Source organism: Streptomyces sp. T39 (assembly GCF_008042045.1).
Classification (GTDB): Bacteria; Actinomycetota; Actinomycetes; order Streptomycetales; family Streptomycetaceae; genus Streptomyces.
Map to the genome: position 1 here is coordinate 342,973 of NZ_RDBP01000012.1, position 41,436 is coordinate 384,408.

The window sequence follows — 41,436 nt, forward strand, 5'->3', positions numbered from 1 at the left end:
GTCCCCCTCCCCCGCTCCCCCGACCGGTCCCGGCGAACGCGTCGTGTCCGGGGCGCAGTTGCGGGAGCAGGGGGTGACGTCCGCCCGGGTGGCGGAGCGGTGCCGGGCCGGCGGGCCCTGGCAGGTGCTGCTGCCCGGGGTGTACCTGCTGCGGTCCGGGCCTCCGACCAGCGAGGAGCGGTTGCGGGCGGTCCTGCTGTACGCGGGCCGCCCGGTCCGCCCGGCCAGGGCCGTTCTGCCGTCGCAGCGCCCCGAGGTCTCGCCGTACGGCGAGGCGATGATCACGGGCCTCGCGGCCCTCGCGCTGCGCGGCTTCTCCGCCGCGCCCACGCTGCGCTCGCTGGAGGCGATCGACGTCCTGGTGCCGCGGAGCCGGCGGCTGCGGTCGACGGGGTGTGCGCGGCTGGTGCGGACGCACGCGATGCCGGTGGCCGACGAGGTGACCGGGGTGCCGGTGGCGCCCGCCGCACGGGCGCTCGCGGACGCGGTGAGCGGGCTGACCGACCCCGGCGCGGTCCGGCTGCTGCTCACCGAGGCGGTGCGCGGCGGGCACTGCGAACCGGCGGCGGTGGTGCGGGAGCTGAGCGACGCGCGGCTGCTCGGGCGCCCGCACGTGGTGGACGCGGTGGACGCCCTGCTGGCGGAGGGGCGCGCGCTGGCCGAGGGCAGGCTGTACGCGCTGGTGCGGTCGGCGGGCCTGCCCCAGCCCCTGTGGAACGTGGATCTGCGGCTGCCGGGCGGGCCGCATCTCGGCGGGGTGGACGCCTACTGGCCCGAGCAGGCGGTGGCCGTCGAGCTGGACACCCGGGCGCCGCGGCACGACGAGGACGCGCTCTGGTCGGAGTACGCGAAGAAGCGGGACACCCTGGAGCGCCTCGGCATCACGGTGGTGCACGTGACGCCCCGCAAGCTGCGGGACGCCCCCGAGCAGCAGGCGGTGGTGGTCCGGACGGCGCTGATGGCCGCGGCGGACCGGGAGCCGGCGGCCTATGTGGTGGTGCTGCCGCGCTGAGCGGCACGGCCGGTGGGGGGCCGGGTCCGCCACAGCCCGATGCCGATGTCCACCAGGGGGACGCGGTCGAGTTCCGCCACGCCGGCCAGGGGGTGCCAGGCGGCCAGGTCGGTGGAGCCGCCGGTCTCGGGGCGCAGTTCGCCGCCGGTGACGCGGCCCTCGTAGACGATCCGCAGACCCTGGAAGTCGGCGAGGGCGCCGAGTCTGCGGGGGTAGCTGCGGCGTACCGAGTCGATGCCGAGCAGGGCCGTGATCTCGGCCCGGTAGCCGGTCTCCTCCTCCACCTCGCGGACGACGGTGTCGATCGGGTCCTCGCCGTGCTCCATCCCGCCGCCGGGCAGGGTCCAGCGCTTCGTCCCGTCACGCGCCACCCAGCGGGCGAGCAGGACCTGGTCGTCCCGTGTGCACACCGCGTACGCCGCGACTCTCAACTCCTGTTTCATCAGCCGAGGTTACCGGTGCGCAGGTGTCGACGGGCGGGTTCGCGGGCGAGTACTCGGGGGCGGACCAGCGCAGGGGTGAGGCGCCGTCGGCCTGGAGTGTCCCGGTGACGGTGAAGCGGACCGTGCGCCCGCCGTCGGGCGTGTGCTCGGTCCGGGCGGTGCCCGTCAGCTGGAGCGTGGTGCCGGTGGTCCAGTCGAGCAGGAGGAGCCCGGCCCGCGGATCGCGCTCCAGGTTGCCGAGGGTCAGGAACATCGCGTTGCCCGGGTAGTCCGGCCAGCTCAGCTCGGTGGGCGAGGCGACCTCCAGGAAGCCGGGTCCGCCGCCCCGGTGGCTGGCGTCCACGCCGTCGGGGGTGCCGGTGGCCACGAAGAAGGTGTCGGCGGCGCGGAGGAACGCCTCCTGGCCGGGGGTGAGGCGTTCCCCGCGCCGCACGCGCACCACCGGCGGGGTGTCCCCGTCACCGGTGGTGCGCAGTTCCCTGCGCTGGAGGTACTTGGGGCAGTTGGCGAAGACCCGCTCGGTCTCCAGCAGCAGCCCGCGCGCGGAGGGCCGGACCGTGCCGCCCATCCGCATGCGCCGGCGGGTCCGGGGGTCGAGCACGATCGTCCCGGCGGGCACGGGGCCGCGGGCGAGTGCCGCGGCCAGCGGGTCGTGCTCCGGGAGGCCGCCGGCGACGGAGACCGTGCTGCTGCCGGTGGCCTTCAGGAACCCGGGCGGACCGGTGAGCAGGGAGGCCCACATCCGGCCGGACCCGTCCGCCGCGGCGAGCACCAGCATCGGCTGGAGCCCGAGGAAGGCGGCGGCGACGGGCTTGATGCCGCTGCCGATGGAGCGGCCGACGTGCGCGGCCGCCCCGAGCGCTCCGGTGCGGCGCTGCACGGCGAGGGAGCCCTCGTGGTACGGGCCCGGGGTGTGGTCCACGGTGTGCGCTCCTCTAGAAGAAGCCGCAGGTGGGTGCGGCGGCGGTGGGCACGGGGGCGTCCTCGGCGCCGGCGGCGGCGGAGATCTCCAGCCGGGTGCCGTCCGGGTCGTGGAAGAAGATCCCGCCCGAGGCGGTGCCCTCGCCGTGGGCCACGACTCCGTCGTAGGCGAAGTCGACGCCGAGGTCGCGCAGCCGGCTCTCGGCCGCGCGGACCTCGTCCATGGAGGGGGCCGTGAAAGCGAGGTGGTGCAGTCCGGCGCGAGTGGGTTCGAAGGCGGTGTCGGCCTGCTGCCACAGCGTGAGGACGAGGGTGCCGTCGCGCCCGAGGAAGGCGAACCGCCGGCCGTCCTCCTTGCCCTCGCCGAGGACGTCGAAGCCGAGGACGTCCCCGTAGAAGAGGAGGGAACGGTCGATGTCGGTCACGTTGAGGCCGACGTGGCCGGTGACGAGGGGGCTGCTGGTCGTCATGGAGGACCTCTCTGCGTCGGGGCGGCCCGCCTCGATGGCTAACCGCTCACTTGCAATTTAACGGTTAGAGACGATGGCGCGCAACCTCTCACCGCAAAGTGAGTGGTTAGCTGGAGGGGTGCCCGTCGGCGCCCCGTACCCTGGTGCCGTTCAACGCAACGGAGCGAAGGAATCCGCATGACCGCCGCCGACCCCCGCCCCCTCACCGGCGAACCGGTCTCGCTGGACCTGCTCAACACCCGCTGGGTGCACGACGGCGAACTCCGCGACCTCCTCACCAGCGCCGCCGGCCTGCGGATCTGGCTCGCGGCCCACGGCCTCGCCGGGCGCTTCACGGCGGACGCGGCCACCCTGGAGCACACCCTGACCGCACGCGACGCACTCGCCTCGCTCGTGGACGGCGGCGGCACCGACGCCGTCGCCCGGGTCGACGCGGTGCTCGGCCGGGGCCGCATCCGGGCCACCCTCACGGCCGAAGGGCCCGGCGAGGAGACCGAGTTCGAGGACCCGTCCTGGGGTCCGGCATGGATCGCGGCACGCGGGCACCTCGACCTGCTGCGCACGGCCCCGGACCGCATCCGCGCCTGTGCCCACGAGAGCTGCGTGCTGCACTTCTTCGACACCTCGCGCAACGGCACCCGCCGCTGGTGCTCGATGGCGATCTGCGGGAACCGCGCCAAGGCGTCCCGCCACTGGGCGCGCGGCCGCGAGGCGTAGCCGGCCCGTCCGGAGCACCTCCGCGGCGCCGCCGACCCGTTCGGGGGATCCGGGGCATCACCGGCGAACCCAGGAGCGGACGGATCAGTTCCGTCACATGTGTGCCCCTTTGACCGTCATGGCGTACGCCGAACGATGGCGGAAAGCCGCCATGACCACTTCACGTCTCCGTCAACTCTCCACAAAGTCCTGTCATTTACGACAGGCTGAGCGGTCATCCGGCACCGAATTCCGGACCGTCTCATTCACCAACAGGGATGCTGATGACCCCCCAGTCCCAGAGCTCCACAACAGGGCGCTCCGTCGGCCACAGACGTGTGGCGCGCGTGGCCGCGGCAGCCTCCATGGTGGCCGCGCTCGTCGCCGCCGGCGTCGGCCCGGCCGTCGCCTCCGCTCCCGCCGCCGACCCGGCCGGCTCGGACGGAGTGAAGGCCGCCCAGGCATCGGACAAGATCGGGCAGGCGGACGAGAACCTGCTCGCCGAGGCCGAGGCCACCGGCCAGAAGACCGTGACCGTGATGGTCGCCACCGCACCCGGCGCGACCGAGCAGGTCGCGGGCCAGCTGGACGCGGTGCAGGGCGCCACGGTGGGCAGGACGTTCGACGAGCTCGGCTACGTCCGGGCCACCCTGCCGACCGACAAGGCCGAGGCGGCGCTCAAGGCGGCCGCCAAGCTCTCCTCCGTCCACGGCATCGACCTCAAGCACGAGATCGAGCTGGACGACCCGACGCCGGCCGCCGACACCACGAAGTCCGCGGGCATCGCCTCGGCGCAGGTGGGCCTCTACCCGGCGCCCGGCAAGGACACCCCGGCGAAGAACCCGTACAACCCGTCCTTCGAGACGGGCGCGGTCGACTTCGTCAAGCAGAACCCGAAGGCCGACGGCCGCGGCGTGACCATCGGCATCCTGGACTCGGGCGTCGACGTCGCGCACCCGGCGCTCCAGAAGACCACCACCGGCGAGCGCAAGATCGTCGACTGGGTCACCGCGACCGACCCGGTCGCCGACGGCGACGGCACCTGGCTGCGCATGGACGCCTCCGTCGCCGGACCGGTGTTCACCGCCGACGGCCGTACCTGGAAGGCGCCGTCGGGCTCCTTCAAGTACCGCCAGTTCAAGGAGTCCGCCACCCTCGGCGGCGACATGGCGGGCGACCTCAACCGCGACGGCGACACCACCGACACCTGGGGTGTGCTGTACGACGAGGGCACGCGCACCGCGCGGGTCGACCTGAACAACGACGGCGACTTCACCAACGACACCGTCATGAAGCCGTACCGCAACGGCTTCCAGATCGGCTACTTCGGCACCGACGACCCGAAGACCGCGGTCGCCGAGCGGATCCCGTTCGTGATCGAGGTCCGCAAGGACGTCGTGTACAACTCCGCCGGCGCCACCGCCGACTTCGTGAGCATCGGTGTCATCGAGGGCTCGCACGGCACCCACGTCGCCGGCATCACCGCCGCCAACAGCCTCTTCGGCGGCAGGATGAACGGCGCGGCGCCCGGCGCCAAGCTGGTCTCGTCCCGCGCCTGCACCTGGAGCGGCGGCTGCACCAACATCGCGCTCACCGAGGGCATGGCCGACCTGGTCATCAACCGCGGTGTGGACATCGTCAACATGTCCATCGGCGGCCTGCCGCCGCTGAACGACGGCAACAACGCGCGTGCCGAGCTCTACACCCGGCTGATCGACACCTACGGCGTCCAGCTGGTGATCTCCGCGGGCAACTCCGGCCCCGGCACCAACACGCTGGGCGACCCGGCCGTGGCCGACAAGGTCATCTCGGTCGGCGCGTCGATCTCCAAGGAGACCTGGGCCGCCAACTACGGCTCCGGCGTCGACAAGAAGTACGCCATGCTCCCCTTCTCCTCGCGCGGCCCGCGTGAGGACGGCGGCTTCACCCCGACGATCGTCGCCCCCGGTGCCTCGATCAACACCACGCAGACCTGGATCGCCGGCGGCCCCGTCGCCGAGGCCGGCTACCAGCTCCCGCCCGGCTACTCGATGCTCCAGGGCACCTCGATGTCGTCCCCGCAGACCGCGGGCGCGGCGGCCCTGCTGCTCTCCGCGGCGAAGCAGAAGGACATCGAGCTCACCCCGGCCGTCCTGCGCACCGCGCTGACCAGCACCGCCAAGACCATCGACGGCGTGCTGGCCCACGAGCAGGGCTCCGGCCTGATCGACATCGTCGACGCGTGGAAGGCCATCAAGCAGGGCGCCGCGGCGCACGAGTACAGCGTCAAGGCCCCGGTCGACACCGCGATCGACTACGCGCTGAAGACGCCGGGCTTCGGCACCGGCCTGTACGACCGCGAGGGCGGCCTCCAGGTCGGCACGGCGCGCACGTACGACGTCACCATCACCCGCACCACCGGCCCGAAGAAGGCCGTGGCGCACACGCTCACCTGGCTGAACAACGACGGCACCTTCAAGCTGCTCAGCGGCAAGAAGATCAAGCTGCCGCTCGGCCAGCCCGTCACCGTCACCGTGCAGGCCAAGGCCCGCACCGCCGGTGTGCACAGCGCCGTCCTGGTCGCGGACGACGCCGCCACGGTCGGCAAGGACAAGCAGATCCTGACGACGGTCGTCGCCTCGCAGGCGCTGGCCAAGCCCGCGTTCGGGATCTCCGAGTCCGGCTCGGTGCAGCGCAACAGCCACACGTCCTACTTCGTGACCGTCCCCGAGGGCGCCAAGAACCTCGAGGTGTCCCTGAGCGGGCTCGGCGCGGACAGCCAGACCCGGTTCATCGCGCTGCACCCGTACGGTGTGCCGGTCGACCCGACGTCCACGGTGAACTGCTACCCGAACTACCCGAACCCGGCGAACACCTGCCGTCCGGACGTCCGCTCCTACCCGAACCCGGCTCCGGGCGTGTGGGAGATCGAGGTCGAGTCGCGGCGCACCTCGCCGCTGCTGGACAACCCGTACAAGCTGGACGTCACCGTCCTCGGCGCCTCCTTCGCCCCGGCGGTGCAGACCCTGCCCGAGGCGCAGATCGGCACCCCGGCGGACGTCCAGTGGAACGTGACGAACGACTTCGGTCCGATCGAGGGCAAGCTCGCGGGCGGCGCCCTCGGCTCGGCCAAGGTCGCCCGTCCGTCGATCAAGCAGGGCGAGTCGCAGATCTACACCGTCACCCTGGGTGAGGGTGTCGACCGCCTCGACGTGGCCATCGGCTCCACCTCGGACACGGGCGCGGACCTGGACCTCACGGTCTACCGCGGCACGACCCAGGTCGGCCAGGCCGCGGACGGCGACTCGGAGGAGGCGGTGAGCCTGGTGAAGCCGGCCGCCGGCACCTACCGGATCGTGGTCGACGGCTACTCGGTCCCGGCCGGGACCACCGAGTTCGACTACCGCGACGTGTTCTTCTCCCCGTCCCTCGGCACGCTGAAGGTCGACGACACCAAGCCGGTGTCGCTGGCCAACGGCGCGACGGCGGCCGTGGGCGCGCAGGTCGTGGTGAGCGGTGCCGCACCCGAGGGACGCCAGTTCTTCGGTGAGGTCTCCCTGGTCAACGCGCGGGGAACCGCGGCGGGCGCCGGCAGCGTGGTGATCACCAAGGTCACCGGCTGACCGCACGGCACGGATGAGACGGGGCGGGGGCCGGTGGCCCCCGCCCCGTCGGCATGTCGCGTCTCACACGTCCCGCCCCTCGGACAACCGATTGGACAAGGCGGACCTGGACAGACGCATCATGGAGCGGCACCCCATGCCCCCCAGAGCGCGCAGCGCACGTACGGAGGAGTACCCGTGAAGGTCGGAATCGTCGGAGCCACCGGGCAGGTCGGCACGGTCATGCGCAAGATCCTTGCCGAGCGGAAGTTCCCGGTCGACGAGCTGCGGCTCTTCGCCTCCGCGCGGTCCGCCGGGACCACGCTGGAGTGGCAGGGCCGCGAGATCACCATCGAGGACGCCTCCAGCGCCGACTACAGCGGCCTCGACATCGTGCTGTTCTCCGCCGGCGGCGCGACCTCCAAGGCGCTCGCCGAGAAGGTCGCCTCCCAGGGCGCCGTCGTGATCGACAACTCCTCCGCCTGGCGCCGCGACCCCGAGGTCCCGCTCGTGGTCTCCGAGGTGAACCCGCACGCGGTCAAGGACCGCCCCAAGGGCATCATCGCGAACCCGAACTGCACCACCATGGCCGCCATGCCGGTCCTCAAGCCGCTGCACGCCGAGGCCGGCCTCACCGCGCTGGTCGCCACGACCTACCAGGCCGTGTCCGGCTCCGGCCTCGCGGGCGTCGCCGAGCTCGACGGGCAGGTCAAGGAGGTCGCGGGCCGCGCCACGGAGCTGACCCACGACGGCGAGGCCCTGGAGTTCCCCGAGCCCGGCGTCTACAAGCGGCCCATCGCGTTCAACGTGCTCCCGCTGGCCGGCTCGATCGTCGACGACGGCTCCTTCGAGACCGACGAGGAGCAGAAGCTCCGCAACGAGTCCCGCAAGATCCTGGAGATCCCGGAGCTCAAGGTCTCCGGCACCTGTGTGCGCGTCCCGGTCTTCTCCGGCCACTCGCTCCAGGTCAACGTCCGCTTCGCGCGGCCGCTGGCCGTGGAGCGCGCCTACGAGCTGCTGAAGGACGCGCCGGGCGTGGAGCTCTCCGAGATCCCGACCCCGCTCCAGGCGGCCGGCAAGGACGTCTCCTACGTGGGCCGCATCCGTGTCGACGAGACCGCGGAGAACGGTCTGGCGCTGTTCCTGTCGGGCGACAACCTGCGCAAGGGCGCCGCGCTGAACGCGGTGCAGATCGCCGAGCTGGTCGCGGACGAGCTGCGCGCCGGCTGATCCGCCGGCCGGTCCGGAGGAACGCGAGGGGGCGGGCGCCGCACGGGCGCCCGCCCCCTTCGGCGTGCCCGCGGCGGGGCGCCGCCGGCGACGTGCACGCGGCGGCCGATTCCCCCGGGCGCGGCAGGGGTGCCGCGTGGAAGGATGGCCGCAAACATCGCAAACCGAGGAGATGACCGGGTGCCTGGCACAAACCTGACCCGTGACGAGGCGCAGCAGCGTGCGCGCCTGCTCACCGTTGACTCCTACGAGATCGACCTCGATCTCTCCGGAGCGCAGGAGGGCGGGACCTACCGGTCCAGGACCACCGTACGCTTCGCCTCCGCCGAGGACGGCGCGGAGACCTTCGTCGATCTGGTCGCCCCCGCCGTGCACGAGGTCGTGCTCAACGGCCACTCGCTCGACGTGGCCGCGGTCTTCCGGGACTCGCGGATCGCGCTGAAGCACCTGAGGGCGGGCGACAACGAGCTGACGGTCGTCGCGGACTGCTCGTACACCAACACCGGCGAGGGCCTGCACCGGTTCGTCGACCCGGTCGACCAGCAGGCCTATCTGTACACGCAGTTCGAGGTCCCGGACGCGCGCCGGGTGTTCGCGAACTTCGAGCAGCCGGACCTCAAGGCCACCTTCCGGTTCACCGTGAAGGCCCCCGAGGGCTGGACCGTGATCTCGAACTCGCCGACCCCCGAGCCCGTGGACGGCGTGTGGCGCTTCGAGCCGACGCCGCGGATCTCGACGTACATCACCGCGCTGATCGCGGGCCCGTACCACAGCGTCCACAGCTCGTACGAGAAGGACGGGCAGAGCGTGCCGCTGGGCATCTACTGCCGGCCCTCGCTCGCCGAGTACCTGGACGCGGACGCGATCTTCGACGTCACCCGGCAGGGCTTCGAGTGGTTCCAGGAGAAGTTCGACTACGCCTACCCGTTCGCCAAGTACGACCAGCTCTTCGTGCCCGAGTTCAACGCCGGGGCGATGGAGAACGCGGGCGCGGTGACCATCCGCGACCAGTACGTCTTCCGCTCGAAGGTGACGGACGCGGCCTACGAGGTGCGCGCCGAGACGATCCTCCACGAGCTGGCGCACATGTGGTTCGGCGACCTGGTCACCATGGAGTGGTGGAACGACCTGTGGCTGAACGAGTCGTTCGCCACGTACACCTCGATCGCCTGCCAGGCGCACGCCCCGGGCTCGAAGTGGCCGCACTCCTGGACCACGTTCGCGAACTCCATGAAGACCTGGGCGTACCGGCAGGACCAGCTGCCGTCGACCCACCCGATCATGGCCGAGATCAACGACCTCGATGACGTTCTCGTGAATTTCGACGGCATCACCTACGCCAAGGGCGCCTCCGTCCTGAAGCAGCTGGTCGCGTACGTGGGCCAGGACGAGTTCTTCCGGGGCGTGCAGGGCTACTTCAAGCGGCACGCCTTCGGCAACACCCGTCTGTCGGACCTGCTCGGCGCGCTGGAGGAGACCAGCGGCCGGGACCTGAAGACCTGGTCGAAGGCGTGGCTGGAGACGGCCGGCATCAACATCCTGCGCCCGGAGATCACCACCGACGACGGCGGTGTGATCACCGCGTTCGCGGTGCGGCAGGAGGCTCCGGCGCTGCCCGCCGGCGCCAAGGGCGAGCCGGTGCTGCGCCCGCACCGGATCGCCGTGGGCCTCTACGACCTCGACGGGGCCGGGAAGCTGGTGCGCACCGAGCGGGTCGAGCTGGACGTGGACGGCGAACTGACCGACGTCCCGGCCCTGGTCGGCCGCACCCGACCGGCCGTGGTGCTGCTCAACGACGACGACCTGTCGTACGCCAAGGTGCGCCTCGACGAGGAGTCCCTGCGGCACGTCACCGAGCACCTCGGCGACTTCGCGGAGTCGCTGCCCCGCGCGCTGTGCTGGGCCTCTGCCTGGGACATGACCCGCGACGGGGAGCTCGCCACCCGCGACTACCTGGCCCTGGTGCTGTCCGGCATCGGCAAGGAGTCCGACATCGGGGTGGTCCAGTCGCTGCACCGGCAGGTCAAGCTGGCCGTGGACCAGTACGCGGACCCGGCCTGGCGCGAGACGGGCCTGACGCAGTGGACGGACGCCACGCTGGCGCATCTGCGCGCGGCCGAGGCCGGCGGCGACCACCAGCTCGCCTGGGCGCGGGCGTTCGCGGCGACCGCCCGCACCCCGCAGCAGCTGGACCTGCTCCAGGCGCTGCTGGACGGCACCGAGACGATCGAGGGTCTGACCGTCGACACCGAACTGCGCTGGGCGTTCGTGGAGCGCCTGGCGGCCACGGGCGTCCTCGACGAGGACGACATCGCGGGCGAGTACGAGCGCGACCGCACGGCCGCCGGCGAGCGGCACGCCGCGACCGCCCGGGCCGCGCGTCCGACCGAGGCCGCCAAGGAGGAGGCCTGGGCCTCGGTCGTGGAGGGCGACAAGCTCCCCAACGCCGTGCAGGAGTCGGTGATCGCCGGCTTCGTCCAGACCGACCAGCGCGAGCTGCTCGCCCCCTTCGCCGAGCGGTACTTCGCGGCGGTCAAGGGGGTGTGGGAGTCCCGCAGCCACGAGATGGCCCAGCAGGTCGCGATCGGGCTCTACCCGGCGCTCCAGGTCTCCCAGGAGACCCTGGACGCGACCGACGCCTGGCTGGAGGCGGCACAGCCCAACGCGGCGCTGCGCAGGCTGGTCTCGGAGTCGCGGGCGGGTGTCGAGCGGCCTCGGTCGTGGAGGGCGACAAGCTCCCCAACGCCGTGCAGGAGTCGGTGATCGCCGGCTTCGTCCAGACCGACCAGCGCGAGCTGCTCGCCCCCTTCGCCGAGCGGTACTTCGCGGCGGTCAAGGGGGTGTGGGAGTCCCGCAGCCACGAGATGGCCCAGCAGGTCGCGATCGGGCTCTACCCGGCGCTCCAGGTCTCCCAGGAGACCCTGGACGCGACCGACGCCTGGCTGGAGGCGGCACAGCCCAACGCGGCGCTGCGCAGGCTGGTCTCGGAGTCGCGGGCGGGTGTCGAGCGGGCTCTGAGGGCCCAGGCGGCGGACGCGGCGGCGGCGCGGTAGCACCCGCCGGCTCCGCCTGCGGAGCCCGCGGCGTCGCCGCGCGGCGGCCTGCGGGGGCACCCGGATCCACGGCGGGCCGGACGCCGGCGCGGGCCGTGCCGCAAAGCCCCAGGAGGAACCGGAACATCCGGAAATAGAGGCGCGTCGGGCTCTCAGGGCCCGGCGCGCCTCCTTGTGTTCGGGGCCGCGTTCGGAGCCGCACCGGCCCGCCCCGGCGTCAACAGCCGTTCCCTGAGCGGGATATGCTCCCGCCCGTCGTCATATGATCTTTCCCGTTCGATTCTGAGGATGCTGATGGTTCGACAGGGAACGTCGACCGGAAGTCCGCGGCGGAGGTCCGGCCTCGTCTGGCAGCTGCCCGTTGCCGCGACCGTCGCCGCCGCGATCGTGGCCGCCTTCCTGGTCTCCGCATCGGCCCGCACGCCGGTCGTGATCGTCTCCGCGGTGACGGTCGTCGCCGTCGGTCTCGCCTGCGCCGAGGTGGTGCGGCGCGGCCATGCGATCGCCGAGCTGCGGGAGCGGCTCGCCGCGCAGGAGGCGGAGAACGCCCGTCAGTCGGCCGAGACCAGCCGCCTCGCCGGCGAGCTGCTGCCCCACGTGGTGGGCGAACTCCGCAAGGGCGCCTTCCCCGAGGACGTGCTGGCCTCGCTCGACACCTCGGCCGAGCACCGTGCGGTGCTGCGCTCCGTGGTCGACGCGGTGAGCGCCGAGGAGGACCTGCGCGGTTCCGCGCAGCGCGCCTTCGTGAACATCGCCCGCCGGGTGCAGGCCATCGTCCACCAGCAGGCCCAGGAGCTGCGGGAGATGGAGGACCGGCACGGCCGGACCCCCGAGGTCTTCGGCGACCTGCTGCGCATCGACCACGGCACCGCGCTGATCGGCCGGCTGGCCGACTCCATCGCCGTGCTCGGCGGCGCCCGCCCCGGGCGCCAGTGGAGCAAGTCCGTCCCGCTGTACAGCGTCATGCGCGGCGCGATGTCGCGCATCATCGACTACCAGCGCGTCGAGCTGCACACCGTCTCGGAGGTGGCCGTCGTCGGCTCCGCCGTCGAGCCGCTCATCCACGCGCTGTCGGAGCTGCTGGACAACGCCACCCGCTACTCGCCGCCGCAGACCCGGGTCCATCTCACCGCGGTGGACGTCCAGTCGGGCATCGCCATCGAGATCGAGGACGGCGGCGTCAGCATGAGCGAGGAGGCCCGCCAGCGGGCCGAGCGGATGCTGCGCCAGGCCCAGCAGGGCATCGACGTCAACGACCTCGGCGAGACCCCGCGCCTGGGCCTCGCGGTGGTCGGCCGGCTGGCACAGGCGTACGGCTTCCAGGTCTCGCTGCGCTCGTCGGCGTACGGCGGCGTGCGTGCCGTGCTCGTCGTGCCGCAGGACCTGATCACGACCTCCGCGTCGGCCACCGGTCTGGCGCACGGCATCGGCACGGCGTCCGGGCCCCGGGCCACCGGCTCCGCCCCGGCCCCCGCTCCCCTGCCTGCCGCGGCACCCGCTCCCGCGCGGCTGCCGCGGCAGGCGACGGGACCGAGCCAGCCACTCCCCCGGGACGAGGAGGCACCCACGGTGACGGAGCGGACGGCGGGCGGGCTGCCCCAGCGGCGCCGCAAGTCTCGTGTCACTGCCCCGGCCGCAGCCCCCGCAGCCCACCCGACCGCACCGGAGCCCGAACCGGAAGCAGAACCGGCGGTGCAGCCCGGCATGTGGCTGGCCGCGTTCCAGAACGGTCTGTCCGGTGACACCTCCAAGACGAACAACGGAAACGAGCAGCCATGATTCAGCGGCAGTCCCACCAGACCAACATGGACTGGATGCTCAAGGACCTGGCGGAGGGCGTACCGCAGACCCGGAACGTCGTCGTCCTTTCCGCCGACGGACTGCGGATGGCGCAGTACGGCTCGGACACCGACACCGCCGACCGGCTGGCCGCGGCCTGCGCGGGGCTCCAGAGCCTGGCGGGTGCCGTGGCCGCGGAACTCCCGCACGGCGACGGCCAGATGCGCCTCGTGGTGATCGAGATGAACGGCGGCTTCTTCTACCTGATGGCCGCCGGCGCGGGTGCCTACCTCGCCGTGCTCGCCGACGAGGGTGTCGACGCCGGACTGATGGGCCAGCGCATGCGCGACCTCGTACTGCGGATCGGAGAGCACCTGAGCACGCCGCCGCGGCATGAAGGACCGACCGCGTGAGCGACGCGGGCGCGGACTGGGAGGAGGCCAGCCCCGAACGGCTGTACGTGATCACGGGCGGCCGGAGCGGCTCCTCCTCGGCCACCGCCTTAGATCTGGTCACCCTCATCGTGGCCAGGTCGGGGCCCAAGCCCGGCATGCAGCCGGAGCACGCGGCGATCATCAGGATCTGTCAGGCGCCCCTGTCGGTGGCCGAGATCTCCGCCTATCTGAGCCTGCCGGTGAGTGTGGTCACCGTGCTGCTCAGCGACCTGTTGGCCGAGGACAAGGTGCTGGCCCGTGCACCCGTCCGCGCGGCCGTACTCCCCGACCGCGCTTTGATTGAGGCAGTGATCGATGGACTTCAAAAGCTCTGAGCAGGCTCTCGGGCCGCGGAGCGAGGACGTGCTGCCGGCGACCGCCACGGCCGCCGTCAAGGTGGTCATCGTGGGCGGCTTCGGCGTCGGCAAGACGACCCTGGTCGGCTCGGTGAGCGAGATCAGGCCCCTGACCACCGAGGAGACGATGACCCAGGCCGGGGTCGGCGTCGACGACACGGCGGGGGTGGAGCGCAAGACCTCGACGACCGTCGCGATGGACTTCGGACGCATCAGCATCAACGAGGAGCTGGTGCTCTACCTGTTCGGCACACCGGGCCAGGAGCGCTTCTGGTTCCTGTGGCGCGGCCTGTTCGAGGGTGCGCTGGGCGCCGTCGTCCTGGTCGACGCCCGCCGGCTGGAGGTCAGCTTCGACGTCATCGGCCGTCTGGAGGAGCGGGGCGTGCCGTTCGTGGTGGCCGTCAACTCCTTCCCGGACGCGCCCGCCTACCCGGTGGACGAGCTGCGCGGGGCGCTCGACCTGCCGGCCGCCGTGCCGATCGTGCTGTGCGACGCACGGTCGCGGGCGTCCAGCCGGGACGTGCTGATGGCCCTGATGCGTTATCTCCAGACCCTGGCGACGGCTCACCAGGTCTGACCACGGCGGGCGGCGGTTGGCCGGAATCCCTCCCACTCCAGGCGAGGGTTCCGGCCAACCGCCGCCCGCTTCATGCTGTTCTGCCGGGGGATCGTCCTATTGGATCGGCCAACATGGCTGAGTACGATGCGCAATAGTTGATCACTCTGTGGTGCACGTTGCGCATGTGACGACGATGTTGACGCGCCGCACCCGCATCGAGAGGCAGGCCGCCGTGACCCCCGAGCAGACCGGCCCCACCATCCCGCCGATCTTCACGCCCATACCGCCGGCCATCCACCCACGGCACGCGGACATAGACGTGCAGACCGCGGCCTGGGCGGAGACCTTCCGCATCGGATCGGACGAGCTGCGCGCCAAGCTCGTCGTCCAGGACATCGGCACCTTCTCGGCCCGCATCCTGCCCGAGGGGCGGGAAGAGGTCGTCTCCCTCCTCGCCGATTTCGTGCTCTGGCTGTTCGGCGTCGACGACGGTCACTGCGAGGAGGGCGAACTGGGCCACCGGCCCGGGGACCTGGCGGGACTGCTGCACCGGCTGATCCGGGTGGCGCAGAACCCCGAGGCGCCGATGATGACGGACGACGCCCTCGCCGCCGGACTGCGCGACCTGCGAATGCGCGTCGACCGCTACGGCACCGCCGGGCAGACCGCCCGCTGGGTCGACGCCCTGCGCGAGTACTTCTTCTCCGTGGTCTGGGAGGCCGCCCACCGCCGCGCGGGCACCGTGCCCGACCTCAACGACTACACCCTGATGCGGCTCTACGACGGGGCGACCTCCGTCGTGCTGCCGATGCTGGAGATGGGCCACGGCTACGAACTCCAGCCGCACGAGCGCGACAGCACCGCGGTGCGCGCCGCGGCCGAGATGGCCTCGTTCATCATCACCTGGGACAACGACATCTTCTCCCACCACAAGGAGCGCCGGTCCTCCGGCTACTACCTCAACGCCCTGCGCGTGCTGGAGGAGGAGGGCCTGTCCCCGGAGAAGGCCCTGCGGACCGCGATCGGCCAGCGCGACCGGGTGATGTGCCTCTACGTACGGCTGGCGGAGCAGCTGTCCCGCCAGGGCAGCCCGCAGCTGCGCCGGTACGTCGCGAGCCTGTCCAGCTTCATCCGCGGCGCCCAGGACTGGGGCATCAGCTCGGTGCGCTACACCACGCCGGACGACCCGGCGAACCTGCCGCCCGTCTTCAGCGACACCCCGACCGACGACCGCCACGAGCCTCTCGGGATACCGGCGGTCGACTGGTGGTGGGGCCTGGTGCCCGCACCGGCCGGCGACCTGACCACCCCTCCCGCCGCCGCGCATACCGCGCTGTAACCCCGCCATCCCAGCGGAAAGGATTCTCCCGTGACCCTCGCCGGAACTCCCGCGGCCGACCTGACGTCGGTCCCCGTGGCGCCGGGAGGCATCCCCCTCCTCGGCCACGCGCTCAGCCTCTGGCGCGAGCCCCTCGGCTTCCTGACGTCACTGCGCGGCTCCGGCGACCTGGTCCGGGTCAACCTGGGCACCCTGCCGATGTACGTCGCCACCTCGGCCGACCTCGTGCACGAGGTGACCGTGCGCCAGGCGCGCAGCTTCGAGAAGGGCCGCTTCTTCGACCGGCTGCGCCCGCTCGCGGGCTCGCGAACTCCCACGGGGAGGTGCACCGCAGGCACCGCAGGCACCGTCGGCTGATCCAGCCGATGTTCCACCCGCAGCGCATCGCCAGGCGCTTGCAAGCGCGGAGGCCGGCGCGCCGCCGGGCGGCAGGCCCTCGCCGCGCCGGAGGCCGGCATCCCCGCGCCCACGCCCGCTCCCCGCTGCCCGGTCAGCGGGCGCCGCTGCCCGGTCAGCGGGCGCCGCTGCCCGCCTCCGCCTCGTCCGCGGCGGCGCGCAGCGCGGCGAGGACACGGGCGGCACCGGGGGCGGACTCCGCGCCCCGTCGCAGCGCCGCGAGCACGTGCCGGCGCGGCTGGTCCTCCGCGAGGACGCGCATGACCACCCCGCGGCGCCGCTCGGCTGCCGCCATCCTCGGCACCAGCGCGACGCCCATGCCGGCCTCCACCATGGCCAGGATCGCCGTCCAGCCGGCGGCCGAGTGCGCCTGCTCCGGCACGAAACCGGCCGCCTCGCAGGCGCTGAGCGTGATGCGCGACCAGGGTCCGCTGCCGCCGAAGATCCACGGCTCGCCCGCCAGGTCGGCGAGCCGCAGCCCGGCCGCACGTGCCCGGGGGTGGTCCGCGGGCAGTGCCACGTCGAGGGGGTCCGCGAGCAGGGGCACCAGGGTGAAGGCGGGGTCGCGGACCGTGGGCGCCTGGGCCGCCAGCGAGAGGGCGACGTCCGCCCGGCCCGCCGCCACCAGTTCGTACGCCTCGGACGCCTCCGCCTCGCGGACCCGGACGTCGAGGCCCGGGTGGGTGGCGCGCAGCCGCCGCACCGCCGGGACGACCAGGGCGGGGACGGCGGTCGGGAAGGCCGCCACCCGCACCGTGCCCGTCTCGCCGCGCAGATAGCCCGCCAGCTCGGCGTCCGCCCGCTCCAGCTGGGCGAAGACCTCCTCCGCGTGGCGCAGGACCAGATGCGCGGCGCCGGTCAGGCGCACGCGCCTGCCGTCGGCCTCGAGCAGGGGGACCCCGAGCTGCCGGGACAGGTTCGACAGCTGCTGGGAGACGGCGGAGGGCGTCATCAGCAGCGCTTCGGCGGTGGCGGTCACGGTCCCCCGCTCGTCGAGCGTGCGCAGGATCCGCAGCTTCCTGATGTCCCACTCCGTCATGGGACGCACGCTATCCGGCGGCCCGCGGCCCGCGGACCGCCCGGTGCGCTCCGCTCACGCGTCCCGGGCGGCCGCCAGTGCCACGCCACCGAGGATCAGTGCCATGCAGAGCAGCTGGGCGCCCCCGAGCGACTCCCCCAGCACCGCGTACGAGAGGCCGGCGACGCACACGGGCTGGAGGTGGTAGACGGCTCCCGCGCGGGCCGCGCCGATCACGGCGACGGCCCGGTTCCAGGCGAAGAAGGCGACGGCCGACGAGCAGAGGCCGACGTACACCAGGGGCCCGACCGTGCCGGTGGACGGCTCGAAGCCGCCGCCCTGGAGCACCACACTGGCCGCGAAGACGGGGGCGAGGAGCAGGGCGCCGAGCACGAACGTGGTGAACAGGAAGACCACCCCGCCGATCTCCGCGGGTCTGCGCCGCAGCAGCGCGCTGTACGCGGCGAAGCTGAGCGCCGCGCCGAACATCCACAGATCGCCCGGCCGGGGGTCGAAGGCCGCCGACCCGTCCCCGACCAGCAGCAGCACACCCGCGCAGGCCACCAGCATCCCGGCCGTACGGCGGAGCCCGAGCCGGGCGCCGCCGAGCCGGGCGAAGAGGGCCATCAGCACGGGGGACGCGGCCATGATCATGCCCATGTTCCCGGCGGACGTGGTCAGTCCCGCCTGGTTGACCAGGGTGTTGTAGACCGTGACGCCGAGGAGCGAGGCGGCGAGCAGATACGGCAGATGCGCACGGATCAGCGCGCGCCGGCGCCAGGCCGCCCGCAGGGCGAACGGCGCCACGGCCACGATGGCCACCACCCACCGCCAGAAGGCGGCCTGCACCGGCGGCACCGAGTCGTGGAGGGCGCGCGAGGTGACGAAACTGCCCGACCAGACCACCGTCGCGAGTGCCGCGAGCAGCAGCCCCGCGCCCGCACCGCGCCCACGCCCCGGCCCCGGCGGGAGCCCTCCGGCGGAGAGGCGGACACGGCCGGGGGCTGTCGTGGTCATCGGGAGCCTTTCCGTGGGTGACGTGGACATCACCACGGTGGCGTCGGCCGACCCCTCAGGTCCATCGAAAAATTTTGAGGATTCCTTTCAGGGGAACTGAACGGACGCTTCCCGGCGCCGCTGCCCGGACACACGACGACGCCCCGGGTGCGGTGCACCCGGGGCGTCCTCGGACAGCGGCGGTCAGCGCGTCGTCAGATCTGCTTCCTGGACTTGTCGAGCACCATCACGAGGCCCGTGATCACCAGGAACAGCACGATCGGCGCCACGACGTACAGGCCGAGGGTCTCGGCCACGCTCAGGCCGGTACCCGGGTCGTCGCCGTCGTCCGGGGTGAGCGCGAGCGCGGGGGACGACATCAGCAGCATCATCAGCGTCGTACCGGCCGCGACGGCGCCGGCGCGCAAGGCGTTCTTCTTGTCCACGGTGCCAACGTAGCGAACCGCTCTCAGGGCCGCGCGCCCGGGGGTGCCGTACGGGACCCCGGGGACCCGAAGACCTCGAAGAAGCGGTGCAGCCGCGGGGAGGCTGCGAGCTCCTCCAGCGTCACCGGCCTGCCCTCGGCATCCGCGACGGGCAGGCGCCAGTTCGGGTACTGGTCCCAGGTGCCGGGCAGGTTCTGCGGGCGCAGGTCGCCGACGGCGTCCGGCAGCCAGACGCCGACCATGCGGGCCGGGGTGCGCAGCAGGAAGCGGTAGACGGCCCGGATGCCGCCCTCCTCGTCGTCCGCGCCCTCGGGCAGCAGTCCCGACTCCTCCAGCATCGCCAGCCACGCGTGCACATCGGCCCTGTCCTCGGCCCGCTCCTCGTCCAGGGGGCGGGTCAGCAGACCGAGCCGGTGGCGCAGTTCCACATGGCCGCCCGTCAGCCGTGCCGCGGTGGACGGCAGGTCATGGGTGGTGGCCGTGGCGACACACCCCTCGCGCCAGCGCTCCGGCGGCAGCGGCAGGCCGTCGCCGTCCCAGTCGCGCTCGAACCAGAGCACCGAGGTGCCGAGCACACCCCGCCGGGCGAGCGCCTCGCGCACGCCCGGCTCGACCGTGCCGAGGTCCTCCCCCACGACGACGGCGCCGGCCCGGTCCGCCTCCAGGACGAGGACCGCGAGCATCGCCTCGGCGTCGTGGCGGACGTAGGTCCCCTCGGTGGGCGGGGCGCCCTGCGGGACCCACCACAGCCGGAACAGGCCCATCACATGGTCGATGCGCAGCGCTCCCGCGTTGCGCAGCACTCCGCGCAGCAGGCCGCGGTACGGGGCGAAGCCGGACGCCGCCAGCGCGTCGGGGCGCCACGGCGGCAGCCCCCAGTCCTGGCCCCGGGCGTTGAAGGCGTCCGGCGGCGCGCCGACGGACATCCCGGCGGCGAAGACGTCCTGCTGGGCCCATGCGTCGGCGCCGTCCGGGTGGACGCCCACCGCCAGGTCGTGGACCACGCCCACGTCCATCCCGGCCTCCTGGGCCGCCCGCCCGGCGGCGGCGAGCTGGGTGTCGGTCAGCCACACCAGCCGGGAGTGGAAGTCGACCCGGTCCATCAGCTCGCTCCGCGCGTGGGCGGTCTCCGGCGAGGACGGGTCGCGCAGCGCGGCCGGCCAGTCGCGCCAGGCGGGGCCGTGCACCTCGGCGAGCGCGCACCAGGTCGCATGGTCCTCCAGGGCACGGCCCTGCTCGGCGAGGAAGTCGCAGTAGGCGGCGTGCCGGCCGGGCCCGAGCGGCACGGTGTGGAGGATCTCCAGCGCCTCGCGCTTGAGCTTCCACACGGCGTCCCGGTCGATCAGCGCGCCCTTGCGCAGGACGGCGCCGCGCAGTCCGGCCGCCTCCTCCCGCAGCTCCTCCAGCCGTGCGCGCTGCGCGGGGTCCGCGCCGCCGTACTCGGGGACGTCCTCGATCCGCAGATGGACCGGGTCGGGGAAGCGGCGCGACGAGGGGCGGTACGGGGACGGGTCGGAGGGGGCGCCCGGCACGGCGGCGTGCAACGGGTTCACCTGGACGAAGGACGCGCCGAGGGCGCGGCCCGACCAGGTCGCGAGCTCGGCCAGGTCACCGAGGTCGCCCATGCCCCAGGAACGCCCGGACAGAAGCGAGTACAGCTGGACGAGGAAGCCGTGCGACCGCCCGCCGGGCGCCGGCGCCCGGCCGGGAGCCACGATCAGCGTGGCCTCGCCCGCCCGCCCGTCGGGCGCCTCCGCCCGCAGCCGGTGGACACCGGGGGGCAGGGCGGCCCACCAGGCGGGTGCCGGGCCGCCGGGACCCGCGGGGCCGAGCACCGGGCCCTGCTCCGTCGTCACCCGCAGTGCCGTACCGGCGGGCAGCGCGGTGAGCGCGGCGGGGAGGAGGGGGCCTTCCGCTTCCTGCCAGACCACGGCCGTCGGGGGAAGCAGCCGTGCCGCCTCCGCGCGGTCGGCCCGGTCCAGGGCGGCACGCACCGCCCCGGGCGTCGACGCGTCGACGCCGAGCGCGCCGAGGACGGCGACGACCGTGTCGTCGGGGACCACCTCCGTGACGCCCGGGGACGGCGAGAACGTGGTGGCGACGCCGTGCAGCGCGGCGAGCCGGGCAAGGCCCATGCGGACTCCTTCTAGAACCCCGCGCAGTCGGAGCCGCCCGCCGTGGCCGGGGCGGTCGGTTCGCTGGTCAGGGGGGCGAGGTCGGCGAGCGGAGGCTCGCTGGTGAGGGGGGCGGCGTGCGCGAGCGGGGGTTCACTGGTCAGCGGGACGTCGTAGGCCAGCGGCGGCTGGGCGTCGTGCGCGAGCGGGCAGGCGGTGGGGGGCTGCGGCTGCGCCGGGACCTGTTTGGACAGGGCGTCGAGCAGCAGTTGGGCGGATGCGGCCACGGTGAATCACTCCAAGCGGAACGTGAACGGTCGTGAACGGGTCACTGGGGCCCTACCCAACGGGCACGGCCCCAGACGTCGACGTTCGGTCAACGTGGCCCAGGTCACATCGCGTTCCCGGTGCAGGCGGTCGGCCCCCGGCGACGGACACGACTCCGATCATCCACCACCACGGGGCAAAAGGTGCGCAACGACCACGCGCATTGACACTCTCGCGGTGGGGTGGTGGGCTCGGAGCCCACCGGAACGGGGAGACCGAGGGGAGTCACGGGCGTGCGGCTCGCGGGGAGAAGGCGTACAGCGGCGGCGCTCGCGGTGGCCGTCATCGGCGGCCTGCTGGGCGGCGCCCCGACAGCGGTGGCGGCACCCGGCGATCCCGCCGCCCCGGCCGGTAGCGCCCAGGACCCGGAGGGCACTTCGGCGGTCCCGGCGGTCTGGCCCCGCCCCCAGTCGCTGCGCGCCGGCGAGGGCTTCCTCGCGCTGGGCGCCGAGGCGACGTTGGTCGCCGCGCCGTCCGCCGACCCGTACGCCGTCGCCCTGTTGAAGGACGTCCTGCGCGAGGCCGGGGTGCGCACCGTGCACGAGGCGCTGCCGGGACGTGGTCCGGTGTTCCGCCTCGGCGGGCCCGATGCCGGATCGGCGCTGCGCGCCCTGCGCGCCGCCGACGTCACGGATCTTCCCCGGGGCGGCTACCGCCTCGCCTCCGGCGAGGTGGCGGGCCGCGCCACGGTCGCGCTCGACGGGGTGGGCGACGACGGCCTGTTCCACGGCGTGCAGACGCTGCGCCGGCTGGTCACGGAACGCGGTGTCCCGCACGTCGTGATCCGCGACTGGCCCGGCACCGCGGTCCGCGGCACGACGGAGGGCTTCTACGGCACGCCCTGGACGCACCGGCAGCGGCTCGAACAGCTGGACTTCATGGGCCGCACCAAGCAGAACCGCTACCTCTACGCCCCCGGCGACGACCCCTACCGCCAGGCGATGTGGCGCGAGGCGTATCCGGCGGACCGGCGCGCGGAGTTCAGGGAGCTGGCCGAACGCGCGCGGCGCAACCATGTGGTCCTCGCCTGGGCGGTGGCGCCGGCCCAGTCGATGTGCCTGTCCGACGACGGCGACATCCGGGCGCTGACCCGCAAGATCGACGCGATGTGGGCGCTCGGGGTCCGGGCGTTCCAGCTCCAGTTCCAGGACGTGAGCTACAGCGAGTGGCACTGCGACCGCGACGCGCGGGCCTTCGGCTCCGGGCCCGCCGCGGCGGCGAAGGCGCACGCACGCGTCGCGGACGCGGTCGCGCGCCACCTGGCGGACCGTCACCCGGGCGCGGAACAGCTGTCCGTGGTGCCGACCGAGTACTACCAGGACGGCACCACCGACTACCGGCGCGCCCTCGCGGGTGAGCTGGACGACGGCATCCGGGTGGCCTGGACGGGCGTCGGTGTGGTGCCGCGCACCATCACCGGCCGGGAACTGACCGAGGCGCAGCGGGCCTTCGGCCATCCCCTGGTCACCATGGACAACTACCCGGTCAACGACTGGGCCCAGGACCGGATCTTCCTCGGCCCCTACACGGGCCGCGAACCGGCGGTCGCCGGCGGCTCGGCCGCGCTGCTGGTCAACGCGATGGAACAGGCGTCGGCCTCCCGCATACCGCTCTTCACCGCCGCCGACTTCGCCTGGAACCCGAAGGGCTACCGGCCGCAGGAGTCCTGGCGGGCCGCCCTCGACGACCTGGCCGGCGGTGACGCCCGCGCCCGCGAGGCGCTCGGGGCGCTGGCGGGCAACGACGCCTCGTCGATCCTCAGCCCGGACGCCGAATCGGCCTACCTGCGGCCGCTGATGGACGAGTTCTGGCGCACCCGCGCCACCACGGACGCGCCGGCCCAGGAGCGCGCGGCCGTCGCGCTGCGGTCCGCCTTCGGCGTGATGCGCGAGGCGCCCGCGCGGCTGCGCTCCACGGCCGGCGGCGATCTCGCCGACGAGGTGCGCCCCTGGCTCGACCAGCTCGCCCGCTACGGACGCGCAGGCGAGAAGGCCGTCGACATGCTGCTGGCCCAGACCCGTGGGGACGGGCAGGCCGCGTGGGACGCCTCCCTCGCGCTGGAGCCGCTGCGCGGGCAACTCGCGGCGAGCAGGGCGACCGTCGGCAAGGGCGTGCTCGGCGCGTTCCTCGCCCGTGCGGAGAAGGAGTCCCGTGCCTGGACGGGCGCCGACCGTGCGGGCGCCGTGGCGGACCGGGACACCGTCAGCCTCGGCCGGCCCCGTCCGGTGACCGCCGTGACGACGATGACCGAGCCGGGGCACGCCTCCCCCGGGCACCTCGAAGGACATGTGCCCGGCGAGGGCTGGCGGCGGCTCGCCCCGCTGTCCGCGGGCGGCTGGACCCAGACGGACGTCAGGGAACTCACCGTGGACGCGCTGCGGGTCGCGGCGGACGGCCCCGGGCAGGTGACCGTCCGCTCGCTCGTCCCGTGGTTCGCCGACGAGCCCGCGGCCGGCCTCGCGCTCGACCGTGAACAGGCCGGGGCCGAGATCGGCGGCGCCCCGCTGCGGACGGACGTGCGGCTGACCGCCCAGCGGCCGGGCGAGGTCCGCGGCGAGCTGACCGCGACGGCTCCGGCGGGCATCGAGGTGCGGGTCCCGGAGCGCACCACCGTGCCGCGCGGAACCCGCACGACCGTCCCCGTGGAGGTCACGGTGCCCGAGGACACGCCGTCGGGCGAGTACCGGGTGCCGTTCGCGTTCGCCGGCCAGCGGTCCACGCTGACCGTGCGCGCCTTCCCGCGGACCGGCGGGCCGGACCTGGCCCGCGCGCCCGGCGCGAGGGCGTCGGCGTCCGGCGAGGAGACGGCCGACTTCCCGGCGTCCGCCGCGGCCGACGGGGACGGCGCCACCCGATGGTCCTCGCCGACCGGCCCGAGTGCCTGGTGGCAGGTGGAGCTGGCCCGCCCGGCGCGGGTGGGGCAGGTCGTCCTGCACTGGCAGGACGCGTACGCGACGTCCTACCGCATACAGGTCTCCGCCGACGGCACCAGCTGGCGCACGGCGGCGACGGTCACCGACGGCAGGGGCGGCCGCGAGAGCGTCCGCCTGGACGCGAAGGACACCCGCTTCGTGCGGGTGCAGGGCGACGAGCGCGCGACGCGCTTCGGGTACTCCCTCTTCGGCGTCGAGACGTACGCGGTCGCGGACCGCTGATCCCCCCCCGGGGGGGGCTTGCAGGGCCGGGGTGGTGTGGCCTGGGGTTGCCGGCCCCGTGCGGGCCGGTGGTCGCGCACCCCCGCTGCGCGCGGGTGTCCTCAAGCGCCGGACGGGCTGTTGCGGTGCGGGTTCGTCCGCCRCGTGCSGGCCGGTGGTCGCAGCACGGCCTGCGGCCGTGTCCTCAAGCGCCGGACGGGCTGGGGTTGCCCGGCCTGGGCCGGGTCCGTGGGGTGGAGGTCCCGGGTCGCTCCGGGGGCATGGGCGGGCGAGGCTCGCCCTATCCTGCGTCGCCCTAACGCAACGACCGTTTATCGCCCGCKCARYCCCCCTSCGCGCCCCGTCCCCCAAGCCACCCGCGGACCCGTCCACCGTGGTGGAGGGGATGAACCGGTCTGCACCCCGGTGGACCCATGACCGGCCTTGCCGGCTCGTGCGCGGCCTTCGGCCGCAACTCACACGCCCACGGCCCGCAGTCGAAGACTCCTCCCCTGCCAGGACGGGCCGGTTCGCTCACGTCGACAGGGGCGCGGAGGGGGTGTGTGCGGGCGATAAAACGTCGTTGCGCTAGGGACCGGCCAACCCCGGGCGAGCCTCGCCCGCACACACCCCCGCAGCGCCCCAACGGCACACACCCGTACCCGGCCACGCCCAGGCAACCCCAGCCCGTCCGGCGCTTGAGGACACCCGCGCGCAGCGGGGGTGCGAGCCACCACCGGCCCGCACGCGGCGGACGAACCCCCACCAAAGCAGCCCGTCCGGCGCTTGAGGACACGGCCGCAGGCCGTGCTGCGACCACCGGCCSGCACGYGGCGAACCAACCCGCACCYCAACAGCCCGTCCGGCGCRTGAGGACACCCGCGCGCAGCGGGGGTGCGCCCACCACCACGCCCGCACGAGGCGAACGACCCCCAACCAAAGCCCGCCCCTAGGCGGAGATCCCGTCGATCCGTGCCATCGCGTCGTCCGCGCCGTACGGCTGGAGGTAGGGCAGCCAGCGCGGGTCCCTGTGTCCGGTCCCGATGATCCGCCAGGCGAGCCCGCTGGGCGGCGCGGGCTGGTGGCGCAGGTGCCAGCCCAGCTCGCGCAGGTGCCGGTCGGCCTTGACGTGGTTGCAGCGGCGGCATGCGGCCACCACGTTGTCCCAGGCGTGCTGTCCCCCGCGGCTGCGCGGAACCACATGGTCGACGCTGGTTGCGACGCCACCGCAGTACATGCAGCGCCCGCCGTCGCGGGCGAAGAGCGCTTTGCGGGTGAGCGGAACGGGCCCCCGGTAGGGGACCCGCACGAACCGTTTCAGCCTGACCACACTGGGTGCGGCGACGGCACGGGTCGCACTGTGCATGAAGGCGCCGGACTCCTCGAGGCAGAGAGCCTTGTTCTCCAGGACGAGGACGAGAGCGCGGCGGAGCGGTACGACGCCCAGTGGCTCGTACGACGCGTTGAGGACCAGGACATGCGGCACGGATGCCTCCTTGTACGCCGGCGGCGCGTGGCTCGCGCCGGGACGATCTGTCTTCAGTTTCGCCTCATGGCCGGTCCGAACGCCACCACGTGCGCGTAACGGGCTGGAGGTGTTTTGCACCACAGGCACATGTGTCCCTTTTCTTCCTCCGTGGTGAGCCTCGTCTCTTGGCGCCGCGAGGGAAGGGGGTGGTCCGGCGCCCCCCGTTACTGTTGTTGAGGCTCCCCGTCACACGCCTGGAGGTTCCCCCTGTGACCGCGTTCTGGTCCGCCGTAGGCGCGGACACCACTCCGCAACCCGCACCCGTCACCCTCGAGGAGGCCGCCGAGAGGGCGAGCGACGCGGCGGGGTGGGTGGAGGAGAACTGGTCCACCTGGCTGAACACCGGGTTGCGGATCGCGCTGATCCTGGCGGTGGCGCTGGTGCTGCGCATGCTGGTGCGCCGCGCGCTGACCAAGCTCATAGAGCGGATGAACCGCTCCGCCCAGGCGGTGGAAGGCACTGCGCTCGGCGGGCTGCTGGTCAACGCCGAGCGGCGCAGACAGCGCTCGGAGGCCATCGGGTCGGTGCTGCGCTCGATCGCGTCCTTCCTGATCCTCGGCACCGCGGGGCTGATGGTCCTCGGCGCGTTCAACATCAATCTGGCGCCGCTGCTCGCCTCCGCCGGTGTGGCGGGTGTGGCGATCGGTTTCGGTGCGCGCAACCTCGTCACCGACTTCCTGTCCGGTGTGTTCATGATCATGGAGGACCAGTACGGCGTCGGTGACTCGGTCGACGCCGGGGTGGCCTCCGGCGAGGTCATCGAGGTGGGCCTGCGGGTCACCAAGCTGCGCGGCGACAACGGCGAGATCTGGTACGTGCGCAACGGCGAGATCAAGCGGATCGGCAACCTCAGCCAGGGCTGGGCGACCTCGGCCGTCGACGTCACCGTCCGGCCGTCGGAGGACCTGGACCGGGTGAAGACCGTGATCGGCGAGGTCGCCGAGGACCTGGCGAAGTCCGAGCCGTGGAACGAGCGCCTGTGGGGCCCCGTCGAGGTGCTGGGCCTGACCGAGGTGCTGCTCGACTCGATGACGTTCCGGGTCGCGGCGAAGACCATGCCGGGCCAGGCGCTCGGCGTGGAGCGCGAGCTGCGCTGGCGGATCAAGCGTGCGTTCGACGCGGAGGGCATCCGGATCGTCGGCGGGCTGCCGCAGCCGGCGGAGGAGGCGGCCGCCGATCCCACCGCGGGCATGTCCGCGCCGTCGGCCTTCGCCTCGCAGACGTCGCCGCAGTCCCTGGCGGCGTCGCCGATACCGCCGCCCACCAACCTGACGAAGTAGCGCCCCGCGCCGACGCCCCCCGAGCCCCCCGGGTTCGGGGGGCGTCGGTTGTTGACACGCCCTGACGGGCGCCCTACCTTGCCTTCTACCGATTAGGAAACTTTCCTAACAGTGCGCATCACGGAGGCTGGCCATGGCCGGAACGACACCCGGGACACCGCGCGTCCTGCGCGCCATGAACGACCGTGCCGCACTCGACCTGCTGCTGGAGCACGGCCCGCTCTCCCGGACCCGGATCGGCAACCTCACCGGCCTGTCCAAGCCCACCGCCTCCCAGCTGCTCGCCCGGCTGGAGGCCGCCGGGCTCGTCGTCGTCACCGGCACCACCGAGGGCAGGCCGGGCCCCAGCGCCCAGCTGTACGCGGTCAACGCCCGCGCCGCGTACGCCGCCGGTCTGGACGTGACCCCGCTGCGCATCCGGGCCGCCGTCGCCGACATCACCGGCGCGGTGGCCGGCGAGTTCGAGCTGCCCACTCCCGGCCGGCGCGCCGACGGCGTCGTCCGGCAGGTCACCGACGCGCTCGACGGCGCGGTCAAGGCGGCCGGCATCACCCGCGCCGACGTCCACCGCCTGGTCGTCGGCACCCCCGGCGCCTTCGACCCGTCCACCGGGCGGCTGCGGTACGCCTCCCACCTCCCCGGCTGGCACGCACCCACGCTGCTCGACGAGCTGGCCGCCGCCCTGCCCATGCCGGTCGAGTACGAGAACGACGTCAATCTGGTGGCCGTCGCCGAGCAGCGGCTCGGCGCTGCCCGCGGGCACGACACCTTCGTGCTGCTGTGGAACGAGGAGGGCCTCGGCGCCGCCGTCGTCATCGGCGGGCGGCTGCACCGCGGGTCCACCGGCGGCGCCGGCGAGGTCGGTTTCCTGCCGGTGCCCGGCACCCCCCTGGTCCGGCAGGTGACCAAGGCGAACAGCGGCGGCTTCCAGGAGCTGGCCGGCGCCCAGGCACTGCCGCGGCTCGCCCGTGAGCTCGGTATCGAGGGCGTCGGCGGCGGCCCGCACGCACAGATCGCCGCCGCCCTGCTCACCCGCGCCGCCGAGGCCGACTCGGGCGCGTACGGGCGCCTGCTCGACGCCTACGCGACGGGCCTCGCCACCGGTCTCGCCTCCCTGGTCGCGGTGCTCGACCCTGAGCTCGTCGTGCTCTCCGGCGACGTCATCGCCGCCGGCGGCGAGCCGTTGCGCACCCGCGTCCGGGCCGAGCTCTCCGAACTCGCCGCCGCCCGGCCCCGGCTGGTCTCCGGCACCGTCCGCAGCGACCCGGTGCTGCGCGGCGCGCTGGAGAGCGCCCTGGCCACCACCCGGGACGAGGTCTTCGACACCTCGCGCTGATCCCCGCTTCTCCCCCCTCTTTTCCCCGGCCCTTCGTCACAGGGAGACACCGCCATGCCCGGAATCCGCCGGACCAAGGCCGCCGCGCTCGCGGCGACGGCCGCGATATCGCTCCTCGCCACGGCCTGCACGGGATCGGCCGGCGGCACCGCGTCGGACGATCCGAGGGCGAGGACGACGCTCACCTTCTGGCACGGCTGGTCCGCGCCCTCCGAGGTCGCCGCGATCGAGGCCAACATCAGGTCGTTCGAGGCGAAGCACCCCGGCATCACCGTGAAGACCGTCAAGGGCATCACCGACGACAAGCTGAACCAGGCGCTGCGGGCCGGCGGCTCCCAGGCGCCCGACGTCGTCTCCTCGTTCACCACGGACAACGTCGGCCGCTTCTGCGCCACGGGCGCGCTCGCCGATCTGAAGCCGTTCCTCGACAAGTCCGGCATCGACCCGGCGACCACCTTCCTGCCCCAGATGGCCACGTACACCGAGCACGACGGCAAGCGCTGCGCGGTGCCGCTGCTGGGCGACGCCTACGGCCTCTACTACAACAAGAAGGCGTTCGCCGAGGCCGGGATCACCGCCCCGCCGAAAACCCTCTCCGAGTTCGACGCGGTGGCCGAGAAGCTCACGAAGCGCAAGGGCGACTCCTACGAGCAGCTCGGGTTCATGCCCAACTTCCAGGGCTACGAGACCACCTTCGAGCACTACGCCTCGCAGTTCGGCGTCCGGTACTTCGACGCGGACGGGAAGTCCGCCCTGGCCGGGGACCCGGCCGTGAAGGCGCTCTTCACCTGGCAGAAGAAGCTCGCCGACCGGCTCGGCGGCTACGCGCGGCTGGAGCGCTTCCGCGCGTCGCTGGGCGACGAGTGGGGCCCCAAGCACCCGTTCCACACCGGCCAGGTCGCCATGCAGCTCGACGGCGAGTGGCGCGGCAAGATGGCCTCGGACGCGGACCTGGACTTCGAGATCGGCGCCGCGCCCTTCCCTGTGCCGGACGACCAGGCGGACGAGTACGGCAAGGGATACCTGTCCGGCACGATCCTCGGCATCGCCCGGGTCAGCAAGAAGCAGAACGCCGCCTGGGAACTGGTGAGGTACCTGTCCACCGACACCGACGCGGTGGTCTCCTTCGCCAACGCCATCCACAACGTGCCCTCCACCCAGGCCGCGCTGAAGTCGCCCGCCCTGGGCGACGACCCCCTGTACCGCACGTTCGTCTCCATCGCCCAGCACCCGGGCAGCTCCCACGCGCCCTCCTCGGTGAACGGCGGGGCCTTCCTGCTCACCGCGCAGGACCTGGGGGTGCGCTGGGAGGCCGGCCGGGAGAAGGACCTGGACGCCGGGCTGCGCAAGGCCGACGCCCAGGTCGACAAGGACAACGAGCAGGCACGCTGATGACCGCCGCCGTCCACGCCGCGGCGCCCGGGCTGCGGGCCCGGCGCCGGAGGAACGCGCTGCGCACGCTCGCGTTCCTCTCCCCCTGGCTGATCGGCTTCGCCGTCTTCTTCGCGTACCCGCTGGTGTCGACCGTCTACTTCTCCTTCATGAAGTACGACGGGTTCGCCCCGCCGACCTGGGTGGGCCTGAAGAACTGGGCGTACGTCTTCGGCGACTACCCCTACTTCTGGCCCGCGCTGCGCAACACGCTGTGGCTGGTCGCCGTGATGGTGTCGCTGCGGGTCCTCTTCGGGATCGGCATCGGGCTGCTGATCACGAAGATCAAGACGGGTGCCGGGCTGTTCCGGACCTTCTTCTACCTGCCCTACCTCGCCCCGCCGGTCGCCGCGACCATGTCGTTCGTCTTCCTGCTCAACCCCGGTACGGGACCGGCGAACACGATCCTTCAGTCGCTGGGGCTGCCGGCACCCGGCTGGTTCACCGACCCGGCCTGGTCCAAGCCGTCGCTGACCCTGCTGGCACTGTGGGGCATCGGCGACCTGATGGTGATCTTCATGGCGGCGCTGCTCGACGTGCCGAAGGAGCAGTACGAGGCGGCGGAGCTGGACGGCGCGGGACCGTGGCAGCGGTTCCGGTCCGTCACCCTGCCGAACATCTCGCCCATCGTGCTCTTCGCGGTGGTCACCGGCGTGATCGCGACCATGCAGTACTACACGGAGCCGCTGGTGGCCGCGAAGGTCGCCAGCGGTGTGATCGGCGGCTCCGGCCAGCAGTTCGAGCCGGGCTATCCCGACCGGACCACGCTCACCGTCCCGCAGATCGTCTACAACCTGGGCTTCCAGCGGTTCGACACGGGAGCGGCGTGCGTGGTCGCGCTGGTGCTGTTCGCCCTGGCGATGGCGTTCACCGCGGTGCTGATGCGGCGCCGCTCCGGCTTCCTGTCGGCGGAGGACTGACGATGACCCTGCTCAGTACCCGGCCGGCACCCGGCGCGTCCCTTCCCCCGGCCGAGGGCACGGGCACCGCCCGTCGTGCGGCCCGGCGCCGGGCCGCACTGGAGTGGGTGGCCGTCCACTCGCTCGCCGTCGCCGCCGCGCTCTTCTTCCTGCTCCCGTTCGTCTTCGTCCTGCTCACCGCCGTGATGAGCGACGACCAGGCCCTCACCCGCGACCTGTGGCCGCACACCTGGGAATGGGGGAACTTCGCGACCGTCTGGAACACCCCCGGCTTCCTGACCTGGTGGCGCAACACCCTGCTGTACGCGGGCCTCGGCACGGTGCTCGCCGTGGGCTCCAGCATCCCCGTGGCCTACGCGCTGGCCGTCTTCCGCTTCCGGGGCCGCAACCTGGCGATGATGCTGGTCATCGCCATGATGATGCTGCCCCCGCAGGTGGTCGTGGTGCCGATGTACCTGTTCTGGGCGAAGCAGCTCGACCTGGCGGGCACACTGTGGCCGCTGATCATCCCGTTCGGCTTCGGCAACGCCTTCAGCATCTTCCTGCTGCGCCAGTTCCTGCTGACCATCCCGCGGGAGTACACGGAGGCCGCCCGTATCGACGGCTGCGGGGAGCTGCGCACCCTGGTGCGGATCGTCCTGCCCATGGCGAAGCCCGCCATCGCGGCGGTGGCGCTGTTCCACTTCTTCTACTGCTGGAACGACTACTTCGGACCGCAGATCTATGCCTCCGAGAACCCGGCCGCCTGGACCCTGAGCTACGGCCTGGAGTCCTTCAAGGGCGCCCATCAGACCGACTGGAATCTCACCATGGCCGCGACGGTGCTGATCATGGCACCGGTGATCGTGGTCTTCTTCTTCGCGCAGAAGGCGTTCATCGAGGGCGTCACCCTGACCGGAGTGAAGGGCTAGGAACAATGAAACTCGCAGTCGTCGGGGGCGGCTCCACCTACACCCCCGAACTGATCGACGGCTTCGCGCGGATGCGCGACACCCTGCCGATCACCGAACTCGTCCTGATCGACCCGGCCGCCGACCGGCTGGAACTCGTCGGCGGCCTGGCCCGGCGGATCTTCGCCAAGCAGGGCCACGCCGGGACGATCGTCACCACCTCGGACCTCGACGCCGGGGTCGAGGGCGCCGACGCCGTCCTGCTCCAGCTCCGCGTCGGCGGCCAGGCCGCGCGGCAGCAGGACGAGACCTGGCCGCTGGAGTGCGGCTGCGTCGGACAGGAGACCACGGGCGCGGGCGGCCTCGCGAAGGCGCTGCGCACCGTGCCCGTCGTCCTGGACATCGCCGAACGGGTGCGCCGCAGCAACCCGGACGCCTGGATCATCGACTTCACCAACCCGGTGGGCATCGTGACCCGAGCCCTGCTCGGCGCCGGCCACAAGGCGGTCGGCCTGTGCAACGTGGCCATCGGCCTCCAGCGCAAGTTCGCGAAGCTCCTCGACGTGACGCCGGGTCAGGTGCACCTGGACCACGTGGGGCTCAACCACCTCACCTGGGAGACCGGTGTGCGCATCGGCGGGCCGGACGGCGAGGACGTGCTGCCGAAGCTGCTCGCCGAGCACGGCGAGGCCGTCGCCGCCGACCTGCGGCTGCCGCGGCACCTGCTGGAGCGGCTCGGCGTCGTCCCCTCCTACTACCTGCGCTACTTCTACGCGCACGACGAGGTCGTCGAGGAGTCCCGCACCAAGCCCTCGCGGGCCGCCGAGGTCGCCGCCATGGAACGGCAGTTGCTGGAGATGTACGGCGACCCCGCGCTCGACGAGAAGCCGGAGCTGCTGGCCAAGCGGGGCGGCGCGTTCTACTCGGAGGCCGCGGTGGACCTCGCCGCGTCCCTGCTGGGCGGGGAGGGCGGCCGGGTGCAGGTGGTGAACACCCTCAACCGGGGGACGCTGCCGTTCCTGCCGGACGACGCCGTCGTCGAGGTGCAGGCCCGGGTCGGCGCCGACGGTGCCGTACCCCTGCCGGTGCCGCGGCTCGACCCGCTCTACGCGGGGCTGATCGCCCAGGTGACGGCGTACGAGGACCTGGCCCTGGAGGCGGCCCTGCGCGGCGGCCGGGACCGGGTCTTCCGGGCGCTGCTGGCCCATCCGCTGGTCGGTCAGTACGGGTACGCCGACCGGCTCACCGACAGCCTGATCGCACACAACCGGGAGCACCTCGCGTGGGCGTGAACGCAAGCGTCCTCGCCGTCGACGCGGGCAACAGCAAGACCGACGTCGCCTTCGTCGCCGCCGACGGGACGGTGCTGGGCACCGGCCGCGGCGGCGGCTTCCAGCCCCCGCGGGTCGGTGTCGAGGCCGCCGTCGACGTCGTGGCCGCCGCGGTGGACGCCGCACGGGCCGCCGCGCGTGCGGCCGGCACGCCCGTCGACCGGGCGGAGCACGTCTTCGCCGCGCTCGCCAACGCCGACCTCCCGGTGGAGGAGGCCGAGTTGACCGAGGCGCTGCACGCGCGGGGCTGGGGGGACACCACCGAGGTGCGCAACGACACGTTCGCCGTGCTGCGCGCCGGGGTGGACGAGCCCCGGGGAGTCGCCGTGGTGTGCGGGGCGGGCATCAACTGCGTGGGGATGCTGCCCGACGGGCGCACCGCACGCTTCCCCGCCATCGGGAAGCTCTCCGGGGACTGGGGAGGCGGCGGCGGACTCGCCGAGGAGGCGCTCTGGTACGCGGCACGGGCCGAGGACGGGCGGGGCGAGGCGACCGCCCTCACCCGCACCCTGCCCGGGCACTTCGGTCTCGGCTCCGTGTACGCGCTGATCGAGGCCCTCCATCTGGGCACGCTGCCGGTGGTGCGCCGGCACGAACTGGCCCCGGTGCTCTTCGCGACGAGCGCCGAGGGCGACGCCGTGGCCCGGTCGCTGGTGCGCCGCCAGGCCGAGGAGATCGTGGCCATGGCGTCCGTGGCCCTCGGACGGCTCGGGCTCCTCGGCGAGGAGACGCCGCTGGTGCTCGGCGGCAGCGTGCTGGCCGCCCGGCACCCGCAACTGGACGCGGACATCGCCGAACTGCTCGAACGCAAGGCGCCCAGGGCGGTGGTGCGTGTCGTGACCGCTCCCCCCGTGCTGGGCGCGGCCCTCCTGGGCCTCGACCGCACCCCGGCCCTCCCGGAGGCGCACGCGAGGCTCCGCGCGTATTTCGGGGCGGCCTGACGCGGTGTGGGGGCGGGGTGCCGGGGGTGTTGCCCGCCCCCGTCGGCTGCGCCCCGCGCGGGCGGAGCGCGTCGCGCCGGGTACCCGCCGTGGAGCGGTACCGCGCTGAACGCGGTGTCCTCCATCGCCGGACGGGCCGACGGAGTCAGCCTCGCCGGCGGTGGAGGGCGGCCTCGCCCCTGCCGGGGGGCGGCACAACGACCGGTCAGCCCCGCCCACGACCGGGAGGCACACCCTCGGTTCGGCGGGAGCGACGCCCCGGCCGCCCGGCCCCGGCGGCGTGTGAGGCGCGGGGGTGCGGGGGCGGCGCCCCCGTGGAGACGTCGCGCACACGGGCGGCGCGGGCCGGGGACCGACGCCCCCGCACGGGCGACGCGATGCTCCCGGGGCACGCTCCGCACGGGCAGCCGCGGCATCCCCTCCCGGGGCCGCCCGGATTCACCCGTTCGGCGGGAACCGTCCAGCAGCGGGGAGCGTATTCACTGAGGGGACGCAGTGGGGGAAGGTCCGGCGCACGGCGGTCGTCGCCGCGCGCCGCGACGAGTCGATCAAGATCCAGTCAATTCTGGTGCGAAGCAGTCCCCTGCGGCCATACTGCTGGCCGGGAGTCATCCGAGGGCCCGCCGGGGAGCGGGCCGTCATCGACCGAGGGGGAGGTCACGTGACACACCCGCCGACGGTGGGCACAGCGCCTCAGCCGGCTCCTGCACCCGCGCCCGGGCCCGCACCCGCACGGCCGCCCGCCGGCCCAGGGCCGGCAGGACCGGGCGCCGTCTCCCGGGCCGAGATCGTGCGCCGGCTGCGCGCCGCCGCCACCACCGAACCCGGCCGGCTCCAGATCGTCGGAGCCGTACTCGCCGCGCTGATGGTGGTGTTCGGCGCGGTCACCGCCCTGGAGGTCTCCGACCGGGCGGCCGCCGCCGACGACGTGGTGAGCCGCAGCCAGCCGCTGAGCCGGGACGCTGCGTCCGTCTACCGCTCCCTCGCCGACGCCAACACCGCGGCGTCCACCGGCTTCCTCTCCGGCGCCGAGGAACCGCGCGAGGTCAAGGAGCGGTACGAGAAGGACATCGCCCGCGCCTCCCGCCTGCTGGTCACCGCCGCCACCCACACGGACTCGGACAGCGAGTCGGGCCGCCAGATCGCCCACCTCAACGAGCTTCTCCCCCGCTACACCGGCTACGTGGAGACCGCCCGCGCCAACAACCGTCTGGGGCACCCCCTCGGCGGCGCGTATCTGCGCTTCGCCAGCGACCTGATGACCGAGGACCTGCTCCCCGCGGCACGCAAGCTCCATCTCGCCGAGTCCACCCGGCTCCGCGCAGACTACGACGACCCGCGCTTCTGGCCCCTGGCGTCGGTGGCAGCCGGTGTCGCCGCGCTGGCCGTCCTCGGCTGGGCCCAGCGCCGCAACTACCGTCGCACGCACCGTGTGTTCAACCACGGCCTGCTCGCCACCACCGTCGCCGCCGCCCTGGTGACGGGGTGGCTGGTGGGTGCCCAGGCGCTCGCCGGAGCCCGGCTGGACGACGCGGAGGTCCACGCCCAGCGCTCGCTCGACGTGCTGAGCGAGGCCCGCATCCAGGCCCTCCAGGCGCGCGCCAGCGAGAACCTCACCCTCGTCGCCCGCGGCGCCGTGCTCACCGACGACGGCAAGGACGACAAGTACGCCGTGGAGTACGCGCAGGCGATGGAGCGTCTCGGCAGCTCCCTGGACGACGCCCTGCGCCACGCCGACGACACCGCGGGCCGCACGCCCGTCGAGAAGGCGGTGGAGACGGTCGCCGCCTGGCGGACCAGGCACACCGACGTCACCAAGGCCGACCAGGGCGGCGACTACGACGGCGCCGTGGCGCGCGTCATCGGGGGCGAGGGCTCGACCAACGAGTCCTTCGACTCGCTCGACACGGCCCTCACCGAGGCGCTGGAGCACGAGCAGCGGGAGTTCACCGCGTCCGCGAAGGCCGCCGGTTCGGCGTTCACGGGCCTGGCCGCGGGTGCGGCACTGCTGGCCGTGCTCGGCGCGGTGACCGCGGTGCTCGGCATCAACCGCAGGCTTTCGGAGTACCGGTGAGAGGGGGAGCGATGACCGACGAGCCGACGGGCGCCCGCCGCCGCGGGGTCCGTGCCGGGCTGCGCGGGTGGGGCGGTGTCGCCGGGATGGCCGCCGCCTGCGCGCTGACGGCCGCCGTCACGCTGCTGCCGTTGTCCCACGGGGGTGCGGCACTGGGCGCCGACCCCGCCGGGCGGGGCAGCGCCTTGCCGGCGAAGGCGGACGACTGCACCGACCCCGAGGCGTCCCTGCGCCCGTCGACGGCCGGCGGCCCGAACATCGACGCCATCAGGGAGCGGGGCAAACTCGTCGTCGGCGTCGACCAGAACAGCTACCAGTGGGGCTTCCGCAGGCCCCTCGACCCGGAGGAGACGGCCGACGGCGCCGTCAAGGCGTCGGCCGGGCGGCTGGAGGGCTTCGACATCGACCTCGCCCGCGCCATCGCGGCGGACATCCTCGGCAGCGAGGACGCCATCATCTTCCGTGCGATACCGACCAACCAGCGGATCGCCGCGCTGGACAGCGGCGCGGTCGACATCGTGGTGCGCACCATGACGATCAACTGCGCCCGTATCGAGCAGGTCGCCTTCTCGACCGCCTACTTCCAGGCGGGACAGCAGGTCCTCGCGCCCAAGGGCCAGAAGATCACGGGCTACGACGCCTCCCTGTCGGGGAAGCGGGTGTGCACGGCCGAGGGGTCGACCGCGTACGAGGCCATGGAGAAGAACGCCTTCGGCGCGGTCTTCCGGGACGAGCACGACGGCGGCCCCGGGGACGAGGACCTGCTCACCGTGCCGAACCAGCTGGACTGCCTGGTCAGACTCCAGCAGGGCCTGGTGGACGCGATCGTCACGGACAACGCGCTGGCGGCCGGGCAGGCGGCGCAGGATCCCGCGGTCGAGCTCAAGGGCTCGCCCTTCACCACCGAGTACTACGGGGTGGCGACCAAGCTCGGCAAGGACGATCTGGTGCGCCGGGTGAACCATGTGCTCGACGAGTACCGCAAGGGGCCCTGGATGGCCGCGTACACGCGCTGGCTGAAGGACGACCTGCCGGGGATCACGGCTCCGCCGCAGCCCAAGTACCGCGAGGGTTAGGGGGCGGGCGGACGACGGGGACGGGCAGGACCGAAAGCCAGGACACGCACGGATCGGAGAGGTGATCGATGGGCGTCGCGGGACCCTTTTCCGGCGCGGCGGGGACACCCCACGGGCCGGTGATGGACCGGGACGAGGTGGACCGCGCGCTGGCGCGGCTCGGCGCGGAGCACGAGGCCGTCGAGACCTCGCTCCTCGCGCTCCAGGACCACGCCGGGCGCCGGCTCCTGGAGGGCGCCGAGCTGACCGGCGTCACCAAGGACCGCTGGGCCGCCGCCGAACAGTCGATCACCCAGTTGTGGACCTACTTCGACGCCTATTCCGGCGCGCTCGCCGCCATGCGCGAACTGCGCGCCCGGCGGCGCTGGTCCAGCCGTGAGGACCTCGTCGAGCTCACCGAGCGGCTGCGCGGGCGCAGCGTCACCGTCGCGGGCCAGGCGGTGCCCCCGTCGCCGGACATCGCGGGCCCCGCCGTGCTCTCCGAGGAGTTCACCCTCCAGGAGCTCGTCGCGCGGATGAACGCCCTCTACGCCTCCTCGCTCGACACCATCATCACCGCCGACGCGGTCTGGTCCGCGCTGCCGGCCCGGATAGACCTCCTCTCCGCGGAACTGCGGCGCACCCGCTCGCTGGCCCACTCCGTCGGCGTGCGGCCGGGCGAGCACCCGTCGGGCGACGATCTGGAGTCGATCACCCACGAGCTGGCCACCCTGCGCGCCCAGGTCCTCTCGGATCCGCTGGCCTTCTGGCGTCCCGCGCAGGGCAGTTCGGCACCGGGCGGCGGCCGCCCCGACACCGACCGCTACGACCGGGCGGCGCGTGACCTGGAGGACGTCCGCCGGGAGATCGAGGCGGTGCTCCAGGTCCGCCAGGACTCCGAGGAACGGCTGCTGCGGCTGCGGGACGTGCTCTCCCGGGCGGACCGCACCCTCGCCGAGGCCCGCGCGGCCCGCGGCGAGGTGCTGGCCAAGATCGCGGCGTCCGAGGTGCCCGCGGTCAGCGGTCCGCCCACCGCGCTCCAGGAACGGCTCGCCACCGCGGCCGAGTACCGGCGGCACTCCCGGTGGCACCGGCTGTCGCCGCTGCTGGAGTCGCTGGAGCGGGACGCGGAGGACGAGCTGCACCGGGCCCGCGAGTCGCTGACCGCCGTCACCGCGCCGCTGGCGGTCCGCGCCGAACTGCGCGGCCGATTGGACGCGTACAGGGCGAAGGTGGCCCGGCACGGCATGGCGGAGGATCCGCTGCTGATCGAGCGGTACGACGCGGCACGGCGGATGCTCTGGAGCGCGCCGTGCGACCTGCGCGCCGCGGAGCAGGCCGTGCTGCGCTACCAGCACGCGGCGGCGGAGGTGCTCGTACCGAGAGCGGACGGACCCGGCCTTCAGGACAGCAGGGGGGATTCATGAGCGAGAACACGAACTGCCAGCGCCCCGGCTGCGAGGGCTCCTACGAGGACATGGGGGGCGGCGAACTGTACTGCGACACCTGCGGCCTCGCCCCCGTCGTGTCGCCCACGGGCATGGTGTCGTCACCGCCCACCGGCGTCGCCGGCGGAGCGCGGGACTCGGTGTCGGCGCGCAGCGGGCGGGCGTCCTCGCGTTCGTCGACGTCTCGCCGGTCGGTGTCGGGCCGCCTGTCGCGTTCCCTGACGGGCGGCGGCACGTCCTCGCAGTCGGTGTCGGTGCGCAGTTCCGGTACGTCCACGGCGGCCTCGGGGCGCAACCGCCTCGGCGCCGGACTGGTCGCCGTGCCGGAGGTGCCGAGGCCCGACCCCCGGTCGGCCGTGATGACGGACCCGGAGGTCCCCGAGCGCAAGCGGTTCTGCTCCCGCTCCGACTGCGGCGCGCCGGTCGGTCGCGCCCGCGGGGACCGGCCGGGGCGCACGGAGGGCTTCTGCACCAAGTGCGGTCACCCGTACTCCTTCGTGCCCAAGCTCAAGGGCGGCGACATCGTCCACGGCCAGTACGAGGTCGCGGGCTGTCTCGCGCACGGCGGCCTGGGCTGGGTGTACCTGGCGGTGGACCGGGCGGTGTCCGACCGCTGGGTGGTCCTCAAGGGCCTGCTGGACACGGGCGACCAGGACGCGATGGCGGCGGCGATCTCCGAGCGGCGCTTCCTCGCCGAGATCGAGCACTCCAACATCGTGCGCATCTACAACTTCGTCGAGCACCTCGACCAGCGCACCGGCTCCCTCGACGGCTACATCGTCATGGAGTACGTCGGCGGCAAGTCGCTGAAGGAGATCGCGAACGGGCGCCGCGGACCGGACGGCCGGCGCGATCCGCTGCCGGTCGAGCAGGCCTGCGCGTACGGCATCGAGGCGCTGGAGGCGCTGGGCCATCTGCACAGCAGAAACCTTCTCTACTGCGACTTCAAGGTCGACAACGCCATCCAGCAGCAGGACCAGCTCAAGCTGATCGACATGGGCGCGGTCCGCCGGATGGACGACGACGAGTCCGCGATCTACGGGACCGTGGGCTACCAGGCGCCGGAGGTGGCCGAGGTCGGTCCCTCGGTCGCCTCCGACCTCTACACCGTCGCCCGGACGCTCGCGGTCATGACGTTCGACTTCCAGGGCTACACGAACGTCTTCGTGGACAGCCTGCCCGACCCCGAGAACATCCCCGTCTTCCGCACCTACGAGTCGTTCTACCGGCTGCTGGTCCGGGCCACGGACCCGGATCCGGCGCGCCGGTTCGCGTCCGCGCAGGAGATGGCCGACCAGCTCACCGGGGTGCTGCGGGAGGTCGTCGCCATGCAGACGGGGCGCCCCCGCCCCGCCCTGTCCACGCTCTTCGGCCCCGAACTGCGGGTGACGGACACCGAGTTGTTCGCCGAGCTCACGGAGGACGTCTCCGCGCTGGGCGCACGCCGGACGGGCCGCGCCGCACGCGGCGCCCCGGCGCTGCCACCGGGCGCGGGGGTGCCCGCCCCGCGCGGGGCGGGCACCCCCGCGGTGCCGGCCGCCCCGGGCACCGCCCGGCTCGCGCCCCTCGACACCCGGGCCGGCGCGCTGGCGCTCCCCGTCCCCCGCGTCGACCCCCACGACCCCAACGCCGGTTTCCTCGCAGGGCTGATGGCCTCCGCGCCGGCCGAACTGATCACCGCGCTGCACGGCGTGCCGGCGAGTTCCACGGAGACGCTGCTGCGCGAGCTGCGCGCCCGGCTCGAACTGGGCGACCTGACCGCGGCGTCGGCCGCACTGGCCACCCTGGAGAGCGGACATCCCGACGACTGGCGGGTGGTCTGGTACCGGGGCGTCGCCTCGCTGGTGCACGGCGACCACGAGACGGCGGCGCTCTCCTTCGACGCGGTCTACGACGCGTTCCCGGGAGAGTGCGCGCCGAAGCTGGCGCTCGGGCTGTGCGCCGAGGTGCTCGGCCAGCTGGACAACGCGGCGGACTACTACCGCCTGGTGTGGACGACCGATCCGAGCTTCGTCAGCGCCGCGTTCGGGCTCGCACGGGTGCAGTTGGCGGCGGGCGACCGGCCGGGCGCCGTACGGACACTGGAGTCGGTGCCCGAAGCGTCCATCCACTACACGGCCGCCCGGGTGGCCGCCGTGCGGTCGCGGCTGCGGCGGCGCGCCGCGCACGAGGCGCTGCTGGCCGATCTGGCGGCGTCCGCGGCGCAGGTGGAGGCACTGGACGCGTTCGGTCTGGACGCGGTGCGCCGGGAGAAGTTGGCGACCGAGGTGCTCGGCACCGCACTCGACTGGGTAATCTCCGGTAGTCCCGGAGCCGGGCCGTCCCCGGCGGCGCCCGTCGCCGCGCCGGGTCCGAACGGACCCTCGGCGCTGCTGGGCAGCCCGCTGGACGAGCGCGGTCTGCGCTTCGGGCTGGAGCGTTCCTACCGGGTCCTGGCCCGGCTCGCCCAGCGCGGCGAGGAACGGATAGAACTGGTGGAGCGGGCGAACCGCTACCGCCCCCGGACGTGGGTGTGATGATGGCGCAGATGCACCAGTCGGCCGAGGGGCAGTCCTGCCCCGGCTGCGAGGAGCCGGTGGAGTCGGGCGACCGGTTCTGCGGAGCCTGCGGGTACGACCTGTCGGCGCTCGCGGCGCCGGCCGGGACCGACCGCCCCACCCAGGCGATCGGCACCCCGGTGGAGTGGCCCACGGCCGCCGGCACCGACACCTCGGGCATGTCCCCGCCCACCCAGCACGCCGCCGACCTCGCCGAGTCCGCGGCCACCTCCGCGGGCGGCCCCGCCGGAGCCCGGCCCACCCCGCCGCCTGTCCCGCCGGTGCCACCGTCGGCCGGCTCGGCGGCACAGCCCACTCCGCCTGTTCCGACGGTGGCACCGGCGGAACAGGCGGAGTGGGC

33 protein-coding genes and 1 pseudogene are annotated in these 41,436 nt (G+C 73.5%); 25 read left to right on the top strand and 9 right to left on the bottom strand.

The genetic code is table 11. The annotated features are described in order from the left end of the window. On the top strand, window positions 1-1,012 hold a 1,012-nt coding region (locus EAO77_RS02390), incomplete at its 5' end, for a hypothetical protein (RefSeq protein ID WP_410088199.1). Here the strand turns inward: EAO77_RS02390 and EAO77_RS02395 are convergent. The 3 genes from EAO77_RS02395 to EAO77_RS02405 are packed head-to-tail and all read right to left on the bottom strand — an operon-like array spanning window position 988 to window position 2,846. Continuing rightward, window positions 988-1,455, bottom strand: coding sequence for an NUDIX hydrolase (locus EAO77_RS02395; RefSeq protein WP_147986472.1), 468 nt, complete (start codon window positions 1,453-1,455; stop codon window positions 988-990). The two genes, EAO77_RS02390 and EAO77_RS02395, sit on opposite strands and share 25 nt — an antisense overlap. Then, on the bottom strand, window positions 1,373-2,377 hold the full coding sequence (locus tag EAO77_RS02400; RefSeq protein WP_147986473.1) for a pyridoxamine 5'-phosphate oxidase family protein: 1,005 nt from the start codon (window positions 2,375-2,377) through the stop codon (window positions 1,373-1,375). Before EAO77_RS02400 ends, EAO77_RS02395 begins: the two co-directional genes overlap by 83 nt. 13 nt (window positions 2,378-2,390) lie before the next feature. Continuing rightward, window positions 2,391-2,846, bottom strand: coding sequence for a VOC family protein (locus tag EAO77_RS02405; protein WP_147986474.1), 456 nt, complete (start codon window positions 2,844-2,846; stop codon window positions 2,391-2,393). Between the two features lie 177 nt (window positions 2,847-3,023). On the opposite strand from EAO77_RS02405, the gene EAO77_RS02410 reads away from it, so the two are divergent. The 11 genes and pseudogenes from EAO77_RS02410 (at window position 3,024) to EAO77_RS02460 (ending at window position 16,230) form a co-directional block, all read left to right on the top strand. After that, the gene (locus EAO77_RS02410; protein WP_147986475.1) at window positions 3,024-3,563 is read left to right on the top strand and encodes a CGNR zinc finger domain-containing protein; all 540 of its coding nucleotides are present in this window, start codon (window positions 3,024-3,026) and stop codon (window positions 3,561-3,563) included. 263 nt (window positions 3,564-3,826) lie between these two features. Further along, window positions 3,827-7,144 (top strand): S8 family serine peptidase, encoded by a 3,318-nt coding sequence (locus tag EAO77_RS02415; RefSeq protein ID WP_410088200.1) that lies wholly within the window; start codon window positions 3,827-3,829, stop codon window positions 7,142-7,144. Between the two features lie 177 nt (window positions 7,145-7,321). Then, window positions 7,322-8,353 carry an aspartate-semialdehyde dehydrogenase gene (locus EAO77_RS02420; RefSeq protein WP_147986477.1) on the top strand — a complete coding sequence of 344 codons (1,032 nt, stop codon included), beginning with the start codon at window positions 7,322-7,324 and terminating at the stop codon, window positions 8,351-8,353. A 180-nt stretch (window positions 8,354-8,533) separates the two neighbouring features. After that, window positions 8,534-11,116 carry an aminopeptidase N gene (pepN, locus tag EAO77_RS02425; RefSeq protein WP_147986478.1) on the top strand — a complete coding sequence of 861 codons (2,583 nt, stop codon included), beginning with the start codon at window positions 8,534-8,536 and terminating at the stop codon, window positions 11,114-11,116. After that, a pseudogene (locus EAO77_RS02430) lies at window positions 11,065-11,406 on the top strand (ERAP1-like C-terminal domain-containing protein); the annotation flags it as partial. The gene pepN and the pseudogene EAO77_RS02430, both read left to right, overlap by 52 nt. Before the next feature lie 294 nt (window positions 11,407-11,700). After that, entirely contained in the window at window positions 11,701-13,185 is a 1,485-nt protein-coding gene (locus EAO77_RS02435) for a sensor histidine kinase (RefSeq protein WP_147986480.1), read from the top strand. Then, a complete protein-coding gene (locus tag EAO77_RS02440; RefSeq protein ID WP_147986481.1) occupies window positions 13,182-13,598 on the top strand; it encodes a roadblock/LC7 domain-containing protein in 417 nt (138 codons plus the stop codon). Before EAO77_RS02435 ends, EAO77_RS02440 begins: the two co-directional genes overlap by 4 nt. Beyond that, window positions 13,595-13,954, top strand: a complete 360-nt coding sequence (locus tag EAO77_RS02445; RefSeq protein WP_147986482.1) for a DUF742 domain-containing protein — start codon at window positions 13,595-13,597, stop codon at window positions 13,952-13,954. Before EAO77_RS02440 ends, EAO77_RS02445 begins: the two co-directional genes overlap by 4 nt. Further along, on the top strand, window positions 13,935-14,552 hold the full coding sequence (locus EAO77_RS02450; protein WP_147986483.1) for a GTP-binding protein: 618 nt from the start codon (window positions 13,935-13,937) through the stop codon (window positions 14,550-14,552). The genes EAO77_RS02445 and EAO77_RS02450 overlap by 20 nt, the downstream gene beginning before the upstream one ends. A 175-nt stretch (window positions 14,553-14,727) precedes the next feature. Continuing rightward, complete coding sequence (locus EAO77_RS02455) at window positions 14,728-15,873, top strand: selina-4(15),7(11)-diene synthase (protein WP_147988899.1); 1,146 nt, start codon at window positions 14,728-14,730, stop codon at window positions 15,871-15,873. A 30-nt stretch (window positions 15,874-15,903) separates the two neighbouring features. After that, window positions 15,904-16,230: a hypothetical protein gene (locus EAO77_RS02460; protein WP_187283095.1), complete on the top strand. Its 327-nt coding sequence runs from the start codon at window positions 15,904-15,906 to the stop codon at window positions 16,228-16,230. 154 nt (window positions 16,231-16,384) lie between these two features. Here EAO77_RS02460 and EAO77_RS02465 read toward each other — a convergent pair whose 3' ends face one another. From EAO77_RS02465 to EAO77_RS02485, 5 genes are all read right to left on the bottom strand, one after another. Then, entirely contained in the window at window positions 16,385-17,308 is a 924-nt protein-coding gene (locus EAO77_RS02465; protein ID WP_147986484.1) for a LysR family transcriptional regulator, read from the bottom strand. 54 nt (window positions 17,309-17,362) lie between these two features. Then, window positions 17,363-18,304 carry a DMT family transporter gene (locus EAO77_RS02470; RefSeq protein ID WP_147986485.1) on the bottom strand — a complete coding sequence of 314 codons (942 nt, stop codon included), beginning with the start codon at window positions 18,302-18,304 and terminating at the stop codon, window positions 17,363-17,365. Between the two features lie 194 nt (window positions 18,305-18,498). Beyond that, a complete protein-coding gene (locus EAO77_RS02475; protein WP_147986486.1) occupies window positions 18,499-18,729 on the bottom strand; it encodes a hypothetical protein in 231 nt (76 codons plus the stop codon). 23 nt (window positions 18,730-18,752) lie between these two features. Then, the gene (malQ, locus tag EAO77_RS02480) at window positions 18,753-20,864 is read right to left on the bottom strand and encodes a 4-alpha-glucanotransferase (protein ID WP_147986487.1); all 2,112 of its coding nucleotides are present in this window, start codon (window positions 20,862-20,864) and stop codon (window positions 18,753-18,755) included. Between the two features lie 11 nt (window positions 20,865-20,875). Beyond that, window positions 20,876-21,130 carry a hypothetical protein gene (locus EAO77_RS02485; protein WP_147986488.1) on the bottom strand — a complete coding sequence of 85 codons (255 nt, stop codon included), beginning with the start codon at window positions 21,128-21,130 and terminating at the stop codon, window positions 20,876-20,878. A 273-nt stretch (window positions 21,131-21,403) separates the two neighbouring features. Here EAO77_RS02485 and EAO77_RS02490 point away from each other — a divergent pair, with 273 nt between their 5' ends. Then, window positions 21,404-24,325 carry a beta-N-acetylglucosaminidase domain-containing protein gene (locus EAO77_RS02490; protein ID WP_147986489.1) on the top strand — a complete coding sequence of 974 codons (2,922 nt, stop codon included), beginning with the start codon at window positions 21,404-21,406 and terminating at the stop codon, window positions 24,323-24,325. 928 nt (window positions 24,326-25,253) lie between these two features. Here EAO77_RS02490 and EAO77_RS02495 read toward each other — a convergent pair. Continuing rightward, window positions 25,254-25,790, bottom strand: a complete 537-nt coding sequence (locus EAO77_RS02495) for an HNH endonuclease (RefSeq protein WP_147986490.1) — start codon at window positions 25,788-25,790, stop codon at window positions 25,254-25,256. Between the two features lie 251 nt (window positions 25,791-26,041). Between EAO77_RS02495 and EAO77_RS02500 the strand changes: the two genes are divergently transcribed. The 12 genes from EAO77_RS02500 to EAO77_RS38395 all read left to right on the top strand — a co-directional run. Next, window positions 26,042-27,112 carry a mechanosensitive ion channel family protein gene (locus EAO77_RS02500; protein WP_147986491.1) on the top strand — a complete coding sequence of 357 codons (1,071 nt, stop codon included), beginning with the start codon at window positions 26,042-26,044 and terminating at the stop codon, window positions 27,110-27,112. A gap of 133 nt (window positions 27,113-27,245) precedes the next feature. Then, window positions 27,246-28,448, top strand: a complete 1,203-nt coding sequence (locus EAO77_RS02505; protein WP_147986492.1) for an ROK family transcriptional regulator — start codon at window positions 27,246-27,248, stop codon at window positions 28,446-28,448. Window positions 28,449-28,502: 54 nt separating this feature from the next. Then, window positions 28,503-29,840: an ABC transporter substrate-binding protein gene (locus EAO77_RS02510; protein ID WP_147986493.1), complete on the top strand. Its 1,338-nt coding sequence runs from the start codon at window positions 28,503-28,505 to the stop codon at window positions 29,838-29,840. Continuing rightward, window positions 29,840-30,799 carry a carbohydrate ABC transporter permease gene (locus tag EAO77_RS02515; RefSeq protein WP_147986494.1) on the top strand — a complete coding sequence of 320 codons (960 nt, stop codon included), beginning with the start codon at window positions 29,840-29,842 and terminating at the stop codon, window positions 30,797-30,799. Before EAO77_RS02510 ends, EAO77_RS02515 begins: the two co-directional genes overlap by 1 nt. 2 nt (window positions 30,800-30,801) lie before the next feature. Beyond that, window positions 30,802-31,710, top strand: a complete 909-nt coding sequence (locus tag EAO77_RS02520) for a carbohydrate ABC transporter permease (protein WP_147986495.1) — start codon at window positions 30,802-30,804, stop codon at window positions 31,708-31,710. A gap of 5 nt (window positions 31,711-31,715) precedes the next feature. Then, window positions 31,716-32,981, top strand: coding sequence for a 6-phospho-beta-glucosidase (locus EAO77_RS02525; protein WP_147986496.1), 1,266 nt, complete (start codon window positions 31,716-31,718; stop codon window positions 32,979-32,981). Further along, the gene (locus EAO77_RS02530) at window positions 32,972-33,961 is read left to right on the top strand and encodes an N-acetylglucosamine kinase (RefSeq protein WP_147986497.1); all 990 of its coding nucleotides are present in this window, start codon (window positions 32,972-32,974) and stop codon (window positions 33,959-33,961) included. The genes EAO77_RS02525 and EAO77_RS02530 overlap by 10 nt, the downstream gene beginning before the upstream one ends. A 661-nt stretch (window positions 33,962-34,622) precedes the next feature. Then, the gene (locus EAO77_RS02535; RefSeq protein WP_410088203.1) at window positions 34,623-36,035 is read left to right on the top strand and encodes a hypothetical protein; all 1,413 of its coding nucleotides are present in this window, start codon (window positions 34,623-34,625) and stop codon (window positions 36,033-36,035) included. A gap of 11 nt (window positions 36,036-36,046) precedes the next feature. Further along, window positions 36,047-37,111: a glutamate ABC transporter substrate-binding protein gene (locus tag EAO77_RS02540; protein WP_147986499.1), complete on the top strand. Its 1,065-nt coding sequence runs from the start codon at window positions 36,047-36,049 to the stop codon at window positions 37,109-37,111. Between the two features lie 68 nt (window positions 37,112-37,179). Further along, window positions 37,180-38,517: a hypothetical protein gene (locus EAO77_RS02545; RefSeq protein WP_187283096.1), complete on the top strand. Its 1,338-nt coding sequence runs from the start codon at window positions 37,180-37,182 to the stop codon at window positions 38,515-38,517. Continuing rightward, on the top strand, window positions 38,514-41,054 hold the full coding sequence (locus EAO77_RS02550; protein WP_147986500.1) for a serine/threonine-protein kinase: 2,541 nt from the start codon (window positions 38,514-38,516) through the stop codon (window positions 41,052-41,054). The genes EAO77_RS02545 and EAO77_RS02550 overlap by 4 nt, the downstream gene beginning before the upstream one ends. 11 nt (window positions 41,055-41,065) lie before the next feature. Further along, window positions 41,066-41,436, top strand: a 371-nt coding sequence (locus tag EAO77_RS38395; RefSeq protein WP_222723642.1) for a zinc ribbon domain-containing protein, incomplete at its 3' end; no start/stop codon positions are given.

Coding starts and splice junctions, on each gene's coding strand:
- EAO77_RS02395 (WP_147986472.1), bottom strand. CDS start 1,455: ATGAAACAGGAGTTGAGAGTCGCGGCGTACGCGGTGTGCACACGGGAC.
- EAO77_RS02405 (WP_147986474.1), bottom strand. CDS start 2,846: ATGACGACCAGCAGCCCCCTCGTCACCGGCCACGTCGGCCTCAACGTG.
- EAO77_RS02410 (WP_147986475.1), top strand. CDS start 3,024: ATGACCGCCGCCGACCCCCGCCCCCTCACCGGCGAACCGGTCTCGCTG.
- EAO77_RS02415 (WP_410088200.1), top strand. CDS start 3,827: ATGACCCCCCAGTCCCAGAGCTCCACAACAGGGCGCTCCGTCGGCCAC.
- EAO77_RS02435 (WP_147986480.1), top strand. CDS start 11,701: ATGGTTCGACAGGGAACGTCGACCGGAAGTCCGCGGCGGAGGTCCGGC.
- EAO77_RS02440 (WP_147986481.1), top strand. CDS start 13,182: ATGATTCAGCGGCAGTCCCACCAGACCAACATGGACTGGATGCTCAAG.
- EAO77_RS02450 (WP_147986483.1), top strand. CDS start 13,935: ATGGACTTCAAAAGCTCTGAGCAGGCTCTCGGGCCGCGGAGCGAGGAC.
- EAO77_RS02455 (WP_147988899.1), top strand. CDS start 14,728: ATGTTGACGCGCCGCACCCGCATCGAGAGGCAGGCCGCCGTGACCCCC.
- EAO77_RS02465 (WP_147986484.1), bottom strand. CDS start 17,308: ATGACGGAGTGGGACATCAGGAAGCTGCGGATCCTGCGCACGCTCGAC.
- EAO77_RS02470 (WP_147986485.1), bottom strand. CDS start 18,304: ATGACCACGACAGCCCCCGGCCGTGTCCGCCTCTCCGCCGGAGGGCTC.
- malQ (WP_147986487.1), bottom strand. CDS start 20,864: ATGGGCCTTGCCCGGCTCGCCGCGCTGCACGGCGTCGCCACCACGTTC.
- EAO77_RS02505 (WP_147986492.1), top strand. CDS start 27,246: ATGGCCGGAACGACACCCGGGACACCGCGCGTCCTGCGCGCCATGAAC.
- EAO77_RS02510 (WP_147986493.1), top strand. CDS start 28,503: ATGCCCGGAATCCGCCGGACCAAGGCCGCCGCGCTCGCGGCGACGGCC.
- EAO77_RS02515 (WP_147986494.1), top strand. CDS start 29,840: ATGACCGCCGCCGTCCACGCCGCGGCGCCCGGGCTGCGGGCCCGGCGC.
- EAO77_RS02520 (WP_147986495.1), top strand. CDS start 30,802: ATGACCCTGCTCAGTACCCGGCCGGCACCCGGCGCGTCCCTTCCCCCG.
- EAO77_RS02525 (WP_147986496.1), top strand. CDS start 31,716: ATGAAACTCGCAGTCGTCGGGGGCGGCTCCACCTACACCCCCGAACTG.
- EAO77_RS02540 (WP_147986499.1), top strand. CDS start 36,047: ATGACCGACGAGCCGACGGGCGCCCGCCGCCGCGGGGTCCGTGCCGGG.
- EAO77_RS02545 (WP_187283096.1), top strand. CDS start 37,180: ATGGGCGTCGCGGGACCCTTTTCCGGCGCGGCGGGGACACCCCACGGG.
- EAO77_RS02550 (WP_147986500.1), top strand. CDS start 38,514: ATGAGCGAGAACACGAACTGCCAGCGCCCCGGCTGCGAGGGCTCCTAC.